The sequence below is a fragment of the Halobacterium salinarum DSM 3754 genome (assembly GCF_008124605.1).
GTDB classification, from domain to species: domain Archaea; phylum Halobacteriota; class Halobacteria; order Halobacteriales; family Halobacteriaceae; genus Halobacterium; species Halobacterium salinarum.
Map to the genome: position 1 here is coordinate 55,527 of NZ_VRYN01000002.1, position 54,800 is coordinate 110,326.

General features: G+C 69.1%; 58 protein-coding genes (2 of these 58 cut by a window edge). 22 read left to right on the forward strand and 36 right to left on the reverse strand.

Going from position 1 to position 54,800, the window contains the following annotated elements:
- From APQ99_RS05330 to APQ99_RS05340, 3 genes are all read right to left on the reverse strand, one after another.
- A protein-coding gene (locus APQ99_RS05330; protein WP_136361126.1) for a DUF2110 family protein crosses the window boundary here: on the reverse strand, positions 1–388 show its 5' portion. The gene continues 284 nt to the left of window position 1, outside the view; only the first 388 of its 672 coding nucleotides appear in the window; it begins with the start codon at positions 386–388; its stop codon lies off the left edge, out of view.
- On the reverse strand, positions 388–906 hold the full coding sequence (locus tag APQ99_RS05335) for a transcription factor (RefSeq protein WP_012289219.1): 519 nt from the start codon (positions 904–906) through the stop codon (positions 388–390). The genes APQ99_RS05330 and APQ99_RS05335 overlap by 1 nt, the downstream gene beginning before the upstream one ends.
- Positions 907–1,114: 208 nt before the next feature.
- Entirely contained in the window at positions 1,115–1,693 is a 579-nt protein-coding gene (locus APQ99_RS05340) for a tRNA (cytidine(56)-2'-O)-methyltransferase (protein ID WP_136361125.1), read from the reverse strand.
- Positions 1,694–1,886: 193 nt separating this feature from the next.
- Between APQ99_RS05340 and APQ99_RS05345 the strand changes: the two genes are divergently transcribed.
- The 3 genes from APQ99_RS05345 (at position 1,887) to APQ99_RS05355 (ending at position 4,781) form a co-directional block, all read left to right on the forward strand.
- Positions 1,887–2,543 carry a hypothetical protein gene (locus APQ99_RS05345; RefSeq protein WP_012289217.1) on the forward strand — a complete coding sequence of 219 codons (657 nt, stop codon included), beginning with the start codon at positions 1,887–1,889 and terminating at the stop codon, positions 2,541–2,543.
- A 33-nt stretch (positions 2,544–2,576) separates the two neighbouring features.
- Positions 2,577–3,755: an inorganic phosphate transporter gene (locus APQ99_RS05350; protein ID WP_010902524.1), complete on the forward strand. Its 1,179-nt coding sequence runs from the start codon at positions 2,577–2,579 to the stop codon at positions 3,753–3,755.
- 81 nt (positions 3,756–3,836) lie between these two features.
- Complete coding sequence (locus APQ99_RS05355) at positions 3,837–4,781, forward strand: NAD-dependent epimerase/dehydratase family protein (protein WP_136361124.1); 945 nt, start codon at positions 3,837–3,839, stop codon at positions 4,779–4,781.
- Between the two features lie 39 nt (positions 4,782–4,820).
- Here APQ99_RS05355 and APQ99_RS05360 read toward each other — a convergent pair whose 3' ends face one another.
- Both APQ99_RS05360 and APQ99_RS05365 read right to left on the reverse strand, forming a co-directional pair.
- Positions 4,821–5,135, reverse strand: a complete 315-nt coding sequence (locus APQ99_RS05360) for a PadR family transcriptional regulator (protein WP_010902522.1) — start codon at positions 5,133–5,135, stop codon at positions 4,821–4,823.
- Between the two features lie 74 nt (positions 5,136–5,209).
- A complete protein-coding gene (locus APQ99_RS05365) occupies positions 5,210–5,929 on the reverse strand; it encodes a GAF domain-containing protein (RefSeq protein ID WP_136361123.1) in 720 nt (239 codons plus the stop codon).
- A gap of 343 nt (positions 5,930–6,272) precedes the next feature.
- Between APQ99_RS05365 and APQ99_RS05370 the strand changes: the two genes are divergently transcribed.
- From APQ99_RS05370 to APQ99_RS05385, 4 genes are read left to right on the forward strand one after another with little or no spacing between them, the layout of a single operon-like run.
- Entirely contained in the window at positions 6,273–8,330 is a 2,058-nt protein-coding gene (locus APQ99_RS05370) for a PrkA family serine protein kinase (RefSeq protein ID WP_010902520.1), read from the forward strand.
- Between the two features lie 53 nt (positions 8,331–8,383).
- On the forward strand, positions 8,384–10,597 hold the full coding sequence (locus APQ99_RS05375) for a PrkA family serine protein kinase (protein ID WP_010902519.1): 2,214 nt from the start codon (positions 8,384–8,386) through the stop codon (positions 10,595–10,597).
- A complete protein-coding gene (locus tag APQ99_RS05380) occupies positions 10,588–11,916 on the forward strand; it encodes a YeaH/YhbH family protein (RefSeq protein ID WP_136361122.1) in 1,329 nt (442 codons plus the stop codon). The genes APQ99_RS05375 and APQ99_RS05380 overlap by 10 nt, the downstream gene beginning before the upstream one ends.
- Positions 11,903–13,885, forward strand: a complete 1,983-nt coding sequence (locus APQ99_RS05385) for a SpoVR family protein (RefSeq protein ID WP_136361121.1) — start codon at positions 11,903–11,905, stop codon at positions 13,883–13,885. Before APQ99_RS05380 ends, APQ99_RS05385 begins: the two co-directional genes overlap by 14 nt.
- A gap of 10 nt (positions 13,886–13,895) precedes the next feature.
- Here the strand turns inward: APQ99_RS05385 and APQ99_RS05390 are convergent, their stop codons facing one another.
- Entirely contained in the window at positions 13,896–14,342 is a 447-nt protein-coding gene (locus APQ99_RS05390; RefSeq protein ID WP_012289215.1) for a universal stress protein, read from the reverse strand.
- 90 nt (positions 14,343–14,432) lie between these two features.
- Here APQ99_RS05390 and APQ99_RS05395 point away from each other — a divergent pair, with 90 nt between their 5' ends.
- Positions 14,433–15,137, forward strand: a complete 705-nt coding sequence (locus APQ99_RS05395) for a DICT sensory domain-containing protein (RefSeq protein WP_136361120.1) — start codon at positions 14,433–14,435, stop codon at positions 15,135–15,137.
- Positions 15,138–15,150: 13 nt separating this feature from the next.
- On the opposite strand, the gene APQ99_RS05400 is transcribed toward APQ99_RS05395, so the two are convergent.
- Entirely contained in the window at positions 15,151–15,453 is a 303-nt protein-coding gene (locus tag APQ99_RS05400; RefSeq protein ID WP_136361119.1) for a hypothetical protein, read from the reverse strand.
- Between the two features lie 86 nt (positions 15,454–15,539).
- Between APQ99_RS05400 and APQ99_RS05405 the strand changes: the two genes are divergently transcribed.
- On the forward strand, positions 15,540–16,172 hold the full coding sequence (locus APQ99_RS05405) for a cyclase family protein (protein WP_136361118.1): 633 nt from the start codon (positions 15,540–15,542) through the stop codon (positions 16,170–16,172).
- Between the two features lie 11 nt (positions 16,173–16,183).
- On the opposite strand, the gene APQ99_RS05410 is transcribed toward APQ99_RS05405, so the two are convergent.
- A complete protein-coding gene (locus APQ99_RS05410; protein ID WP_010902512.1) occupies positions 16,184–16,408 on the reverse strand; it encodes a hypothetical protein in 225 nt (74 codons plus the stop codon).
- 91 nt (positions 16,409–16,499) lie between these two features.
- Between APQ99_RS05410 and APQ99_RS05415 the strand changes: the two genes are divergently transcribed.
- Positions 16,500–16,943: a DUF7112 family protein gene (locus APQ99_RS05415; protein ID WP_010902511.1), complete on the forward strand. Its 444-nt coding sequence runs from the start codon at positions 16,500–16,502 to the stop codon at positions 16,941–16,943.
- 5 nt (positions 16,944–16,948) lie between these two features.
- Here APQ99_RS05415 and APQ99_RS05420 read toward each other — a convergent pair whose 3' ends face one another.
- Positions 16,949–18,862 carry a PAS domain S-box protein gene (locus APQ99_RS05420; protein WP_010902510.1) on the reverse strand — a complete coding sequence of 638 codons (1,914 nt, stop codon included), beginning with the start codon at positions 18,860–18,862 and terminating at the stop codon, positions 16,949–16,951.
- A gap of 3 nt (positions 18,863–18,865) precedes the next feature.
- A complete protein-coding gene (locus APQ99_RS05425; RefSeq protein ID WP_136361117.1) occupies positions 18,866–19,453 on the reverse strand; it encodes a response regulator in 588 nt (195 codons plus the stop codon).
- Positions 19,454–19,770: 317 nt separating this feature from the next.
- On the opposite strand from APQ99_RS05425, the gene APQ99_RS05430 reads away from it, so the two are divergent.
- Entirely contained in the window at positions 19,771–20,748 is a 978-nt protein-coding gene (locus APQ99_RS05430; RefSeq protein ID WP_010902508.1) for a transcription initiation factor IIB, read from the forward strand.
- 34 nt (positions 20,749–20,782) lie between these two features.
- Here the strand turns inward: APQ99_RS05430 and APQ99_RS05435 are convergent, their stop codons facing one another.
- Complete coding sequence (locus tag APQ99_RS05435; protein ID WP_244289013.1) at positions 20,783–21,331, reverse strand: DUF1684 domain-containing protein; 549 nt, start codon at positions 21,329–21,331, stop codon at positions 20,783–20,785.
- Between the two features lie 82 nt (positions 21,332–21,413).
- Between APQ99_RS05435 and rtcA the strand changes: the two genes are divergently transcribed.
- Complete coding sequence (gene rtcA, locus APQ99_RS05440) at positions 21,414–22,433, forward strand: RNA 3'-terminal phosphate cyclase (protein ID WP_012289214.1); 1,020 nt, start codon at positions 21,414–21,416, stop codon at positions 22,431–22,433.
- Here rtcA and APQ99_RS05445 read toward each other — a convergent pair whose 3' ends face one another.
- Positions 22,434–22,904, reverse strand: a complete 471-nt coding sequence (locus tag APQ99_RS05445; RefSeq protein ID WP_136361115.1) for a carotenoid biosynthesis protein — start codon at positions 22,902–22,904, stop codon at positions 22,434–22,436. It abuts the gene before it with no gap.
- An 85-nt stretch (positions 22,905–22,989) separates the two neighbouring features.
- Here APQ99_RS05445 and APQ99_RS05450 point away from each other — a divergent pair, with 85 nt between their 5' ends.
- Positions 22,990–23,901, forward strand: coding sequence for a 2-dehydropantoate 2-reductase (locus tag APQ99_RS05450; RefSeq protein WP_136361114.1), 912 nt, complete (start codon positions 22,990–22,992; stop codon positions 23,899–23,901).
- Here APQ99_RS05450 and APQ99_RS05455 read toward each other — a convergent pair.
- Both APQ99_RS05455 and APQ99_RS05460 read right to left on the reverse strand, forming a co-directional pair.
- Entirely contained in the window at positions 23,898–24,515 is a 618-nt protein-coding gene (locus APQ99_RS05455; protein ID WP_136361113.1) for a DUF6663 family protein, read from the reverse strand. The two genes, APQ99_RS05450 and APQ99_RS05455, sit on opposite strands and share 4 nt — an antisense overlap.
- A 165-nt stretch (positions 24,516–24,680) precedes the next feature.
- Positions 24,681–26,165, reverse strand: coding sequence for an MATE family efflux transporter (locus APQ99_RS05460; protein WP_010902502.1), 1,485 nt, complete (start codon positions 26,163–26,165; stop codon positions 24,681–24,683).
- Positions 26,166–26,578: 413 nt separating this feature from the next.
- Between APQ99_RS05460 and APQ99_RS05465 the strand changes: the two genes are divergently transcribed.
- Positions 26,579–27,169, forward strand: a complete 591-nt coding sequence (locus APQ99_RS05465; RefSeq protein ID WP_010902501.1) for a TetR family transcriptional regulator C-terminal domain-containing protein — start codon at positions 26,579–26,581, stop codon at positions 27,167–27,169.
- A 9-nt stretch (positions 27,170–27,178) separates the two neighbouring features.
- Here APQ99_RS05465 and APQ99_RS05470 read toward each other — a convergent pair whose 3' ends face one another.
- Both APQ99_RS05470 and APQ99_RS05475 read right to left on the reverse strand, forming a co-directional pair.
- The gene (locus tag APQ99_RS05470; protein ID WP_136361112.1) at positions 27,179–28,087 is read right to left on the reverse strand and encodes a winged helix-turn-helix domain-containing protein; all 909 of its coding nucleotides are present in this window, start codon (positions 28,085–28,087) and stop codon (positions 27,179–27,181) included.
- Positions 28,088–28,136: 49 nt separating this feature from the next.
- The gene (locus tag APQ99_RS05475) at positions 28,137–28,397 is read right to left on the reverse strand and encodes a hypothetical protein (RefSeq protein ID WP_136361111.1); all 261 of its coding nucleotides are present in this window, start codon (positions 28,395–28,397) and stop codon (positions 28,137–28,139) included.
- An 86-nt stretch (positions 28,398–28,483) separates the two neighbouring features.
- Here APQ99_RS05475 and APQ99_RS05480 point away from each other — a divergent pair, with 86 nt between their 5' ends.
- Positions 28,484–29,593 (forward strand): M24 family metallopeptidase, encoded by a 1,110-nt coding sequence (locus APQ99_RS05480; RefSeq protein WP_136361110.1) that lies wholly within the window; start codon positions 28,484–28,486, stop codon positions 29,591–29,593.
- Positions 29,594–29,680: 87 nt separating this feature from the next.
- Positions 29,681–31,108: an MATE family efflux transporter gene (locus tag APQ99_RS05485; RefSeq protein ID WP_346265158.1), complete on the forward strand. Its 1,428-nt coding sequence runs from the start codon at positions 29,681–29,683 to the stop codon at positions 31,106–31,108.
- Between the two features lie 4 nt (positions 31,109–31,112).
- Here the strand turns inward: APQ99_RS05485 and APQ99_RS05490 are convergent, their stop codons facing one another.
- Entirely contained in the window at positions 31,113–31,910 is a 798-nt protein-coding gene (locus APQ99_RS05490; RefSeq protein WP_229373403.1) for an HAD-IIA family hydrolase, read from the reverse strand.
- 96 nt (positions 31,911–32,006) lie between these two features.
- Between APQ99_RS05490 and APQ99_RS05495 the strand changes: the two genes are divergently transcribed.
- The gene (locus APQ99_RS05495) at positions 32,007–32,684 is read left to right on the forward strand and encodes a phosphoglycolate phosphatase (RefSeq protein WP_136361107.1); all 678 of its coding nucleotides are present in this window, start codon (positions 32,007–32,009) and stop codon (positions 32,682–32,684) included.
- A 12-nt stretch (positions 32,685–32,696) separates the two neighbouring features.
- On the opposite strand, the gene APQ99_RS05500 is transcribed toward APQ99_RS05495, so the two are convergent.
- Complete coding sequence (locus APQ99_RS05500; RefSeq protein WP_010902494.1) at positions 32,697–33,023, reverse strand: DUF5789 family protein; 327 nt, start codon at positions 33,021–33,023, stop codon at positions 32,697–32,699.
- Between the two features lie 93 nt (positions 33,024–33,116).
- Here APQ99_RS05500 and APQ99_RS05505 point away from each other — a divergent pair, with 93 nt between their 5' ends.
- Entirely contained in the window at positions 33,117–34,745 is a 1,629-nt protein-coding gene (locus tag APQ99_RS05505) for a PAS domain-containing sensor histidine kinase (protein ID WP_136361106.1), read from the forward strand.
- Here APQ99_RS05505 and thiC read toward each other — a convergent pair.
- The 6 genes from thiC to APQ99_RS05535 all read right to left on the reverse strand — a co-directional run bounded on the left by thiC (position 34,742) and on the right by APQ99_RS05535 (position 40,019).
- Positions 34,742–36,172, reverse strand: a complete 1,431-nt coding sequence (thiC, locus tag APQ99_RS05510) for a phosphomethylpyrimidine synthase ThiC (protein WP_010902492.1) — start codon at positions 36,170–36,172, stop codon at positions 34,742–34,744. The two genes, APQ99_RS05505 and thiC, sit on opposite strands and share 4 nt — an antisense overlap.
- Before the next feature lie 77 nt (positions 36,173–36,249).
- Positions 36,250–36,945, reverse strand: coding sequence for an O-methyltransferase (locus tag APQ99_RS05515; RefSeq protein ID WP_136361105.1), 696 nt, complete (start codon positions 36,943–36,945; stop codon positions 36,250–36,252).
- Positions 36,946–36,991: 46 nt separating this feature from the next.
- The gene (locus tag APQ99_RS05520) at positions 36,992–37,576 is read right to left on the reverse strand and encodes a thioredoxin family protein (RefSeq protein ID WP_136361104.1); all 585 of its coding nucleotides are present in this window, start codon (positions 37,574–37,576) and stop codon (positions 36,992–36,994) included.
- Positions 37,577–37,651: 75 nt separating this feature from the next.
- Entirely contained in the window at positions 37,652–38,611 is a 960-nt protein-coding gene (locus APQ99_RS05525; RefSeq protein ID WP_244289012.1) for an MBL fold metallo-hydrolase, read from the reverse strand.
- A gap of 160 nt (positions 38,612–38,771) precedes the next feature.
- Positions 38,772–39,308: a hypothetical protein gene (locus APQ99_RS05530; RefSeq protein WP_227970915.1), complete on the reverse strand. Its 537-nt coding sequence runs from the start codon at positions 39,306–39,308 to the stop codon at positions 38,772–38,774.
- A gap of 72 nt (positions 39,309–39,380) precedes the next feature.
- On the reverse strand, positions 39,381–40,019 hold the full coding sequence (locus APQ99_RS05535) for a uracil-DNA glycosylase (RefSeq protein ID WP_136361102.1): 639 nt from the start codon (positions 40,017–40,019) through the stop codon (positions 39,381–39,383).
- A gap of 134 nt (positions 40,020–40,153) precedes the next feature.
- On the opposite strand from APQ99_RS05535, the gene APQ99_RS05540 reads away from it, so the two are divergent.
- Both APQ99_RS05540 and APQ99_RS05545 read left to right on the forward strand, forming a co-directional pair.
- A complete protein-coding gene (locus tag APQ99_RS05540) occupies positions 40,154–41,665 on the forward strand; it encodes a cryptochrome/photolyase family protein (RefSeq protein ID WP_136361101.1) in 1,512 nt (503 codons plus the stop codon).
- Between the two features lie 85 nt (positions 41,666–41,750).
- Positions 41,751–42,122: a winged helix-turn-helix transcriptional regulator gene (locus APQ99_RS05545; RefSeq protein ID WP_010902485.1), complete on the forward strand. Its 372-nt coding sequence runs from the start codon at positions 41,751–41,753 to the stop codon at positions 42,120–42,122.
- 3 nt (positions 42,123–42,125) lie between these two features.
- Here the strand turns inward: APQ99_RS05545 and APQ99_RS05550 are convergent, their stop codons facing one another.
- The 3 genes from APQ99_RS05550 to APQ99_RS05560 all read right to left on the reverse strand — a co-directional run bounded on the left by APQ99_RS05550 (position 42,126) and on the right by APQ99_RS05560 (position 45,390).
- Positions 42,126–42,410 (reverse strand): MarR family transcriptional regulator, encoded by a 285-nt coding sequence (locus tag APQ99_RS05550; protein WP_010902484.1) that lies wholly within the window; start codon positions 42,408–42,410, stop codon positions 42,126–42,128.
- A gap of 138 nt (positions 42,411–42,548) precedes the next feature.
- A complete protein-coding gene (locus APQ99_RS05555) occupies positions 42,549–42,755 on the reverse strand; it encodes a heavy-metal-associated domain-containing protein (RefSeq protein WP_010902483.1) in 207 nt (68 codons plus the stop codon).
- A 61-nt stretch (positions 42,756–42,816) separates the two neighbouring features.
- The gene (locus APQ99_RS05560) at positions 42,817–45,390 is read right to left on the reverse strand and encodes a heavy metal translocating P-type ATPase (RefSeq protein WP_136361100.1); all 2,574 of its coding nucleotides are present in this window, start codon (positions 45,388–45,390) and stop codon (positions 42,817–42,819) included.
- A gap of 269 nt (positions 45,391–45,659) precedes the next feature.
- Between APQ99_RS05560 and APQ99_RS05565 the strand changes: the two genes are divergently transcribed.
- The gene (locus APQ99_RS05565) at positions 45,660–46,325 is read left to right on the forward strand and encodes an RAD55 family ATPase (protein WP_010902481.1); all 666 of its coding nucleotides are present in this window, start codon (positions 45,660–45,662) and stop codon (positions 46,323–46,325) included.
- Positions 46,322–46,672, forward strand: coding sequence for a VOC family protein (locus APQ99_RS05570; protein ID WP_136361099.1), 351 nt, complete (start codon positions 46,322–46,324; stop codon positions 46,670–46,672). Before APQ99_RS05565 ends, APQ99_RS05570 begins: the two co-directional genes overlap by 4 nt.
- A 37-nt stretch (positions 46,673–46,709) precedes the next feature.
- Here APQ99_RS05570 and APQ99_RS05575 read toward each other — a convergent pair whose 3' ends face one another.
- From APQ99_RS05575 to APQ99_RS05615, 9 genes are all read right to left on the reverse strand, one after another.
- Complete coding sequence (locus tag APQ99_RS05575) at positions 46,710–47,126, reverse strand: GIY-YIG nuclease family protein (protein ID WP_010902479.1); 417 nt, start codon at positions 47,124–47,126, stop codon at positions 46,710–46,712.
- Positions 47,127–47,178: 52 nt separating this feature from the next.
- A complete protein-coding gene (locus tag APQ99_RS05580) occupies positions 47,179–48,228 on the reverse strand; it encodes an ABC transporter permease (RefSeq protein ID WP_136361098.1) in 1,050 nt (349 codons plus the stop codon).
- Positions 48,221–49,960 (reverse strand): ABC transporter permease family protein, encoded by a 1,740-nt coding sequence (locus APQ99_RS05585; RefSeq protein WP_136361097.1) that lies wholly within the window; start codon positions 49,958–49,960, stop codon positions 48,221–48,223. Before APQ99_RS05585 ends, APQ99_RS05580 begins: the two co-directional genes overlap by 8 nt.
- Entirely contained in the window at positions 49,957–50,820 is an 864-nt protein-coding gene (locus tag APQ99_RS05590) for an ABC transporter ATP-binding protein (protein WP_010902476.1), read from the reverse strand. The genes APQ99_RS05585 and APQ99_RS05590 overlap by 4 nt, the downstream gene beginning before the upstream one ends.
- A 58-nt stretch (positions 50,821–50,878) precedes the next feature.
- Positions 50,879–51,649 (reverse strand): helix-turn-helix transcriptional regulator, encoded by a 771-nt coding sequence (locus tag APQ99_RS05595; RefSeq protein ID WP_227970914.1) that lies wholly within the window; start codon positions 51,647–51,649, stop codon positions 50,879–50,881.
- 402 nt (positions 51,650–52,051) lie between these two features.
- Positions 52,052–52,741: an SOS response-associated peptidase gene (locus tag APQ99_RS05600; RefSeq protein ID WP_010902474.1), complete on the reverse strand. Its 690-nt coding sequence runs from the start codon at positions 52,739–52,741 to the stop codon at positions 52,052–52,054.
- A gap of 25 nt (positions 52,742–52,766) precedes the next feature.
- Positions 52,767–53,630 (reverse strand): class 1 fructose-bisphosphatase, encoded by an 864-nt coding sequence (locus tag APQ99_RS05605; protein WP_010902473.1) that lies wholly within the window; start codon positions 53,628–53,630, stop codon positions 52,767–52,769.
- Entirely contained in the window at positions 53,630–54,421 is a 792-nt protein-coding gene (gene fba1, locus APQ99_RS05610; protein WP_010902472.1) for a class I fructose-bisphosphate aldolase, read from the reverse strand. Before fba1 ends, APQ99_RS05605 begins: the two co-directional genes overlap by 1 nt.
- A 98-nt stretch (positions 54,422–54,519) precedes the next feature.
- Positions 54,520–54,800: the 3' end of a DUF7409 domain-containing protein gene (locus tag APQ99_RS05615; protein ID WP_136361096.1), read on the reverse strand. Its footprint extends 406 nt past the window's final position; the window shows 281 of its 687 coding nt (coding positions 407–687); its start codon lies beyond the right edge, outside the window; its stop codon occupies positions 54,520–54,522.

Sequence of the window (54,800 nt, forward strand, 5' to 3'; positions counted from 1 at the left end):
GCAGCGGCATGTGCTGGACGAGCCCGAACCGCTCCCGGATCTGGCTGGGAGTGCCCGGCCCGAGGTCGAGCTCCGCGGCGGGGACGCGCACGTCCTCGCCGGCGTCGAGCACGATGCCGTCGTCGTCCCAGGACGCAAGCGTCCCGACGTACGTCTCTCCGGGCTCGAACTCGGGTGTGATTTCGCCCCAGGACTCCACCAGCGCGTTGCGGGCGGCGACCTCGTCCGGGCCCTCCAGGGTGACCGTCGGGAAGTCGTCGTGTCGAACGCCGACATCGACGGTGACCGCGAGGGAGCCGATGTCGTTGCCGACGAGCGACCGGAGCCCGTCGAGGGCCCGCTCACGGGCGTCGCCGCTGACGTAGACTTTGGTTGCGAGTACGACCATTAGGCCTCCACGGCGAGTTCCGAGCGCAGTCGCTCGATGCGGTCGTCCATCGCGTCAACGAGGTCGGTGTTCTCCATGGCTTCGACGGCGGAGCCACACTCCGGACACTCGAACCCGAGGTCCATCGCCTCGCCGAACTCGAAGCGGATCGAACAGACCTCACAGAGGTAGAACTCGTTTTCGAGTTCGTACTCGCGGCGGTCGACGAGCGCCTCCAGCAGTCGGTCCATCTCCTCGCGGAGGTTCCCCGGCACGTTCTCGTACTGGAACGTCCAGAGATACGTGAGCCACCCCGAGTCCTCGTCGCGGACCCGGCGGTAGGTCGCGAGGTCGTTCTCGTAGAGGATGAACAGCGCGCGCCGCACGTCGTTGAGCTCCAGCCCGAGTCGCTCGGCGAGTTCCTCGTCGGTCACCTCGCCGTCCGGCGGCGCGGCCGCGACGGGCATCCCCTTCGGTCCGACCAGCTCGTGGAGGTACTTCTGTACCACGGGGTCGTCAAGTAAGTCCTCAAAAGCCATTGTTGAAACCGGCGGTCGGAGCGCCATTAAGTCTTGTTACTCCGGGGGCGTTCGTGGGCGCTGCGAGGCCGCGAACGGCTTTCGTGGCCGGTGCTCGTCAGTGAATACTGTGACTGGAGTGCTCGCTGCCGCGCGCCGAGGCGGTCCTGTTCCGTGTCGCGCTCGGTGAGCCCTGGCCGACGACTGTCGCCGCGACCGCCGCCGGCGGCTAGTCGCCGTCGCCGGCGGCCGCACCCTCGGGGTGGTCGCCGTCCTCGACGTCGACGACGTGCTTGCCGAGTTCCTCGGGGATCACGCGGCGCTCGGCGTTCTCGTAGCCCTGTTCGAGTTCGCGGCCGTCGAACAGCCGGTCGAGGAAGACCGCGAGCCCGGCGACCTCGCTGTGGGGCTGGTTCGTCACGCCGACGTTCCAGTCGGCGGCCTCGTACACATCCCCGGGCACTTTCTCGCCGCCGACGACGACCAACACCGGCTCCTCGCGGTGGATGGTGCGGATCTCGTCGTCGACGGACTGGAGCTGTTCGCCGTACATCGTGAGGTGGACCACCACGCCCGGCCAGTCCTCGATGGTGGCGTTCAGTTCCGTCGTCCGTTCGACATCGAACGGGCCGCCGAACCGGCCGGTGATGTCGCGGACTGTCTCGGCGGCCTGGGTCGCGTTGTCGGGGAACAGCACGCGGTCCGCGCCGAGCGCGCGCGCCGTCAGCCCGACGTGTGTCGTCATGCGGTCGTCCCGGCCCGGCCGATGGCCGTACCGGAGGACCGCGACTTCGGGATGGGACTGCATGCGTCCCGGAAGGTGTGCCGTCGGGGTACGCGTTTCGGAACGGCCCATGCGGTGTGCCGTGTGGACGATGGTCCACACCCGGATCGGAATGTCTATGCCCGCCGGCGTTGTACCAGTAGGGGAGCTGATCTTTGCACATGTCTTTCCAGTTTTGGCCGTGTCTGTCACCCCTCGCGGGGCTGGCGGTGGTAGCGTGAATCCGAGCCGCGTCGACAGCCTCACCGACCTCGCGTACGGCGTGTTGATCTTTGCTGCGGTCGGACTGATCCTGCGCGTCGGAACGAAAACCGGCGTTGCGTTCGGGTTCGGCGTGCTGGCGGCCTACGTGTTGCACATCGCATGGAAGATGGCGCGCTTCGATCCCGAGTGGATGACGCGGACCGTCGACGAAACCGTCACGGAGACTGTCGAGGAGTCCATGGACGAAGCCGTCGAGCAAACCATGGGCGAAACCGTCGAGCGAACCGTCGACGAGACTGTCGGTGAGACCGTCGAACAGACTGTTGATGAGACGGTCAGCGAAACCGTCGAGGAGACGGTCAAGGAGTCCGTCGAATCCACGGTCGACGAAACCGTGGGTGAGACCGTCGAGCAAACCGTCGACGAGACTGTCAGCGAAACCGTCGAGGAGACTGTCAAAGAGTCCGTCGAGGAGACCGTGGATGAGACGGTCAGCGAGACTGTCGAGGAGTCGGTCAAACAGCAAGTCGAGGAGTCGGTCAACGAGACGGTCGAAGAGACCGTCGAACAAACCGTCAAAGAGACCGTCGACGAGCGGCTCGCCGCAGCGGACGTGCAGCCGGGCGACGACGACGAACCCGGCGACGACGAGGACGGGGCCGAGCCGTGATCGGTGCGCGGACGCGACACACTGGGGGCGGCCATGATTAGCGCGCTGCTCGGGGTGGGGTTGGTTGTTGCGGCGTTCGTCGGTTTCAACGTGGGCGGATCGACGACCGGGCCGGCGTTCGGCCCGGCCGTGGGTGCGGACGCGCTGTCGAAGCCGACGGCAGCCGGTCTGATGACCGTGTTCTTCTTCATCGGGGCGTGGACGCTCGGCCGCCGCGTCGTGGACACGCTGGGCACGGAGCTGCTGCGCCAGCCCGGCATCTTCACCCTGGAGGCCAGCATCGGCGTGCTGTTTTTCATCGGACTGGCGTTGTTCGTCGGGAACTACGCCGGTGTGCCGGCATCGACGTCGATGACCGCCGTCGGTGCGATCGCGGGCCTCGGATTGGCGCGTGACGCCCTCGACGTCGCGGTCATGGGTGAGATCGTGATCTGGTGGGTGGTCGCGCCCGTCATCGGCTTCTGGGTGTCGCTGATCATCGGCCGATACTTCTACGCGCGGCTCCACCGCCGAGTGGCCATGAACCGCACGGAGGGCGCGCTCCTCCGGGTCGACCGGACGGGCGCGATCCCGACGGTGCGGCCGGCGGAGAACACGAACCGCCGGGAGTTGTTCGGCGTGGTCACGGTCATCACGATCGGGTGTTTGATGGCGTTTTCCTCCGGCACGTCGAACATCGCGAACGCCATCGCACCGCTGGTCGGCAGCGGCGTGGTGGGGATGAACCCCGCCATCCTCCTGGGGTGTGCCGCGGTCGGCGTCGGCTCGTTCACGATCGCGCGCCGGACCCTCGAAACGATGGGCAGCGATATCACCGAGCTGCCGCTGACGGCCGCCATCGTGGTGGCGTCGGTGAGCGCGACGCTGGTGATCTTCCTGTCGGCGATCGGGATTCCGGCGAGCTTCGTGGTCATCGCGACGGTGAGCATCGTCGGGCTCGGGTGGGGGCGTGCGACCCGCCCGGTGAGCGTGCAAAGCGCGGTCAGCGGGGACTCCGACGTGGCGGTGTCTGTCGGCGGGTTGGCCGCCGACGACCCCGACGAGGCGGTGCCGGCCATCGGCGAGGAACAGCCCGAGGACATCCCGAGTGCGGGCGACCTCTTCGACCCGGGGACGACCGTGCGGGTGATCGCGATGCAGAACCTGGTGCCGATTGTGGGCACCGTCAGCGCGTACCTGGCGTTTCGGTTCCTCCCGATCTGGGGGTTTTAGCGGCCGGGACAGCGCGCCTGGCCGTGGCGGGTGCGGCCGGGCAATCAGAACGCACTTGTCGTGGGGGCCAGAGCGTCCGGTATGGAACTCACTGGGAAGCGGATCGTCGTGACGGGCGGTGCAGGACTCGTGGGCAGCCACGCAGCGGGCGCGCTGGCCGACGACAACGACGTGCTCGTGGCCGACGACCTCTCGAAGGGCAGCCGGGCGGCGGTTCCGGACGGCGTCGAGTTCCGACGCCGGGACATGTGTGACCCCGACGACGTGGCGGACGTCATCACGCCGGACGTGGACATCGTGTTCCACTTCGCGGCGTACACGGACACGAACTACGAGCAGCCCCGACAGCTGTTCGAGGAGAACGGGGCGATGACGTACAACGTGCTCGAACGGATGGCGGCGGTCGGCGTCGACCGGTTCGCGTTCACGTCGTCGTCGACGGTGTACGGCGAAGCGCCGATGCCCACGCCCGAGGATTACGCGCCCCTGGAGCCGATCTCGGTCTATGGCGCGTCGAAGCTGGCCGACGAGGGACTGATCTCGACGTACGCCCACGCTCACGGGATCACGTCGTGGGTGTATCGGTTCGCGAACATCGTGGGACCGCGCCAGCGCGGCACCGTCGTCCCGGATTTCATTCAGAAGCTGCGGGCGGACCCGGAGACGCTGACGATCCTGGGGGACGGCCGCCAGGAGAAGTCATACCTGCACGTCGAGGACTGCGTGGACGCCATGACACACGTGATCGAGCACGCCCCGTCGCGGCCGCTGAACGTGTTCAACCTGGGGACGCGGACCACCACGTCGGTCACCGCGATCGCGGACCTCGTCAGCGACGAGCTCGGCGTCGATCCGGCCTACGAGTACACGGGCGGCGACCGCGGCTGGACCGGCGACGTGCCGCGGATGCGGCTGTCAATCGAGAAGCTAGCCGCGCTGGGGTGGGAGCCGACACGAGCGAGCGACGAGGCAGTGCGGACGGCGGCCGCGGAGCTGGCGGCGGAACTCAGTGGGGACGAAGCGTAGCGTGGAGGTGGCCGGCTGGCAGCGGGGTTTGCGGGGGTGTTAGTTCCGGGCTGTGGGGTGGCCGTCACTGTCGTCGGCAGGGGTGGGCACGTACTGGTCTTCCCACTCGCGGCGGGATTGGAGCTCGCGTTTCCCGCGGTCGGTGAGCAGGTAGTGGTTGGTTCGTTCGTCGGCTTTCGTTTTTTCCAGGAGGCCCTTGTCGACGAGCGTGTCGAGGTTGGGGTAGAGGCGCCCGTGGTTGATGTTGCCTGTGTAATACGTTTCGAGATCGGATTTGATGTCGAGGCCGTTCGGGGTGTCGAGCCCGGCGGCGACCACGAGCAAATCCCGCTGGAATCCAGTGAGGTCGTCCATCTCTCCAGGTGAAGTAGAACACCCCCACTGTATTAAGTACTCTGGCAGAAGTGTCAAATACAAGTCTTTTCGAGTTACTGTTCGACCCGGGGCGGAGTGAGAAGCTCCGAGTCCGCGAGACCGGCACACGCCCCCACGATCGTGAGCACACGCTCTGGCGTGAAGAACTCGGGGGTGTGGGATTCGGCGTCGACGATGCCGACGACGTCGTCGCCAGCGAGGACGGGACAGCAGCATTCGCTGGCGACGGCGCTGTCGCGCTCGTTGCCGGGACCGTCGTGGGCTGCGGTGTCGTCGACAACCACAGCCTCCCCACTGCGTCCCACAGCGGCGTTGGTCGAGCGGGCAGCAACCGAGTCTGTGAGCGGGACGACGGCGCGTGACGGCGCACCCGTGCAGGCTTCCTTGACGAGGATCGGGTGGCCGTCGCTGTCGGCTGCACGCCGGTAGATCCCCAGCCAGTCGACGGGGAGTTCCTCGGCGAGCGCGTCGACAGTCCCGGCGAGCGCAGCGAGGCGGGCGGTGTTGGGGTGGTCGCGGAGCTGTTCGGGGTCGTATTCGAGCCCACAGATCGGCGCGAGGTTGTACTGGTCGTCCGCGGGGCCGACGTCACGCGCCGTGCCGGGAGTCGACTCGGACGGCACGGGGTACGTGTAGTGGTCTTCGACGGCCGCCGTGGTGATCGTCGTGTGGGGCGGCCGTGCAACCAGCGCCGCGCCGCGGTGGGCGGCGTCCGAGGCCGCATCCGCGTACTCCGGGAGGCCGATGGCCCGGAGATACGAGTCGTGGTCCATGCTACCACCTTTGTACCGCCGGTATTTATGTGCACTCACTGGTGGGATATGCCGGGGTCGGTCGGGCGCGGAACGTGACACAGTCCGAACTATTCTGCGGTCTGTGACGGGGGCGGTCGTTGTGTCGAGGTTCCACCCGGAAATATCCGGATGGGGACGCGGTCGTGTGCCGGGCGTCCCTGAATCCGGACGTATGACGTGTGCCAACGGGCAACGCACTTATGTGTTACCAATCCCCATAATTATATGAGTGCCGGTGTCCCGCCCAGCGACCGCCCCCACACCCCACATCTGACCCACCTCGGTCGCACACCCGGGCGAGCCATCGAGACACACACCCACCATGACTGAAACCCTCGACCGACTCAGCGAGCAATACGCGGAGTCAGTGCCAGCGGACCTCCGAGACACCCAGAGCTTCCAGTGGTACCTGGACACCCTCTACGACGACCCCACGGTCGCCCGCAACGCCCACCAGCGGCTCGCGGACATGTTCGACTACTACGGCAAGACGACTGACGACGACGGGGTCGTCGAGTACCGGCTTGCATCCGAGGACCCACTGGGCGAGGGTGCGAACACGTTCTTCGGTCGGGAGGTCCACGAATCCATCCACGAGTTCGTCAACAAGGTCAAAAGCGGCGCTCGGGGGCTCGGCCCTGAAAAGCGCATCATCCTCCTGCTCGGGCCCGTTGGCTCGGGGAAATCAGACGTCGACCGCCAGGTCCGCCGCTATTTCGAGGACTACACCGCACAGCGCGAGGGGCGGCTGTACACGTTCCGCTGGACCGATCTCTGCTCGGTCATCGACGACCAGGACCCCAACGACGACACGATCACCTCCCCGATGCACCAGGATCCGCTCGTGTTGCTCCCGGAGGCCCAACGCCAACAGGTCATCGACGACCTCAACGAGGACCTCGACGCGCCGTACTCGCTGCGCAACAGCCAGAGCCTCGACCCCGAAAGCGAGTTCTACATGGACGAGCTGCTCGCGCACTACGACGACGACCTCCAGGCCGTCCTGGAATCCCACGTCGAAGTGGTGCGGCTCGTCGCCAGCGAGAACCGCCGCGACTGCATCGAGACGTTCGAGCCCAAGGACAAGAAAAACCAGGACGAAACCGAGCTCACGGGCGACGTTAACTACTCGAAGCTCGCGGTCTACGGCGAGAGCGACCCACGGGCGTTCGACTACGCCGGCGCGTTCTGCAACGCCAACCGCGGCATCTTCTCCGGCGAGGAGCTGCTGAAACTCCAGCGGGAGTTCCTCTATGATTTCCTGCACGCCACCCAGGAACAGACCATCAAGCCGAAGAACAACCCCCGGATCGACATCGACCAGGTGATCGTCGGGCGCACGAACATGCCCGAATACCAGGACAAGCGCGCCGACGAGAAGATGGAGGCGTTCAACGACCGCACCAAGCGTGTGGACTTCCCGTACGTCCTGGAGTACGATCGGGAGGCCAAGATCTACGAGAAGCTGCTCGGGAACGCCGACGTGCCGGACATCCACGTGGAGCCACACACGCTCACGATGGCCGGGCTGTTCGGCGTGCTCACGCGCATCCGTGAGCCCGACACCGACGCCATCGGGCTCTTGGAGAAGGCCAAAGCGTACAACGGGGAGCTCGATGACATCGACGACGTCGACCCGGAGAAGCTCCGCGAGGAGGCCGAGGTCACCGGTGATCGGGAGGGCATGGACGGCGTCAGCCCGCGGTTCGTCGGCGACGAGATCGCCGCCGCGATCATGGAGTCGATGGACCGCGACCGCGGGTTCCTGTCGCCGCTGACGGTGTTCAACCGGGTCGAGGACAACCTCCCCCAGCACGGATCGATCCCAGAGGACCACGTCGCGGACTACCAGCGCGTCCTCGAACAGGTCCGCGAGGAGTACAAGGAGCGCGCCATCGAGGACGTCAGGCACGCCCTCGCCTACGATCTCGACGAGATCCAGCGCCAGGGCGAGAAATACATGGACCACGTGATGGCGTACATCGACGACGACACCGTCGCCGACGAGCTCACGGGCCGCGAGCAGGAGCCCGATGAGACGTTCCTGCGCGCCGTCGAGGAGCAACTCGGCGTGCCCGGCGACCGCAAAGACGACTTCCGCCAGGAGGTGTCGAACTGGGTGAGCCGGCGCGCCCGCGAGGGCGAGCCGTTCGACCCCCAGGACAACGACCGACTGCGCCGCGCCTTGGAGCGGAAGCTCTGGGAGGACAAGAAGCACAACATCAACTTCTCGGCGCTGGTGTCGAACGCCGACGTCGACGAGGAACAGGACAACGAGTGGGTGGCGGCGCTCGTCGACCGCGGGTACAGCGAGGACGGTGCCCGTGAGGTCTTGGAGTTCGCCGGCGCCGAGGTCGCGAAAGCGGAACTGGAATCGTGACAGACTACATTGGGCGGGCGAACCGCGCGCTGCGGGACGCCTACGACGAGCCGATGAGCCTCGCCGAGTACGTCGACCGGGCGTTCGAACAGCCGTTAGCCGCCGCCCACGCCAGCCGGTACCTGCTGGCGGCGATCGAGAGCGCGGGCACCCGGGAGGTCGTGGAGAACGGCGAGCGCGCGCAGCGCTATCGGTTCTTCGACGACCCCCACAACGACGGCGAGCACGCGGTCCTCGGGAACACGGCGACGCTGAACGCGTTCGTCGACGACGTGCGCGCGATCGCGGCGGGCCGCGGCAAGGCCGAGACCATCCTGTGGTTCGCCGGGCCGACGGCCACCGGGAAGTCGGAGCTGAAGCGGTGTCTGATCAACGGGCTCCGGGAGTTCTCGAAGACCGACGCGGGCCGGCGATACACCATCGAGTGGAACGTCTCGGACGCCGACCGCGGCCCGGGGTTGACCTACGGCGAGGAGCCCGTCGACCGCGAGGACGACTGGTATGAGAGCCCCGTGCAGGCGTCGCCGCTGTCGGTGTTCCCGACGGACGTCCGCGAGGACGTGCTCGCGGACGTCAACGACCACCGCGAGGACGCCGACGCGTTGCGCGCCGACGCCGACCTGCCGCCGTTCTCCCGGGAGGCCTACGACCACCTCGAACAGCAGTACCGCCGCGAGGGCGTCGCGGACGTGTTCGCGGCGGCGACCGACCCCAAGCATTTGCGCGTGAAAAACTACGTCGTGGAGCGCGGCCAGGGGATCGGCGTGTTGCACTCCGAGGACGCCGGCAGCCCGAAAGAGCGCCTCGTGGGGTCCTGGGTCGCGGGGTTGCTCGGGCAACTGGATTCGAAGGGGCGCAAGAACCCCCAGGCGTTCAGCTACGACGGCGTGCTCTCGCAGGGCAACGGCTGTCTCACCATCATGGAGGACGCCAGCCAGCACGCCGACCTGCTACAGAAGCTGTTGAACGTGCCCGACGAGCGCCGCGTGAAACTCGACAAGGGGATCGGGATGGACCTGGACACGCAGCTGGTCGTGATCTCGAATCTGGACCTGGAAGCGCAGCTGAACAAACACGACGACCGGCAGGGGTTCGACCCGCTGAAGGCGTTGAAGCGGCGGCTGTCGAAACACGAGCTCGGCTATCTCACGTCGATCAGTCTCGAAGCCCAGTTGCTGCGCCGGGAGCTCACCGGTGACGCCGGCGTGTGGACGGCCACGGACCCGGAGGTGTTGGCCGAGCGCGCCGCACAGCCGGTGACGGTGTCGGTGCGCGACGATGACGGGGAGACGGAGCGCGAGCTTGCGCCGCACACGATCGAGGCGGCCGCGCTGTACAGCGTCGTGACGCGGCTCGATGACGACGACCACGGCGACGAGCTGTCGCTGGTCGAGAAGGCGTTGCTGTTCGACCGAGGGTACGTCGGCAGCGGGGAGGACCGCCGGGACGCGAGCGAGTTCGACCTCGCTGACGGTGCCGACGGTGCCAACGGGATCCCGGTGACGTACACGCGGGACGTGCTGGCCGATCGCCTGCACGCGGACGCCGACCGAAGCCACCCCGACCTCGCGGTCGAGCGGGTCATCACGCCCGGTGACGTGCTGTCCGGGATGGTCGACGGGCTGTCGTCCGCGCCGGTGTTCTCCGACGCCGAGCGCGCGGAGTTCAACGACCGGGTGGCGGTCGTGGAGGCGTACATCCACGACCAGCAGGCCGAGGACGTGCGCGACGCGGTGCTGGCCGGGGAGGGAGCGAGCGAGTCGGCGGTCGAGGAGTACGTCGACAACGTCCACGCGTGGGCGACCGGCGACACCGTCGAGAACGCGCGCGGCGAGCAAGCGGAGCCGGACGCGCTGTCGATGAAGCTGTTCGAGACGGAGACGCTGGGGCGCTTTGACGCCGACACCCACTACCACGGCAACGACCCCACGCCGGCCGTCGAGACGTTCCGCGAGGACACCGTGATGACGGCGGTGACTCGCCACGCCTGGGAGCACCGCGACGACGAGTTCCACGCCCACGACGTGGATCTGTCGACGGTGCCGGTGTTGCGCGACGTGCTCGCGGGCAACGACTGGGACGACGTCAAGCGCGTGCACCCGGAGTTCGACCCGACGCAGTGGGCGGACCCGCCGGAGGGCACTGACACGGCCGCGGTCAAGGCGGACGCCATCTCGTTTCTGGTGTCCGAGCGGGGGTATTCGCGGGCGAGCGCCGAGCTGGCGTCCCGAAGCGTGATCTCGGAGGTGACGGACGAATGGGACTGAGAGAGGACCGCGAACGGTTCCACGAGATCGGTGAACAGCGCCGCCAAGACCTCGCGGAGTTCATCCAGTACGGCGATCTGGGGGGCAGCGGCCCCGACGCCGTGCGGGTGCCGATCAAGCTCGTGGACCTGCCCGCGTTCGAATACGACCAGCTCGACCGCGGCGGGGTCGGGCAGGGCGACGTCGACCCCGGCGATCAGGTCGGGGAGCCCGACGAGGCCGGTGAGGGTGACGACGACGAGGCCGGCGACGAGAGCGCCGACCACGAGTATTACGAGATGGACCCCGAGGAGTTCGCGGCGGAGCTCGACGAGCGCCTGGGGTTGGATCTCGACCCGAAGGGGAAGAAGGTGGTCGCGGAGACGGAGGGCGCGTTCAACGAGACCGCGCGCCGTGGCCCGCGTGGCACCCTGGATTTCGCGCACCTCTACAAGCAGGGGTTGAAGCGCAAGATCGCGATGGACTTCGACGAGGCGTACGTCACGGCGGCGTTGCGGGTCGACGGCTGGGGGGTCGATGCGGTGTACACCTGGGCGCGCGAACAGCACATCCCGGTGTCGCGGGCGTGGATCGCCGAGCGCGCCCGCAGCCCCAGCCCGGACGACGACGCCGGCCGAGTTGTCGACGACGCGGTGTGGGCGTCGATCGACGCGATGGAGGCGGCGGTCGACGTCGAACCCACGCGGACCCGGATCCGGCGCGGCGGCCCGGGACGGGTGCCGTTGCGGCGGGAGGACGAGCGGTTCCGGCATCCGAAGGTCGTCGAGCACCGCGAGCGCAACGTCGTCGTGGTGAACATCCGCGACGTGTCGGGGTCGATGCGGGAGTCCAAACGCGAGCTCGTCGAGCGGACGTTCACCCCGTTGGACTGGTATCTCACCGGGAAGTACGACAACGCCGAGTTCGTGTACATCGCCCACGACGCCGACGCCTGGGAGGTCGACCGCACCGACTTCTTCGGGATCCAGTCCGGGGGCGGCACCCGCATCTCGACCGCCTACGAGCTCGCCGAGAACGTGCTCGACGAGTACCCGTTCTCGGAGTGGAACCGGTACGTGTTCGCGGCCGGCGACGGGGAGAACAGCCACGACGACACCGAGGAGAACGTGATCCCGTTGATGAACGACATCGACGCGAACCTGCACGCGTACGTCGAAACACAGCCCACCGATGGCGTCCAGACGGGTACGCACGCGGGCAAAGTCCGGGACGCGTTCGGCGACACCGACAACGTCGCCGTGACGACGGTCACCGAGCCCGATGACGTGATGGGTGCCATCGAGACGATTCTCAGCACAGAGGACAATGACACGGCCTGATCCAGCCAAGCACGCGGCGGCCCAGACGCTCGACGAGCCGGCCCGGGAAGCCAACGCGCTCGCCCGGAAGCTCGGCCTCGACCCATACGACGTGCAGTATTGGGTCGTGGACCACGACGAGATGAACGAGCTCATCGCCTACGATGGGTTCCAGACGCGGTATCCACACTGGCGGTGGGGGATGAAATACGAGAAACAACGCAAGCAGACGCAGTTCCTCGGCGGGAAGGCGTTCGAGATCGTGAACAACGACGACCCCTCGAACGCGTTCCTGCAGGTGAGCAACGACCTCGCGGACCAGAAGGCGGTGATCACGCACGTCGAGGGGCACGCGGATTTCTTCAACAACAACCAGTGGTTCGGGCTGTTCGCGGACGGCGAGGGGCCGGACGCGGCGGCGATGCTGGAGCGCCACGCCGACCGCGTGGCGTCGTTCCTGTCGGACCCGGAGATCGGCCGGGAGTCCGTCGAGCGGTTCATCGATACGGTGTTGACCATCGAGGACAACATCGAATACCGGCGGGCGTTCGACCGGGACGCGGAGGGCGGTGATCCGGACGCGCTGGCGGAGACGCTGGCGTCGCTTGGCGTCAGCGAGGAGGTCCGCGACGAGGTGTTCACGGAGACCTGGCTGGACGACATTGCGGCGGTCGACGACAGCGTGCAGTTCCCCGAAACCCCCGAGTACGACCTGCTGGCGTTCCTGCGCGATCACGGGCAGGCCTACGACGAGGACGCCGAGAAGGCGGCGGCCTTCGAGGACTGGCAGCGCGAGCTCCTGGAGTTGCTGCGCCGGGAGGCGTACTACTTCGCCCCCCAGCGCACCACGAAGGTGATGAACGAGGGGTGGGCGGCGTACTGGGAGTCGATGATGATGGGCGAGGAGGCGTTCGCGGGCGACGACGAGTTCCTGAGCTACGCCGACCACCAGGCCCGGGTGCTGAACAGTCCGGGGTTCAACCCGTACAAACTCGGGAAGGAGCTGTGGGAGTACGTGGAGAACCGCGCCAACCGGCGGGCGGTGCTTGAGCACCTGCTGCGCGTGGATGGGGTGACGTGGCGGAACTTCCACGACACGGTCGACACCGCGGACGTGGTGGACACGTTGGCACCACCGGCCGCGGTGGCGGCCGTCGCGCCCGACGAGTTGGATGCCGTCGAGTCGCTGCCGGACGCGTACGTCGACTGGCAGGGGCTCGCGGCCGCCCGGGAGCGCGAGATCGACGTCCAGCGGTATCCGTGGAAGCTGTTCACCTACGAGGGGCTTGCCCACCGGCATTACTCGCTGGCGAAACCCCAGTACCGGGGGTTCCTGGGGCGCGTGACGCGCGACGAGTTGGAGTCCGTGAGCCGATACCTCTTCGACACGGCGCGGTACGCCAGCGTCGAGGCGGCGCTGGCGGACGTGTCGGTGACTGCGGGGTGGGATCGCATGTACAGCGTCCGGGAGAGCCACAACGACGTGACGTTCGTCGACGAGTTCCTCACCCAGGAGTTCGTGGACGCCAACGAGTATTTCGCCTACGAGTTCAGCCAGACCCGGGGTGATTTCCGGGCGACCAGCACCGACGCCGCGGACGTGAAGCGCAAGCTCCTGTTGCGGTTCACGAACCTCGGAAAGCCGACGATCGCGGTGTACGACGCGAACCACGAGAACCGCGGCGAGCTGTTGCTCGGCCACGAGTACAACGGCGTGATGTTGGACCGCGAACAGGCCGAGGCGACGCTACAACGCGTCTTCGAGCTGTGGGGGCGGCCCGTGGTGTTGCACACGATCACGAAACGCGTCACGGACAGCGAGCGGAAGCGCGCGCGCCGCAACGACCGCGAGCCCGAACCCGAAGAGGTGGGGGTCGCGTTGCGGTACGACGGCGAGTCGGTCAGCCACGCCGAGCTCGACTGGGAGACCGTCGAGCACCTGGCCGCGGACGACCTCGATTACGACACGAAACCCGACGAGTGGCTGTGAGCGCGCGCCGTCAGGTCGTGATGACGGTGACCGCGCCGTCGAATTCGAGGATGATGCGCTGGGTGACGTCGCCGAAGATGGCTTTCCCGGTCGGGGAGCGCTTCCGGCCGGCGATGAAGATGTGGTCGGCGTCGCGGTCGTCGGCCAGCGCCAGGATCTCGTCGCCCTTGTCGCCGACGCGGCCGACGGATGTCGGCTCGATGTCGACATCGGAGAGCACGTCACGGCCGATGTCGGAGGCGAACTTGCGCGCGCCGTCGGTGGCTTCGTCGATGGTGTACGTGACGTCGAAATCCGGGATGTTGGCCATCGACTCGCGGCGCTCGCCGTACTCGGTTTCGGTGGTGACGTGTAACAACAGGAGGTCAGCGCCAACGCCCGCGGCCAGTTCGCCGGCTTCTTCGACGAGTTGCTTGGCGGAGTCGCTGGCTTCGACGACTGCGATCGCTCGATCCATACCTGAGACCGCTTGTGCGGCAACCATAAAACATGGGGCGGTCGCTGGGTATGAACAACGCATTTGTACGCGAGGGGAGAACGATCAGTGATGAGTCTCCGGCACCTAATGGCGGAGGTACGGGGCCGCGAGAAGGCACTGACGGTCTACGCACCGGCGGGTGACGGCGTCGTCACTGCCGTGCGCGAGTACTTTTCGTCCCAGCACGTTGCCATCGAGCACGAGCCGACCGAGGACGCGCTGCGGGCGGTCCTCGCGGACGCCGACGGGACGCAGCTGGCGTCGGTTGACGCGCCGGCGCTGCGCGAGTTGGCGTCCCGGGACCTCCACAAGGTGGGCGACGAAGCACCGTACAGCCCGCTGTTGGAGCACCTCGATCACACCACGTTCACCTCCTACGACCGGCGCCAGATGACGATGGCGTCCCGGGAGATCGAGGACCGGGCGTGGCGCGCCAACGGCGGCCAGCTTCACACGGGGTTCCAGCGGCTGTCGAACGTGCGAAAGGAGCGTGACACCTACGAGCAGCTCGCGGCGTGTGATCTCTCCGTGCACGTCTACGGCGTGCCGGACGCGGAGCTCGGTGACACGTCGTTTGCGGTGCACGCCCCGGAGAGCGACGAGCTTGCGGTGTCGTGGTTCGTGCTCTACGACGGGGGCACCGACCGCGCGCAGTCCTCGGCGTTGCTGGCCGAGGAGCGCGCCGACGGCGGGTTCTATGGGTTTTGGACGTACGACCCGGCGCTCGTACAGCGCGCGCTTGAGGCGGTGACGGGCTACCAGCAGCCGGCGTGAGTACCCGCCGGTGTCACTCGTAGGCGCGGGCGCGCCACGCCGTGGTGAGTGCGACCGACAGCACGGCCACGCCGTAGCCGGCGACCACCACGACGGAGTCCCGGCCCACTGCCCGGAGCACGGTGAACGCGAGCGTCGCGACTGCGAACGCGGCGAGCGACACCGCGACCACGGTGGACAGGGCCGCGGGATCGCTGGCGGCGTCCGCGTCGTACAGCGGCACCACAGTCATTGAGCCGGCGCGGAGCAGCCCCCAGCTGGCGGCGAGCAGTCCTCCCGTGAGCAGTCCGTACGGTAACGCGGCCACCACCCCCATACGAATCCCTGTGGGAGGCCCGCTTTAACGCTTACCGGTATTTGTGGATCGCGGGGTTCAACGGCGGGCGGGGTGTAGGCGGCGGCATGCGCGATCTGTCACACGCACTGGGGTCGGGCGAGCCGTATCCCGGTGATCCGCCGGCAGCGGTGACGCCACACGCCACGATGGCGGCCGACGGCTACCGGGTGTCGGCGGTGGCGTGTAGCACGCATTCGGGCACGCACATCGACGCCCCGAGTCACCTCCTCGCTGACGGGCGGTCCCTGGACGCCTTCGACGTGTCGGCGTTCCGGTTCGACGCGCACGTCGTCGACTGCACCGGTTACGGCCCCGGGGACGCCATCCCCGTGGATCGCGTGCCAGCACTGGACGACCACGATATGGTGGTGTTCAACACCGGGACGGCCGCGGACTGGGGCCGCCCTGAGTACTACGAGCACCCGCACCTGAGCGTGGCCGCCGCCGAGCGCTGCGCCGACGCCGGGTGCGCCGTCGCGGTGGACGCGCCCAGCGTGGACCCGACCCGAACAGCGCCCGCGGGGGAGTCATCCGACGCCGCGGCGTATCCGGCCCACCGCGCGCTCCTCGGTGCGGGAGCGCTGATCGTTGAGAACGTGACGAACCTCGACGGGCTCCCCGAGCGCGTCCCGGTCCAGGCGTATCCGCTGCCGGTTGCGGCCGACGGCGCGCCCGCTCGCGTGATCGCAGCGCCGTAGCCGGCTGCGGGTCAGGCCGTGCCGCGATCGTCCACGAACCCGGATTTGAACGCGATCCAGCCGAGCACGCTGATGAACAGGATCGGCGGCAGGATGACGAACCCCCAAAGCGGATCCAGCCCCCAGCCGAGCAGCAGGACAACGTCGAGCAGGCCCAACAGCAGGAACGGGAGGATGGCAACCGCCGCCTGTTTGCGGCTCCCGATGCGGTTGTCGGTCGGCGTGGGTACGTCCATACGCTGTGTTCGTCGGCGACGCGCAAAAACGATCCGGCTCACTGTGGATGGGACCGCGAGCGTTTTGCTTGTCGGGCCCCCACGCGGTCGTATGACCGAACGCGTGACGCATGAGACAGTCCAGTCGGGGCGTGGCTCCGTCGTGCGGGCTGGCGGTACGCGGCGGCTGGCGGTCCAGGTGCCGGCTGACAGCGCCGCGTCGCTGCCGGTCGGCGACGTGGTGCGGGTCGTGTTGGATGGCTCCGAACACCACGCCAGCGTGGCCGCAACGGCCGACGACACGCCTGTCGTCCGGGGCGCGTACGCGACCCCGCGGCTCGCGCGCCAGCCCAACGGCGCGGACAACGAACTCGCCGCGTGGCTCGCCGACGCCGGCCTGGAGGCTGGGCGGTCGGTACACGTCGACGTCGTGGCCGCCGGGTTCAAATACGGCCTGCGTGCACCCGGGGAGACGGCGACCTACGAGTCGACCGGCACGCCGGACGAAGGCCTGGCTGACATCGCCGCGTCACTCGGGGACGGCGACGGCGCGTGAACCGCCTAAGCTAGCACCGGGACGCCGGTGATTTCGAAGCGCGCGCCGCGGTCGGCGGGCGCGTCATCGCCTGCCGGCACCGCGGTGATCGACCAGCCGTGCGCGTCGGCGATCTCGCGCACGATCGCGAGCCCGAACCCGGTGCCGGTGTCGGTGCCGGAGACGCCGCGTTCGAAGACGGTGTCCGCGGCGTCGCGTTCGATGCCGGGGCCGTCGTCCTCGACGTAGAACCCCTCCGGGGTGGACCCCACCCGGATGGTGACGTCGTCGCCGGCGTGCTCGACGGCGTTCCGGAACAGGTTCTCGAAGAGCTGCTGGAGGCGTCCGGGGTCGGCGTCGACGTCGATAGCTGCGGCGTCGTATTCGACGCTGGCGTCGGGGGCGTTGATCGACGCCCAGGCGTCGGCGGCGATCTCCGCGAGCGTGGTGCGCTCGGTTTCGGCGACGAGCTCGCCCTGCCGCGACAGTGCGAGCACGTCCTCGACGAGGCTGTCCATGCGGTCGAGGGCGTCGGCGGCGCGGTCGAAGTGCTGGTGCTCGCCGGTGTTCCTGGCGAGTTCGAGGCTGCCTTTCGCGACGTTCAGCGGGCTGCGGAGGTCGTGGCTGACGATGCTGGCGAACTGTTCGAGGCGGTCGTTTTTGCGTTCGAGGGCTTGTTCGTGGCGCTTGCGCTCGGTGATGTCACGGATCGACGCCAGCACCGCGGGGTCACCCTCGTAGGTGATGGTGGTCGTCGACACTTCGCACTGCCTGATGGTGCCGTCGGGGCGCTGGACGCGCGCGTCGAAGGTGTCGTGGTCGTCGCCGGGCACGGCGTCGTCGGTGATGGGGGTGAGTGCGTCGTGGTCGTCGGGGTGAACGAGATCGCTGGCCGCCAGGTCGAGGAGCGTCGACTCGTCGCGGCCGAACAGCTCGGTGGCGGGCTCGTTCACGAACGCGAAGCCGTCGCGGGTGTGGATGGTGACGGCGTCGTGGCTCTGTTCGATGAGGGTGCGGTATTTGCGCTCGCTCTCGCGCAGCGCGTGCGCCGACCAGAGGCCGCTGAGGGTTTCGCCGACGTGGGCCATCAGGAGCTCGACGACTTCGGCGTCGCGGTCGTCGAACGCGTTCTCGCGCTCCGCGGCGGCCTGGAACACGCCGAGGTCCTTGATGGGGACGCTGAGCAGCGACCGGTAGGCGTCCTTTGCCGGGGCGGCGTCGGGCCTGGCGTGGAGGTCGTCGACGATGATCGTGGTGGTGTCCTGGTAGGTTTGGCCGGCGATGCCTTCGTCGTCGGGGAGGCGCTGGGAGTCGGCGGCGTTGAGGCTCGTGGAGAGCGCGACCGGTTCGAGGACGCCGTCGCGGGCGATGTCGATGCCGCAGATGTCGAACTCGAGGATGTTCTCGGCGGCGTCGATGGCGAGCTGGTAGATGGCGCGCTCGTTTTCGCAGCCGATCATCTGTGCGGCGATGCTGTGGAGTTTCCGGAACTGGCGCTGTTCGACGTCGAGGTCGTCCGCGAGGCTGTCGCGGGCCGCTTCGGCGGTGAGTTTCGCCGCGGCGAGGCCGATCGTCTGTCCGACGGCGCGGAGGTCGTCCGTGGGGGCTGGCGTGCCGTCGGCGATGTGGACCGAGAGTGTGGCGTAGCGGTCGTCGCCGTCCAGGATGGGGACGTGGCATTCACGTCCCCCAGCGGTGTCGACGGTGGTGACGCCGGCCGACGGCGCAGTGGGTACCGTCGGGATGGCCGCGGAGTCGGTGTCCCCGGCGGTGGCGTGGACGGTGGGCGCAGTGGGGTCGTCGGACTGGGTGTAGACGTAGGCGTACGTGGTGCCGGTGTTGGCAGCGGCGTCACAGACGCCGTCGTAGAGCGCCGTGGTCGAGTCAGCGGTGTGTGCTGCTGCGCGGATGGCCGACCGCAGGTTCCGGTGAACGTGCATTCGTCAGTTTGCGTTGGCGCCGCCTTCGGGGTCCTGGGGTGTAAGGTCGTGGAATGCGGCACGGAAGTCGTCGTGGCTGAACTCGGACACCGTGTCGGTGAGATCGGCCCGAAGGGCGTCGATGCGGTCGTCGAGGTCGTCGTAGGCGTCGGTGTCGGCGGCGTCCGGGTCGGTTTCGAGGAGGGCGCGCTTGGACAGCAACGCGTACAGCTCCTGGAGGTCGTCGCTGTACGCCAGCCGATCCCGCAGCGTCTCGACGGTGCGGTGGAGGTCGTCGCTGTCGACCGGCTTGACGAGGTATTCGTCGAACCCCATGGCGATCACGTCCGTGGTGGGTTCGACGCCGGTGACCATGGCGACGCGGCAGTCGTGGCCGTCGGCACGGATCTCCGCGAGCACGTCGTCGCCGGAGAGCCCCGGCATGCGGCGGTCGAGGAGTACGATATCGACGTGGTCGTCGATTACGTCGAGGGCAGCAGCCCCTGACGTGGCTGTCTCGACGGGGTAGTCGTCGGCGAGCCAGGCGGCGTAGACGTCTGTGAGGGCTGCATCGTCGTCGACGATGAGCACGGTGCCCGCTTGTGAACTCATAGAACTGGCCGTTCGTGCTACGTTGGGTGGACTGGCGTTATATGTCTTTCACTGGTGGGGAGTCGGCAACGGGGGTCGATTACTGGATGCTACCACCGTAATATACAGTGATAAGCCTTTCGCTAAGTGGAGACACACCGACGGTAACGTTTTGGTTACCCCAAAGCACCAGTCAGTGGCCGTGATAACCGTTGCCTACGCCGATACGGTTTCCCAAGAAACGCACAGTTCTGGGAAACATTTAAGTACTTGTCGCTCTTACTTTGATTCACGACAAGCCGGGCGCACCAGCGCCATCTCCCGGCACTTCCAACATAATGAGTGACAGTACAATCAGAACATACAGCAGCGACCAGCGCCAGACAGACAACGACGAGACAGTATCGACCCCCGACGAAGACGTCCTGACCTGCCCGGAGTGTGGCGGGCAGGTCATCGACGACGAGGAGCACGGCGAGTCGGTCTGTGTCGACTGCGGGCTCGTCGTCGAGGAGAACGGCATCGACCGCGGCCCCGAGTGGCGGGCGTTCAACTCCACGGAGAAAGACGAGAAATCCCGCGTGGGCGCCCCGACCACGAACATGATGCACGACAAGGGGTTGTCCACGAACATCGGCTGGCAGGACAAGGACGCCTACGGGAACAGTCTCTCCAGCAACCAGCGCCAGAAGATGCAGCGCCTGCGCAAGTGGAACGAGCGCTTCCGCACCCGCAACAGCAAGGAACGCAACCTCAAGCAGGCGCTCGGCGAGATCGAGCGCATGGCCTCCGCACTCGGGCTGCCCAAGGAGGTCCGGGAGACCGCCTCGGTGATCTACCGCCGCGCGCTCAGCGAGGACCTGCTGCCCGGGCGCTCCATCGAGGGCGTCGCCACCGCCGCCCTGTACGCGTCCGCGCGCCAGCTCAGCACGCCACGCTCCATCGACGAGGTGGCGAACGTCAGCCGCATCGACGAGATGGAGTTCAAGCGCACGTACCGCTACATCGTCCGGGAGCTCAGCCTCGAAGTCGCGCCCGCCGACCCCGCGCAGTACGTGCCGCGGTTCGCAAGCGACCTCGACCTCCCCGACGAGGTCGAGCGGCGGTCCCGAGAACTCATCTCCAACGCCCAGGCCGACGGCGTCACCAGCGGCAAGTCGCCGGTCGGACTGGCCGCCGCGGCGATCTACGCGTCCAGCCTCCTCACCAACCACAAGGTCACCCAAAGCGAGGTCAGCGAGGTGACCGACGTCAGCGAGGTCACCATCCGCAACCGCTACCAGGAGCTGCTGGAAGCCACCGAAGCAGCCGCCTGACGCCGCCTGTTTTCCGCGTCCCGTGGACCGCCGATCAGTCGGCGTCGACGCGCTCCCCGGCCGTGATCGCCGCCGGAACGTGATTGTCCGCGGGCGGCAGCGCACACGAGAACGACCCCCCGTACGCGCAAAACGGGTTGTACGCCAGGTTGAAATCCAGGGCGACCTCGTCGCCACCATCGGCCCCGGCGGGGTCGACGTCCAGGTAGCGGCCGTGCTCGTAGGTGCGTCCGTCGTCGGTGGTCTCGTCGGTGAACGGGACGAACAGCGACGACTCACCCTCGACACGGAACGCGGTGAGCGTGTGGTGGCTGTCCCCGAGGTCGAAGCCGAGGACGGCGGCACGCGTGTACTCCGCGGGCGGGCCACGCGTTGTCTCCAGTTCGACCGCCTCGGGGTCGCGGGCGGGTTGGTATCGCGCGGCCACCCGGAACGACGCGTCGATGTCGAAGTATCGGAGGCCGTCGAAGGCCCCGCGGTCGGCCGGCGGGATCGGTGACTGGTCGTGCGTGGCCAGGAACTCGTCTTTGTCCGCGCGGTGGGCCGCGATGCGAGCCTGCCATGCGTCGTCAGTGTCGGTCACAGGCAGTGGTATCGGCGACATCACCCTAACGGTGGCGGGACGGACGGACACCCTTTTGACTGATCCAGTTCGTGGTGTACGTATGCACGTTCTCGACGGGAGTTCCGGTGGCGGTCAGCTCGTCCGCACAGCATTAACGTGTGCGGCGGTCTCCGGAGAGTCCTTCCGGATGCGGTACGTGCGGCGCGCACGATCGAACCCTGGCCTGCAGGCCCAGCATTGTGCCGCCGTGAACGCTGTCGCCGACATCTGTGATGCGGCAACGGACGGCGTCGAAGTGGGATCGGAAGCGTTCAGCTTCGAGCCGGAGGTCGCTGCCGAGGAGGCCGACGACGACGAGGAGCCGACGCTCGGCGGGACAACGAGCGTGGAGGTCGGCACCGCAGGCAGCATCCCGCTGGTGTTCGACTCGTTGCTGCCGCTTGCGGGCGCGCTCGACGAGCCCATAACTGCGACCCTGACCGGTGGGACGGACGCGAAGTGGGCGCCGCCGATGGACTACTTCCAGCACGTCAAACTGCCGCTGCTGCGCGAGCACGGGATCGACGCCACCGTGTCGGTCGACCGCCGCGGGTTCTATCCGCGCGGCGGCGGCGAGGCGACGCTCACGGTCGAGCCGTCCACGCCGACGCCGATCACCCTCACCGAGCGCGGCGACCGCGAGGCGCTGACGGCGTACTCGGTTGCGGAGTCGTCGCTGGCCGACGACGAGGTGGCCGAGCAGCAGGCCACGGCAGCCGCCCCGGACGCCGCCCACGAGATCGCCTACACCGACGCCGACTCGGCGGGATCGGCGGTCGTGCTGGCCGCCGAGTACGAACACTCGCGGGCCGGCTTCGCGGCGCTCGGCGAGCGTGGCGTGAGCGCCGACGCCGTCGGCGAGAACGCCGCCGACGCGCTCGCGGCGTTCGAGTCGGGGCCCGGCGCGGTCGACAGCCACCTCGCCGACCAGCTCGTGCCGGTGGTGGCCGTGGCTGGCGGCGAAGTGCGAGCGCCCGAGGTGACCACGCACATCGAAACGTGTGTCGACCTGCTGGCGGAGTTCGACTACGACATCGACATCGAGCACACCGACGACGGCGCGGTCGTGTTGTCGGCGTGATCACTGGAGCATAACCGCGGGTGCCGCGGTGGCGGCGGCGACCACCAGCCAGCCGGCGGTGTTCCACCACGGCACGCCACAGTACTGCGGGCCGCCGAGTGCGGTACGGTACGTCCAGTAGTCGCTGGCAACCCCGACCGGGTCGGTGACGGCGTCGAACGCGGCCGCCAAGACGGCTGCGGTCGCGACGGCCGTCCACCCGGCAGTCACGAGCAGCGCGACACGGGCTGCGGCGTACACGACGGCGGTCCAGCCGGCCAGAGCGTACAGGGGGACGCCGCGGATCGCGGGGTCGATGTGGTGGGTCAGCCAGCCGGCCCGGATGACGACGCGTTCGGCGAGGAACGCGATCGCCGCGCCGCCACCGAACAGCGCGGCGGTCGCTGCGGGCGGCCACGTGAGACCCGCGGAGGCGAGTGCAGCCAGCCACACCACGGCGACGACGCGGACGAAGCGGCGCGCGGTCAGCATACCGGGACCGGGGTGGCCAGCGGTAAAAACCGGTCGGTGGCGGCGACCGGACAGCTATTTGTGCCCGCGTGGGAAGCGTTGTGACATGCGCGTTGTTGTGCAAGGACCCGGCTCTCTGGGGTCGCTGGTTGGTGGCGTGTTGGCTGGCGGCGAGACCGCGGTGACGCTGCTCGGACACCAAAGCGAACACCTCACTCGGGTCCGGGAGGACGGGCTGCGGGTCGTGCAGCCGGACGGCACCACGAGGGTGACACGGCCCAGTGTGGCGACCGATCCGTCGGTGGTTGCGGACGCGGATCTCGTTGTGGTGTGCGTGAAGAGTTACGACACCGCGTCGGCGGCGCGGGCGCTCGGCCGGCAGTGCGACGGCGCGATGGTGTTGACACTCCAGAACGGGCTGGGGAACGCCGCCGTGCTCGCCGAGCACGTGCCGGCGGACACGGTGCTGGTGGGGACGACCACCCACGGTGCGGCGCGCACGGAGCCGGGGGTGGTCCGTCACGCCGGCGGCGGTGAGACCACCATCGGGCGGTATCGCGGCGCGAACGACGCCCGCGTCGCGTCGGTTGCGGCGGCGTTCTCGACGGGCGGCATGGAGACGACGGTGACTGCGTCCCCCCAGCGTGCGGTCTGGGAGAAGGTGCTCGTGAACGTCGGGATCAACGCGGCGACGGCGCTCGCCGACGTGGACAACGGCGCGCTCGTGGAGTTCCCGCCGGGCGAGCGGGTGCTTGAGCGCGCGGTCACGGAGGGGGTGCGGGTGGCGGAGGCCGAAGGGGTGTCGGTGTCGGAGTCCGTCGTCGAGCGGGCGCGGCAGGTCGCGGCGCGCACCGCGTCCAACGAGTCCTCGATGCGCCAGGACCTCGCGGGGGGCGCGCGAACGGAGGTCGAGTCACTCCACGGGGCGGTCGTCGAGCGCGCTCGCGACCACGACATCGCGGTGCCAGTGATTCGGACGCTGGCTGATCTCGTGCGGCTCGCCCAACGGGACGGTTAGTCGCGGTCCGTCTCCGGCGGGCGCGGGCAGTCGTAGGTGTCCCTGACGGTGTCCGCGAGCACGGAGTCGCGGTGCGCCACCAGGTAGACGATGGTGAACTCGTGGTCCAGTGGGTCGAACACGAACACCTCGTGGGCGTCGGCGGCGTCCTCGTCGAGGCGGTCGACGAGCGGCTCGATGGGGAGCCGGCCGGTTCTGATCTCCGTGAAGATGTCGCGCTCGCCGGGCTGCTGGGCGAACGCGTACACCGCGCCGTTGGGTTCGTTGTCCGTGTTGAACGTCGGCCGCCCGGTCACGCCCACGCCGTTCTCGTGGGCGTCGGCCATCGTGTCGAGTGCGGCCTCGAACAGCCCGGAGACGCCGCGGGCGAACGTCAGTAGGGTGCGCCGTTGGATGTCGACGTCGGTGAAGCGGGCGTCGCCGTCGTTCCAGGCCAGCGTGGCGTCCACGAGGTATCCGGGACGGAGCGCCGCCACCGTGTCGTCGAGCGCGCCCTCGGCGTCGTCGGTGGTGACGCGGAGGGGTTCGTAGTCGGCGCGATCCAGCACGAGCAGGCCGTCGCGGTCGGGGGCGTCGCCGAGCACGCGGTACTGGCTGGCCGTCGTGGTCTGCATGCGCGGTGATAGCGCGGGCGGCGGGAAAAGGGCGTTCGTCCGCACGCGCCGGCGTGCCTCTGACGGCCGCGCTGATTGATTCGGGTGTGAAACATAAACTGGGCGTGCTCTCGGCAGATGTCGCCGCGTTTACAACTGGCGGCGAGGCCGGGTCGAGCGGCGCTGTCAGTCGGTTTGTGCGGACTGCTCGACGCCCGTGTCCTCCTGGGCTGTCGTCGCGTCCACGACGCCGGTGTCGCGCCACGTGCCCCGGCGATACCACGCGTACGCGATGATCGCCCCGATGACGTTCGAGACGGCGAACGACAGCCAGATGCCGGCCGATCCCAGGCTGCCGATGGTGGCCCACGCCAGCGGGAACCGGATGACGCCCAGGGTGATCACGGAGATCGCGGCCGCGACCATGGTTTTGCCGGCGCCACGGAAGCTCCCCGTGTAGGCGCGCGCGATCCCGATGAAACCGAACGTGAGCGCGACGTACCGGAGGAACTGGCTGCCGGCCTCGATGACCTGCGCGCTGTTCTCCTGGCCGGCACCGACGAACACGGAGACGATGGGCTCCGGGTACCAGTACACGATCAGCCCGAGCACCGACAGCACGCCGAACAGCATGGTGGCTGCGAGCCGCGCGGCGCGGGCGGCGCGGTCCGGCTTGCCGGCGCCGACGTTCTGCCCGGTCATGGTTTCGACGCCCCGGGCGATGGCGATCGCCGGCAGGAACACCACGGAGAACACGCGGGTGCCGATCCCGTAGGCGGCGACGATGTGATCGGGGAACGTCGCGACGATGAACAACAGCAGGTTCATCGAGAGCGCGCGCCCCGTGCCTTCGATGGAGGCCGGCAGGCCGATGCGGACGAGCCGCCGGAGATACGAGAGATCCGGGAGCATGTCGGCGGCGTTGATCTCGACGCCCCGGGTCCCCCGGAACATGATCGCGAGGCCGACGGCGAACGCGAGCGCCCGCGAGAACACGGTCGCGATGGCTGCGCCCTGGATGCCGAGCCTGGGGAACGAGACCGTGCCGACGAGGGGCGCGTTCTCGACGACGGTCCACCCGAAGATGAGGAACGGGTCGAGGACGATGTTCAACACGACGGAGCCGAACATCACCAGCATGGGTGTGATGGTGTCGCCGTACCCCCGCATGAGCGCGATGAACACCGCGAACCCGAACATGGCTGCGAGGCCGAGCGCGACCACCTGCATGTAGCTGGTGGCGGGCCGCAGCACCGCGTCGGACGCGCCAACCACCGAGAGGAAGTCCTCGACGAAGAAGTAGCCGATGCCGCCCAACAGCAGCGACGCCAGCACCGAGAAGGTGACCGTCTGGGAGGCGGCGTACTCGGCTTGCTCGTCCTTGCCGGCACCCGTGTACTGGGCGACCAGGACGCTGCCGGCGACGGAGATCCCCATCCCCAGCGAGATGAGCAGGAACACCATCGGGAACGCGAAGCTGATGGCGGCCAGCGCGTCGGTGTTGTACTGGCCCAGCCAGAAGGTGTCCGCCAGGTTGTACGCAGTCTGGAAGAGGTTCGTGATGACGATCGGCATCGCCAGGAAGAACAGCGGCTTGCCGATGCGGCCGGACGTGAGATCGAAGGACTCCGGCCCTCTGAACAGCTTCGAGAGCTGGCTGCGCAGTCCCATCAGCGGACCGCCTCTGTTCGGGGTACAGGACGTGACGCGGCGGGGCTGTGCGTGTGGCACAGTCGCGCTGTCGCGCGCTCGCCTGCCGGCTGGTGCGTGCGCCGTGCCGGCTGGTGGTTCGACGGCGGCCCCGGGACACTGCCCGTCGGGGCGGCGGGTGACCGGACACCACGGGGCCAGGCGGCCGCCAGCGTCCGGGGTCGCGTGAGTGATGCAGGTACAGACAGGAGTACGGAGTCAGTATACATACCGTGGACGAGTGGACGTACTAACCGGTCAGTCAAAAGACTTTGGCTACCCGAATATTCTGAATACGGCCGCCTCACGCCCTGTGAAAGCCATACCATGGGACTCGACTGCATGGGAATCGGCGCGTGAAAACAGTTATCTGACTCTGCGGTAAGTGTTCCGTAATGGCGGCGCCCTCGAACCGGGAGTTCTCGGAAGCCGAAGCGGAGCTCATGCAGGCGACGTACAGCGCGCTCCGCGAGCACGGCTACGTCGACCTGACGATCAAACGGATCGCCGACGAATACGGGAAGTCGACGGCCGCCGTCCACTACTACTACGACACCAAAGAGGAGCTGTTGGCGGCGTTTCTCGACTACCTCCTGGAGGAGTTCGTCGCGTCCATCCGCGCGGTCGAAACGACGGCCCCCGAGACGCGGCTGTCACTGCTGCTCGACGAGCTACTCGTCGACCCCCAGCCCAACCAGGCGCTGTCGGTCGCGCTGCTGGAGATGCGCGCGCAGGCCCCCTACAACGAGCCGTTCCGGGAGCGGTTCCAGCAAAACGACGAGTACACGCGGTTCATGCTCAAGTCGGTCATCAGCCACGGCATCGACGAAGGCGCTTTCGAAGCCGTCGACGCCGACCACGTCGCCCGCTCGCTCATGACCATCGTCGACGGCGCGCGCACCCGGTCGGTCGTGCACGGCGATCCGTCGGCGCTGGCGGCCGGCAGGCGGACCGCCAGCGAGTACGTCGACGCCACCCTGCTGTAGCCCCCGCGATCACGCCCGGGTGGTGTCGACGACCGACAGGCTGCCGTCGAGGGTGACGGTCAGCGATTCGTCGTCGAGGCGGATGGTGACCGTGGCGCGGTCGCGGTCAGGGTCGTACGCGGTGGTGTCGTCGGTCACACACCAGCCAAGCGTCCAGTGTGGCGTGCTCGTCACGTCGATCCCGTGGTCGGCGTGGAACGCGACCACCGTGGCGTCGTCAAGCAGCGACAGCCCGACCGGGGAAGACAGCGTGTGCTGGCACTGCTGGCAGGTGTGGTCGACGCGCACGTCCAGGTCGAGGCGGGAGTCGTCGTCGGGGGTCAGGGTGGTCGTCATGCGGCCCCCGCATTCGGGACAGACGCCGTCGGCGGCCAGGCAGTGGAGGTGGCGGATGCGCTGATCGAAGGCCGCCGCGACCTCGGCGTCCGAGCGGTTGCGGAGGCCCCCCGGCGGGAACGCGTACCGGGCGTACGTGGTGGTGCACGCCGCACACTCGACGCTGAGGCGTTCGTCGGCGTACTGGCCGACGAGTGTCTCCCCGCACGCAAAGCAGGTGCCCGTGATCGGCACCGAAAGGGACACGCGGTCGGTGAACGTGCCCGCGAGGATCGCGCGCACGACCTTCTCGCCGGCGTACTGGAACTCGTAGCCGTCGTCGGTCGACCGCACGAAGTGGTCGGTGAGCTTCGAGAGGTGGTAGTTGAACTGCGCGGAGTCGCGCATCCCGACGCGCTTGCGCAGCGCCGAGAACGACACCGGGCGCTCGGGGGCGCGCCACAGCGCCTGCAGGATGTCGATGCGGGTTTCGTTCCCGAGAAGCGCGAACGCATCAGCGGCGGCCAGTCCGTCGTCGTCTTGGGTCGCCGACGAGGCGGACTGTGGGGTGTCCGGATCGGGCGACTGCTCGGAGCCACTCATGGGCGTGCTTGGGCGACCACGCTCATAACCGTTCCCGGTGGACGGCGTACTAGGTGGCGTCCCGGACGACGAGCGCCACCCCGACGATCGCGGCGGCGACGTACGCCGGGTGCGCCGTCGGATACGTGGCCAGCGCCGACGCCGCGGCGACGTACTGGCCGCCGCCGAGCGCGGTGCTGAACGTCCTCCCGGGACCGGGCGTGACCGTCCACCACCAGACGTGCGCGATCGCCGCCACGACGAACAGCACGCCGACCAGCGACAGCGGTCGTCTGGCGACGACATCCCCTGGGCCTCCCCTGCGTCTCATCGGCCGAACGTTGGCCAACCACCCGGAAAAGTGTAGCCACTCGCCGCCCCACCGGGATTGAAGGGCGGGCGCGACGACTGCCAGCTATGCCCGACTTCGAATCGCGGACGCGGGACTGCCAGCGAACCATCCGGGACGCCGGCGCGGCCGGCGCGGTGTTGTTCCCGAGCCCGAACCTCTACTACCTCAGCGGCTTCGACGAGACGCCCTCCGAGCGCCTGCTGGTGTTGGTCGTTCCGGCCGACGGCGAGCCGGCGTTCGTCGCGCCGGCGCTGTACGAAACGCAACTCGCCGCGGAAACCTGGGTCGATGACATCCGAACGTACACCGACAGCCAAGACCCCAGTGCGGTGGTGCGCGCCGTCGCCGCCGACCGCGGGCTGACCGACGGCCGGCTGCTCGTTGACCCCACGATGTGGGCGCAGTTCACGCAGTTGCTGCGGGACACGCTGCCGGACGCCACCTGGGGGTTGGCTGACGCCGTGCTCGGGTCGCTGCGGGTGCGCAAAGACGACGCCGAGCTGGACGCGCTCCGGCGGGCGGGCGGGGCCGCCGACGCCGCGATGGCAGACGTGCGCGGGCTCGGCGCGGACGCCATCGGGATGACCGAGCACGAGCTCGCCGACTTCATCGCCGACCGGCTGGCCGCCCACGGCGGCACCGGCGTCTCGTTCGATGTGATCGCCGGCAGCGGTCCCAACGGCGCGAAGCCACACCACACCCACGACGCCCGGGAGATCCAGCGGGGCGACCCGGTGGTGTGTGATTTCGGCACGGTCGTCGACCGCTACCCCAGCGACCAGACCCGGACGGTGGTGTTCGCGGGCGATCCACCGGCGGCGTTTCGGACGGTCCACGAGGTCGTGCGGGACGCCCACCGGGCCGCCGTGGACGCGGTCGAACCCGGGGTGTCCGCGGGCGCGGTCGACGCCGCCGCGCGGCGCGTCATCGCGGACGCCGGCTACGGCGACGCGTTCGTGCATCGGACCGGCCACGGGGTCGGCCTCGACGTCCACGAGGCCCCGTTCATCGTCGCTGACAGCGACCGCAAACTCGATGTGGGGATGGTGTTCTCCATCGAACCCGGCGTCTACCGCCCGGGGGAGTTCGGCGTCCGCATCGAGGACCTCGTGGTGGTCACCGCCGACGGCTGCGAGCCGCTCACGGACACCGCGCGCGGCTGGCGGGTCGACTGAGCCACGGGGGCTGGGTGGTCGGTCGCGGCGGCGCGGCGTTCCGGGATGCAGACGTTTTTCAGCGGGGCAAGCCGAGCACCTGTATCCATGGTCCCGAATCCCTTCAGCTGGCTGCTCCGGGCAGTCGGCGTCGCGATCGCGCGCCTCGGGTTGATCTCCGAGTCGCGCGCACGGCGAACCGCCGAGTTGGCGTGGCCGCGAATCCTCACTGGCATCGGCAGGATGTCGAAGAGTGCGGCCGACGTCGCAATGGTGGGTGCCGCCCTGGGGTCGGCGGCCATCACGGGCGTCGGCTACGCGGGACCGTTCTGGGGGGCGGCGTTCAGCATCGGCGGCGGGCTGGCAGCCGGCACCATCGCGTTGGTCTCCCAGCGGTTCAGCGCCGACGAGATCGCGGACGCCGGGCAAGCGCTGCGATCGAGTGCCGCGCTCACCGTGGCTGCGACGCTCCCGATCGCGGTGCTGTTCTACTCGCATCCGGCCGCGCTGATCGGGCTGTTGACCGACCGGCAGGCGGAGATCGCCTTCGGAGCGGACTACCTCCGCGTGGTCGCGTTCGGGGTGCCGTTTGCGGGCCTGAACCTCATCGGGAGCCGCGCGCTCATCGGCGCTGACGACGCCTACACCGCGATGGTGCTGCGCGGCGGCGGCGCGCTCGCCAACATCGGCCTCAACGGCGTGTTCATCTTCGGCCTGGGGTGGGGTGTCGTGGGTGCCGGTCTGGGCACCGTGCTCAGCAACGTCGTGGTGACCACGGCGTTCGTCGTGGGGCTGTCGCGTGGCCGCCTGCCGGCCGTCGGCGCGTTCCCCATGACGGTCTCGGTGCGGGGCGCGTACTGGGTGCGCGATGACTGCTGGGACATCGTCACCATCGGGCTGCCCGTGGTGGGCCGGAACTCGGTGTGGACGCTGGCACGGTTCCCGCTGTTGGCGTTCATGAGCCTGTTCGGGCAGCCCGTCGCCGCCGCGTACATCATCGTGCGCCGCGTGTTCGGCATCATGAACACGCCCGGCTGGGGGTTCGGGCTCGCGGCGTCCAGCCTCGTCGGCCAGGAGCTCGGGCAGGGCAGGGAGTCCACGGCGGCCGCCTACGGCCGCGAGATCACGCTGTATTCCGTGGTGATGTACGTCATGTTCGCGGGCGTCGTCTGCGCGTTCGCCGGCCAGATCGTGGGTGTGTTCGTTGACTCCGCGAGCGACCCCAGCGTCCCGATCGCCGTGACGATGGTGTACGTTGCGGCGGCCGCGGTGGTCCCCCAGGGGATCGGCGCGACGGTTGCGGGCGCGCTCGACGCCACGGGCGACACCCGGTGGCCGTTCTACTCGCGGGCGGTGGGGATGCTCGGCGCGCTGCCGCTGGTGTATCTCGGCGCGACAACGCCGCTCGGGCTGTACGGCATCTACCTCTCGTTGTTCTCGGAGACGTGCGTGCCCGCGGTGGTCAACTACCTCCGGTTCCGGTCGGGCAAGTGGAAGGCGATCAGCCGCGAGTACCGGCCGGACGCGGCGGACTGACCGCTCACGTGAGCGCCGGCAGCACGGTGTCGAGGTCCGACACCGAGTCGATGACGTGATCGGGCTCGACGTCGCTCGCCGCCAGCGCGGCGTCGTCCGTGACCCCGGACAGCACCAGGACGGTCGTCATGCCGGCGCGGTTCCCCATCTCGATGTCCGTCTCGATGCGGTCGCCGACCATCACACACCGGGCCAGCGGGACGCCGAGCAGGTCCGTCGCGGCCTCGACGGCGACCGGCGACGGCTTCCCCAACACCCGGTCGAGGGACCGCCCGGTAGCCCCCTCGATGGCACCGACCATCGACGCGCAGTCCGGAACCTCGCCGCCGGCGACGGGACACGTCCGGTCGGGGTTCGTCGCCAGGAACGGCGTCCCCTCGTCGACCGCGTTGAACGCGTCGGTGAGGGTGTCGTAATCGAAGTCGTGGTCCATCGACACCAGCAGAACGTCGGCGCGACCGGGGTCTGTGGTGGTGGCGACGCCATGGGCGGCGAGCTCCTCGAACAGCGGCGGCTCGCCGACGACGAACACCGACTCCCCGGGGTGGGCGCGCGCCAGGTAGGACGCCGCGATGGACGCGGCGTTGAGGATCGCGGACTCGTCGGCCGGCACCCCGAGCCCGTCGAGTTTCGACGCGAACGCGTCGCGGCGCTCGATCGCCTTGTTCGAGAGGAACCCCACGCCGACCCCGGCGGCCCGCAGCCCGTCGACCGCCGCCGCGGCCCCCGGCACCAGGGCGTCGCCCACGTAGATCGTTCCGTCGAGATCGAACAGAACGCCGTCAGCGGCTTCGTCTGACACGCCTGCTACTCGGGGCGGTGGCGCAAAAAGGGCTGCTCCGGCTCCCGACCGGTGGGAAGGACACGGCATTTACGCGCGCCGTCCCTGACGGCCGGTATGGACACCGCCGACCCGCCGCTTGCGGTCGACATCGATGGCACGCTGAGTCGCGCCGATCGCTCCATCGACGGCCGCGTGCTGGACGTGCTTCGTGGGTGGGATGGACCGGTCGTCGTCGCGACGGGCAAGGCACTGCCGTACGCGGTCGCGCTCTGCCAGTTCGCGGGCATCGCCGAGCGCGTGATCGCGGAGAACGGCGGCGTCGCGTACGTCGGCGACGAGCTGCTGCAGTTCGGTGACAGCCGGGCGGTCGAACAGGTCGCGGCGGCGTTCGAGGACGCCGGCCACGACATCGGCTGGGGGGACGCGGATCTCACGAACCGGTGGCGGGAGACCGAGCTCGCCGTGAGCCGCGAGCAACCCCTGGACGTGCTGTCGGCGTTGGCCGCCGATCACGGCCTCCACGTCGTCGACACCGGGTTCGCGTACCACGTCAAACCCGAGTCGATGAGCAAGGGCAACGCGTTACCCGCGGTCGCGGCCCGCCTCGGCGTCACAGCCGGCGACTTCGTGGCCGTCGGTGACTCCGCGAACGACGTCGAGCTGTTCGAAGCCGTGGGGGAGTCGTACGCCGTCGGGAACGCCGACGACCACGCGAAAGGCGCGGCCGAGACAGTGCTGTCCGAGACGCACGGCGACGGCTTCCTGGCGGCCGTCGACCGGATCCGCTCGTAGCGGCGACGCCGGTCAGGAGAACAGCGACCGCAGCCAGTCCATGATGCCGTCGGTCTGGGTGCGCTCGCGCTCGAACTCGTCGTAGAGCGCGTCGAGGAACGCGCGACGCGTGTCGAACTCGCTGCGATCGGTCGCCTCGACGGCGGCCGAGAGTGCGATCCGGTGGCCCGTGGGTCCGACCTTGATCTCGGGGTCGCCGAGCGCCGCAACGACGGCGTCACCGGTCGCTGGGAAGGACACGTCGGCGTCCCGGAGGTGTTCGTCGACGGTCGCGATGCCGAACACAGCCGAGTCGGCGCCTGTCGTGTCGTCGTCTCCCGTCGGAGAACGCGCAGCCATACACACGTGTTGTGGTGTGCTCAGCAAAAACCCATGGGTCCCCCCATTGAGGGCCACATTTAGGCGTCTGGAAGCCCTGAGTCACGAATCCTGATGAGCGACGCGCCAGTCGGGGATCGCCACTCGGAGCACGAACGCCGGCTGGTACGGGAGTTTGCGGCGCTGCTGTACCGCCCGCAGTCGTGGTACGCGGGCGTTGTCGGCCCCGACGGCCGGATCGAGTACGCCAACGAGGCCGCGCGGGACGTGATCGACGCGAACGCACGCGACCTCGTCGGGACGTTCTTCTGGCAGGCCCCGTGGTTCACTCACGACCAGGACGTGCAGGCGGCGGTCCGCGAGCAGGTCGCGGCGGCCGTCCAAGGGGAGGCAAGCCAGTTCACCGCGACCCACCGCACGAGCGGCGGTGGGACGGCCACGGTCGAGTTGGAGTTGCAGCCGATGCCGGCACCCGCCGTGGACGGCATCGACGACCATGACCACGCGTTTGCGGTCGTGGTCGTCGGTCGGCGGGCGGCCAGCGAGTCGACGGCGGCCGACGTCGAGTCGGCGCTCGACGCGGTGCAGGCACTGTACGCCGCCACCGACACCGACGACCAGGTGCCGTTCGACGACCGCGTTCGCACGGCGCTTGCGGTCGGCGCCGACTACCTCGGGTTCGAGGAGGGGTTCTACACGAAGATCGACGCCGGGACGCAGTTCGTTCGCGTCTCCGTCGGCGACCACCCGCTGTTACAGCCCGGCGAGCAGACCGCGCTGGCGGACACGTACTGTCGGGAGACGATCGCCGACGACGCGCCGACGGTGGTGCGGGACGCCGGTGCGTCGGCGTTCGCCGACGACACCGCCTACGACGTGTTCGGCCTGGAGTGTTACATCGGCGCGGAGATCCGTCGGGACGGCACCACGCACGGGACGGTGTGTTTCGCCGACCGGGACGCCCATCCGGAGCCGATCACGGCGGCCGACGAGGCGTTCGTTGGGGTGCTTGCGGACTGGCTGGAGCGCGAGCTCAGACACCGCCGCGAGCGCGACCAGCTCACCCAGCAGGCCGACCGGCTGGGGGAGTTCGCGGGCGTCGTCAGCCACGACCTCCGCAGCCCGCTGAACGCGGCCAGCGGGCACCTCGATCTGGCTGCCGAGCACCTCGACGCCGGAGACACTGACGGCCGCGCGAGCGACGCCATCGAGAACGCGCACGCCGCCATCGACCGCATGACCGATCTCGTGGCGGGCGTCCACGAGTTGGCGGCGCAGGGCGACGTTGTCGGTGATCCTGCGGCGGTGTCGGTGGCGTCGGTGGCCGCCGACGCGGCGGCAACCGCGCTTCCGGACGCGGCGACCCTGACCGTCGACATCGGTGCCGACGTGCGGCTGGCGGCCGATCCGGAACGCCTCCGCACGGTGTTCGAGAACCTGTTCCGGAACGCCGCCGAGCACGGCGGCGAGACCGTCTCGGTGTCGGTTCGGCGCGTCGATCCACACCCCGATGCGGGCGGGGCTGGGTTCGTGGTGTCCGACGACGGCCCGGGCTTCGGCGATCTCGATCCGGAGGCCGCCTTCGAGCCGGGGCTGTCGACGCGCGCCGGCGGGAGTGGCTACGGGCTGCGCATCGTTCGCGCCGTCGTGAACGCCCACGGGTGGACGGTGACGGCCGCCGACGCTCCCGATGGCGGTGCCCGATTCGAGATCCGGGGCGTGGAGTTCACGCCGGACTGCTAGTCGTCGTCATCGTCGCCCGGGCTGGGCGCCTGTTCGGCGGCGGGCGCGTCGTGGGTGCCGGTGGGCGGCCGGTTCACTTCCGCGGCCGCCGACTCGCTGAGGTCCGTCTCAGTGGTGAGTTCGGTCATGTCGTCGGCGTCGTCGCCGGCGTCGCGGGCGTCCTGGTCGATGCGCATCGAGCAGAAGTCCACGCCACACATCGAACAGAAGCGGGCGTCCTTGTAGTTGTCACCGGGCAGCGTCTGGTCGTGGAACGCCTGTGCGCGCTCGGGGTCGAGCGCGAGGTCGAACTGGCGGTTCCAGTCGAAGTTGTAGCGCGCCTCCGAGAGCGCGTCGTCCCAGTCGCGGGCACCGGGTTTGCCGGCGGCGACGTCGCCCGCGTGGGCGGCGATCCGGTAGGCGGCCATGCCGTCGCGGACGTCCTCGGCGTCGGGGAGTCCGAGGTGCTCTTTGGGCGTGACGTAGCAGAGCATCGCGGCGCCGGCGCGCGCGGCCTCGGTCGCACCGATGGCGCTGGTGATGTGGTCGTAGCCGGGGGCGATGTCGGTCACCAGCGGGCCCAGCACGTAGAACGGGGCGCCGTCGCAGACCTCCTGTTGGCGGTCGACGTTGGCGCGGATCTGGTCCATGGGGACGTGGCCGGGGCCTTCGACCATCGCTTGGACGCCGTGGTCCCAGGCGCGCCGGGTGAGCTCTCCGAGGGTGTCGAGTTCGGCGAACTGGGCGTCGTCGCTGGCGTCCGCGACCGACCCCGGGCGTAGGCCGTCGCCCAGCGAGATGGTGACGTCGTGGGCCTGCAGGATCTCACAGAGCTCGTCGTAGTGGGTGTACAGTGGGTTCTGTTCGCCGTGTTCGGTCATCCACTGCGAGAGGATCGACCCGCCCCGGGAGACGATGCCGGTGGTGCGGTCGTCGGTGAGCGGGAGGTGTTCGGCCAGAACGCCGGCGTGCAGGGTCATGTAGTCGACGCCCTGCTTGGCCTGCTTCTCGACGACGTCGATGAGGAGGTCGGGCGTGATGTCGGTGACGTCCTCGACACGGGTCACCGCCTCGTAGATGGGCACCGTCCCCACGGGAACCGGCGAGTTGTCGATGTTCGCCGTGCGGATGCCGTCGAGGTTCTCCCCCGTCGAGAGGTCCATGACGGTGTCGGCGCCGTAGTGGACTGCGGTGTGGAGCTTTTCGAGCTCGTCGTCGATGTCGCCGGTGGTGTCGCTGTTCCCGATGTTCGCGTTGACCTTGGTGGCGAAGTCGCGACCGATGATCATCGGGTCGAGGGCGTCGTGGTGGTGGTTGGCTGGGATGACGGCGTGGCCGTCGGCGACCGCCTCGCGGACGACTTCGGGATCGCGGCCTTCACGGTCTGCGACGCGGCGCATCGCGTCTGTGACGGTTCCGTCGCGGGCGTGTTGGAGCTGTGTTGACATCAATTACTTAGTGATACCACTAGATAATAAAATCACGTGGTCGACGCGAGTCACCGGGAACACACCACCCGGCTGTGTCACCCATCGGTGGGCTCCGAAGGCGGTTCCGTGTCGTCGGTGGCGGCGCTGACCGCGATCCCCTCCCCCAACGGCACCAGCGTCGTCTCGAACCCGGGGGCGTCCCGAACGCGCCGGACGTACGCCGCGACCCCCGCGGTTGCGTCGTCGGCCGCCCCGCCGCCGTCCCGGACCGCGTCGGTGACCGCCGGCGCGGTGACCGGGCCGGCCATGACGTTGTCGGCAACGATCAGTCCGCCCGGCGCGAGCACGTCCACGGCGTGCTCGAAGGCCGCCGGATACCGCGCCTTGTCGTGGTCGATGAACACGACATCGAACGGCCCCTCGTAGTCGGTGATCGTGTCGAGCGCGTCACCGGCCTCGAACACGGCGGTTGCGTCGGCGTCGGCCCGATCGAGGAACGACCGCGCGTCCGCCAGTCGGTCGCTGTCGTGGTCGGTGAGCACCAGTTCCCCGTCGGCCGGCAGCACCGGCAGCATCCACGCCGCCGAGTAGCCGAACCCGGACCCGAACTCGAAGACCCGTTCGGCGTCGCTGAGCGTCGCGAGCACCCGCAGAAACCGGCCGACGTCGGGGCCGACCGTCGGGAACGAGCGGTCCTCGCCGTGGGCGGCCATCTCCGCCAGCAGCGGCGACGGCTCGGCGTGGCCGGCGGTGAGCAGTGCAGTGATGTCGGTGTCGAGGAGTCGACCCATGCGGCATGGTGACGGCGGCCCGCCAGTTAGGCGTTGGTGGCGCGCGTCACTCGCCGTCCGTCCACTTGATCGAGCAGCCCCGGGCCGGCAGAAACGCCGTCTCGACGGTGTCGCCGGCGAGCACGGCGTCGATGGCGTCCCGCATGTCGCCGCCGTCCCGCGTCGGGTCCTCGTCGGGGGCGAGCGCGTCGTCGAGGCGGCCGTGGTACGCGACCCTGAACGCGGCGTCGTCGTCGGTGTCGGCCGTGCGGAGCAGGAACGGATCGGGGGTGCAGGTCGCACCGTACGCCCGGGCGGTGGCCTGGGTGGCGTCGCGCAGGTACGCGTCGTACTGGATGGTGCCGTCCGCGACGAGGGCCTGCATGCGCGCCATGGAGTCCGCGGGATACTCGTCGGCGTCGTTGGGGTTGATGCCGACGACCGCGACGCGGTCGTAGTCGGCGGCGATGGCGTTGAGCGTGTCGACTTTCGCCTTCGCGTACGGGCAGTGGTTGCACGTGAACACGACGACCACCGCGTCAACGTCGGTGAACGACGTCAGCGAGTGTGTTTCGCCGTCGGCACCGGGCAGCGAGAACCCGGGGGCGGGAGCGCCCACCTCCAGCTCCGGCTCGGAGTCTAGTTGCACCATAGCCGGCGATGTCGGGCGCGCCGATCAAATAGCCGGGGGGTGTGCGCCCCGCCGCCCGTGTGGATCACCGGACAGTCAGGCCGACGCGGCGAGCGCGTACTCGCCGGGCTGGGACTCGACGAGCACGCCCTCGTGGACGAGGTGGTCGAGGTGGGCGTACGCCTCGCCCGGGCCGTGGAGGACGTGGATGTCGTGCAACTCGCCGAACAGGGCGTCGCTGACGGTCCACGCCGAGACGGGCCCCCGGGCACGAACCACGTCGAGGACGCGCTCGGTGCGCTCGTCGTGGTGGGCGGCGATGTCGCGGGCGCGTGCTGCCGGCGCGAAAACGGGGCCGCGGTGGCCGGGCCACGCCCGGTCAAGGTCGAGGGCCTCGATGCGCTGGAGGCTGTCACGGTACCGCTGGAGCGGGCGCTCGACACGCACGTCCGCGCCGCCGACGTTGGGGGTGTACTTCGGGAGGATGGCGTCGCCGACGAACGCCTCCCGGCGGCCGTCGCGCTCGACAACGTATGCCACGAGGCCGGCGGCGTGCCCGGGGAGATGGACGACCTCTGCGTCGAGGCCGCCGAGCTGGACGGTGTCCCCGTCGGACAGCGGCGTCACGTCGGCCGGTTGGCCCTGGAGGCCGTCGTGGGTGTCGAGGAAGTCGTTGAGTTCGGCCTGTTTGTCGGCTGGCATCCCCCATTCGTCGAGGTAGGCCGCCTGCGTGGCCGCCATCCCACTGACGGCGTCGGCGTCCTGCGCCACCATGGCTGCGTCCGCTTCGTGGACGTAGACGGTGGCGTCGCCGTCGGCCTGGATCGTGCCCGCGAGGCCGGCGTGGTCGTGGTGCCAGTGTGTCAATAGGATCTGGTCGATGGCGGCAAACGACGTGCCGCGGTCGTCGAGCGCCGTCCGAAGCTCCGCCTCGACGGCCGGTGTGGCGATACCGGTGTCAACGAGCGTTGTCGGCGCGGCGTCGTCGCCGACGCCGAGGAGGTAGACGCTGTTCCGGCCCTCGAAGGCGGCGTTCGTCAACTGGAACTGATGCACGACACAGGGTAGCGTGTGCGTGCTCATATAGCTGTGTCGTTGGCTCCCACGCCGATCCGGGACTGCGGGTGTCTCCAGCGGGAACGGGCGCCCTGTGCCGGCCGCGTGTCCCGCAGCGTCCGTGGACAGCCCGTCAGCACCGACTGTTCGGTGGACGGTGCTACGCAGGGGTGCCGCGACTCGCGATGACGAACCCGGCGAGGCAGCCGACAGGAACGGTGAGCCACCACGTAAGCCGGAACCCGGCGTAGAAGAAAACCAGTGGGAGTGTGACGTCGAACGTCGCGAACCCAGCGACGCTGAGCACCCCGATCACGAGCACCCCGAGCGCCGAACCACCGAGATACGCCAGGAGTGCGCCGATGCCACCGAGCAGCGTTCCCGTGATCCGCCGTCGCGGCGGGAACACGCGCCAGCCGGCGAAGCCGATGAGGAACGCTGCCGGGGCGGCGACGAAGAGCCCGCTGCTTGCCAGGACTGTCGCATCGGACGTGTTGATTTCGGCGAAGAACTGTGGAACGAGTCCGCCGTACCCGGTCGGGATGATGGTTTTCTGGACGGCCGCGACGGCGGCGACGTACAGCAGTGCCGCAACGGCAGCGGCGATCATCGCAGTGTAGCCCGCGGTGACGTCACCACGGTCGGTGCCGGGGCCGTAGTTCTTGCGGAGGGTCTGGAGGGCGGTTGCGTACCCCATGACCGGACCCATACGCGCACCGACAATATAGCTGTGGGAACGCGAGCGGGTGCTGCACCGCGAGGCGGGGCGCTACCGAACGGTGTACGGCTCCGGGCCGACGAGGAACCGCCCGAGGTCGGCCTGCCGCTGGTAGTCGGTGGCCATGACCGCACGCAGCGCCTCGACGTACGCGGTTTCCTGGGCGGCGCTCCAGGCGTCGGGCTGAACGCAGGGGACGACCAGCCAGCCGCTGCCGTGGAGTTCCGTGGCGTGGCGGTCCTCAAGGCTGGCGTCCGCGGGGTCGATTGCCGTACACGTTTCGAGGACGTGCGTGGTTGCGCGCTCGCCGACCGGGAGGAGGACGTGGGCGGTGATGGCGCGGAGCTCCGCGTCGAAAAACGGCTCCAGCTCCCGGTAGTCGGCCGGCGTCGGGGCGCCCTCGGGGACGCAGGGGTGGAGGTACGAGAAGAAGCTGTTGTCCGGGTCGTCGATGGGCGGCGTGTCGTCGGCGGCCGTCGTGAGGACGCCGGCGTCCCGGAGTGCGCTCCGGAGCCGGTCGCCCGCCGCCGAGCCGGTGAACGGGGTTCCCGTGTCGGTGCCGCCGTGGACGCCGGGGTGGTCGCCGATGACGTGGATGTCGGCGTTGGCGTCGCCGTGCCCGGGAACGAACGATTCACACGGTGGCTGCATGTCGAAGGGGTTGGTCGTTCGGTCCGTGACGTTCTGCACGCCCCCGGGTAGTCAGCCGGCCGGCTTAAGCCCCGCGAGCCACGGTGTGGCGTCACTATCCACGGCTCGCGGGCCGGTCCGGGTCGCCGGTCCGCGGGAGTAAGGCTATGCACGTGCCGCCACTATGACAGCCCATGACAACCGTCTGGGTGCTCGGGAACCAGCTCACCAGGACCGCAGGGCCGCTCACGGACGACCCCGACCGCGTGTTGCTGATCGAGGCCGCGGCGCTCGCGCGCCGCCGGCGCTACCACCCCCAGAAGCTGTGCATGGTGTTCGCAGCGATGCGGCATTTCCGGGACGAACTCCGCGACGACGGCGTCGACGTCGTCTACGAGCGCGCCGAGACGTTCGGCGCGGGGCTGGACGCGTACTTCGACGCGCATCCGGGCGACGACCTGGTCGTACAGCGGCCGGCGAACCACGGGACGGCCGACCGACTCCGAGAGCTGGTGGCTGCCCGCGGTGGCAGCCTCCGCGTGGTGGCGAACGCGCAGTTCCGCTGCTCGCCCGCGCAGTTCGACGACTGGATGGGGACGGAGCCGCCGTTCAAGCACAGACCGTTCTACCGCCACATGCGCCGCGAAACCGGCTATCTGATGCGCGACGACGACACCCCGGAAGGCGGCGACTGGAGCTACGACGACCAGAACCAGGAGACACCCCCGGCGGAGTACGACTCGCCGTCGGTCGGCGGCTTCGAGTACGACGAGCACGTGCCGGCAGTCCGCGACTGGGTCGCCACGGAGTTCGACACCTGGGGCGACCCGGACGGGTTCGACTGGCCGGTGACCCGCGAGCAGGCCACGCGCGCCCTGGAGTCGTTCGTCGCGGATCGGCTGGCGGGGTTCGGTCCCTACGAGGACGCCGTCCTCGCCGACGACTGGCACCTCGAACACAGCCTGTTGTCCGCGGCGGTGAACATCGGCCTCCTCCACCCCGAGGAGGTCGCCGACGCCGCGCTCGACGCGTACCGGTCGCGCGACGACATCCCGCTGAACTCCATCGAGGGGTTCGTCCGCCAGCTCATCGGCTGGCGGGAGTTCATGCGCCACGTCTACCGCCACCAGATGCCGGGGCTGGCGACCGCGAACCAGCTGGGGGCCGACCGCGACCTGCCGCCGCTGTACTGGACGCCAACGGCGACCGACATGGCGTGTCTGGGGTCCGCGGCCGGGCGCGTCTACGACCGCGGCTACGCCCACCACATCGAGCGCCTGATGGTGCTGTCGAATTTCGCGCTGACGTACGGCGCGCGCCCGCAGGCGCTCACGGAGTGGTTCCACGGCGGGTTCGTGGACGCCTACGACTGGGTGGTCACGCCCAACGTGGTGGGTATGGGCTCGTTTGGGACCGACGCGTTCACCTCGAAGCCGTACGCGTCGTCGGCGAACTACATCGACAAGATGACCGACCACTGCGACGGCTGTGCGTTCGACCCCGACAGCACGGTCGGCGAACGCGCGTGCCCGTTCAACAGCCTCTACTGGGATTTCCTCGCGACACATGAGGACACCCTGCGGTCGAATCACCGCATGGGGCTGGTGTACTCGCATTTGGACAGCAAACGCGACGCCGGCAAGCTGGCGGCGATCCGGGAGCGCGCACAGCGCGTCCGGGAGGGCGTGGCCGCGGGCCGGCTGTAGCCGAGCGCCGCGCACAGCGCCGTTACGAACGCGTAACTGAGTGTGGTGAGGTAGCCTTAACATCCCGGCTGCCGTACCGGCTGACATGACAGACACGGATCGCCTGCCCGCGTGGTGTCCCGGTGACAGTTGGTGCTCGATCACCACGACGGCGTCGTTGGTCGGGAAGAAATGGCATCCCGTGATCATTCACCGCCTCCTCAGTGAGGGCCCCCTGGGGTTCAACGCGCTGCAGGAGGAAGTCGACGGCATCTCCAGTAAGGTGCTCTCCGAGAGCCTCGACGACCTCGAAGACAAGCAGATCGTCTCCCGAACGATCGTCAGCGAGAAACCCGTTCGCGTCGAGTACGCACTCACCGAACTCGGTCAGTCACTCGAACCCGTGGTGTCGTCGATGGCCGAATGGGGCCACCAACACCTCGATCCGGTCGACGAAGAAGCAGCGTCGGTCGTGTAGGCGCTAGTCGAGGAGGGCTTCAACGGGCTTGTCGGCGTCGTCCTCGGCGGTCTCTTCGTCCCCGAGTTTCAGTCGGTAGAGGTTCTGGCGGGCGTCCGGGATGTAGATGTCCTTCTCGACGACATCGGCGTCCTGCAGTCGGTCGAGTGCGTCGCGGACGGTGCGCTGTGAGAGCCGGGAGTTCTCCACGATCTGCTTTTGAGTTAGTCCGCCGTTGTACTCCAGAACCTTCAGTACAAGCTTCGCACTCGGCGGCAGCTCTTGGACGGTTTCGTCAGTTGAACTCATTCGTATCAATGCAGGGGTGCCGGCCACTTAGGCACTCGGTAACGCCGGTGTGAGCCGGTTACCTGCCGGTAACCCGGTGTCTTCGGGGGGTTGAGTGGCCGCCGACGAACCCGGCGGCACGAACGGTGACTGGCGGCCCTATGCGTCGGCCAGTTCGGCGTCGTAGCCGGCGAGTTCGACGCTCCGCAACAGGTCGTCGTCGGTCGCGTCTCCATCCACGGTCACAGTGCCGCTCTCGTGGTCGGCGTCCACGTCGGAAACCGCGGCCACGCCTGCGAGTGCGTTCTCCACGATGTCTTCACAGCCCTCACAACCCATCTCGTCGATGGAGAGAGTCTTTGGCATGCGACCGGCGCTACTCGATCAACTGATTAGGGTCTTGCGGCTTCGCGCCGCCACACCCCGGCTAGCGACCGAGCAGCGAGTAATCCTCGTCGGGCGTGTACCTGCCGAAGAGCAGGCTGTTGGTGAGCACGCTGACACTCGACACCGCCATCGCGCCGGCCGCCAACACCGGCTGAAGCAGCCCCAGCGAGGCCAGCGGGATCATCGCGGTGTTGTAGCCCAGCGCCCAGAAGAGGTTCTGTTTGATCTTCGCGAGCGTGCCCTCGCCGATGCGGATGGCTTGGATCACGTCCGCGGGGTCGTCGCGCATCAACGTCACGTCCGCCGCCTCGATCGCCACATCGGTGCCCGATCCGATCGCGGCGCCGACGTGCGCGGTGGCGAGCGCGGGGGCGTCGTTGACACCGTCCCCGACCATCATGGCGTCGGCGTCGCCCGCCTGGATGGCGTCGACGGCGTCGGCTTTCTCCCCGGGGAGCACGCCCGCCCGAACGTGCTCGGGCGAGACCCCCACGTCGGCGGCGACCGCGCGCGCGGTGCGTTCGTTGTCGCCCGTGATCATGTGCACGTCGAGGCCGCGATCCTGGAGGGCGTCGACGGTGGCGGCTGCCTCGGGCTTGACCGTGTCGGCGTCCGCGACGACACCGGCAACCCGGTCGTCGACGGCGACCAGCATCGCGGTCTTCCCCTCGCGTTCGAGGCGTTCCATGGCGTCGGCGGCGGGCGCCGGGTCGATGTCCGCGCTCGTGAGGAGCGCGCGGTTCCCCACGCGGACGCGGCGACCGTCGACGGTCGCGACGATGCCTTTGCCGGGGACGTTCTCGAAGGCATCGACTGCGGGAACGTCGAGGCCGCGGTCCTCGGCGCCCGCGACGATGGCGGTCCCGAGCGGGTGCTCGCTGTTGGACTCGGCGGCGGCGGCCAGCCGGAGCACGGCGTCCTCGTCGACAGCGGCGTCGCTCCGGGTGGCGGTGCCGCCATCGGGGACGGCGGCGACGGCCTCGACGTCCGTGAGCTCCATCGCGCCGGTGGTCAGAGTCCCGGTCTTGTCGAACACCACCGCGTCCAACTCGGTCACGCGCTCCAGGACGTCGCCGCCCTGGAAGAGCACGCCGTGTTTCGCGCCGATGCTCGTGCCGATCATCGTCGCGGCCGGCGTCGCGAGCCCGAGCGCACACGGGCACGCGATGAGGACTGCGGACGCGAACACGACGACGGCGAACTCGCCGGTGCCGACGGCCGCCGGGCCGCCGCTGACGAGCCCCCACAGCGGAAGCGCCGACACCACGTCAGCCAGCAGCCCGGGGGCGAACCACCATACCGCCCCCCAGAAGACGGCGTTGGCGATGACCGCGGGGACGAAGTACGCGCTGATGCGGTCGGCCAGGCGCTGGATGTCCGGCTGGCGGGACTGGGCGTCCCGAACCGTGGTGACGATCTGCTGGATCGCGGTGTCCGCCCCCACCTTCGTGGCCTGCACGACGAGCACGCCGTTCTCGTTGATCGTGGCGCCGACAACGTCGTCGCCGGGGGCCTTGGACACGGGCACGGACTCGCCGGTGACCATGGATTCGTCGACCGCGGACTCCCCGGACACCACGACGCCGTCGGTCGGAATCTGCTCGCCCGGTTTGACTTTCAGGCGGTCGCCGACCTCGATGTCGTCGGCGGGGATCTCGCGTGTCTCGCCGTCGGCGTCGACGAGGCGCGCGGTGTTGGCCTCCATCTCCAGGAGCTCCCGGAGGGCGTCGCTGGCTTGGCTCTTCGAGCGGGCTTCGAGGTAGTTCCCGAGCGTGATGAACACGAGGATGAGCGCCGCCGTGTCGAAGTAGAGGCCGCCGCCGGCCAGGACGCCGAGCAGCGACGCGAGCGAGTACACGTACGCGGTCGTCGACCCCAGCGCCACGAGGACGTCCATGTTCGCGGTGCCGTTGCGCACGAGCGCCGCATACGAGTTGCTGAGAAACGACCGCCCCAGGACGACGTAGACGGGGGTCGCCAGTGCGAACTCCGCCCACCCGAACGGGATCGTGAGGCCGCCAACGGTGATGCTGTCGGGAACGACAGCGCCCCCGAACAGGAAGGTGTCGGCGACGAAAAACAGGAGCGGTGCCGACAGCACCGCGCCGAACGCCAGGCGGATGCGTTGTCGTCGCCGCTCCGCGTCCCGAGCCTCGTCGGCGGCGGTCTGGGTGCTGGCACCGGTGTCGGAGTCGGCATCGATGGGGTCGTAGCCGGCGTCGGTGATGGCGGCGTGGACGGCGTCCCGGTCGAACGCTGCGGGGACGTACGTGAGGTGTGCGTCGTCGGTGGCGAAGTTCGCGGACACGTCCAGGACGCCGGGGGCGTCGGCGACGGCGTCTTCGATCGTCTGCGCGCAGTTCGCACAGGTCATCCCGTGGACCGGGATCGTGGTGTCGGCCGTGATCGGGGTGTAGCCGGCGTCCGAGATCGCGGCACAGACGCCCGCCAGGTCGGCGGCAGTGGGATCGTAGGTGACGGTGGCGGCGTCGGTGGCGAAGTTCGCGGTCGCGTCGGTGACGCCGTCGAGCGCGCCCACGGCGTCCTCGACGGTGCCCGAGCAGTTCGCACAGGACATCCCCCCGACATCGATCCGCGCTGTTCTGGTCGTCATCACTGGAGACTACGGCATCCCGATTCAAGCGGTTTCTCCCTTCGACTGTTCGGTGAACCGCCCGCCAGTACTTTTGATTCGAAAGCGCTCGCCCGAGCCACCCCGGGCGGCGGACGAAGTCGGGGGCTGGCTCGCTGCGGCTGTCCGGGGCCGTCACTGTGGAACGGCAGCGAGACATCAGGTCGCTGGGCTGGCATGTGGCGCATACTTATGTGGCTCCGGGTCGGAGAGACTGACAGCGCCGAACACTGACTCGGCGAACTACAAGGATGCCGTACGATGCCACTGGCGTGCTCCCGCGTCCGCTCCCCCAAGAGATCGACGACGGAACGAACCTCTTGGTCAGTGGGCCGGCGATGTCCGGCACGCGCACGCTCCTGTTCGAGCTCGTTGCGCGCGGCGAGCCCGACGGCGAGGGGGCGGTCCTGACAACGTCGACGGACCCCGCAGAGACGGTCATCGACGACTACGAGGCCATCCGCGGCGGGGACAGCGCGTTCCGCCACGTCATCGACTGCGTGAGCACGCAGTCCGGGAGCGCGTCGCCGGCACCGGGCGTCCATCACGTGTCTTCGCCCAGCGACCTCACGGGGATCGGCATCGAGTTCTCGGGCGTCGCGGAGGCCGCCGAGGCCGCCGGCGTCGACCGGCTTCGCGTGGGGTTCGACTCGCTGTCGCCGGTGTTGATGTACGTCGACGTTCAGCGGCTGTTCCGGTTCCTGCACGTGTTCACCAGCCAGATCCAGAGCCAGGGCTGGCTGGGGGTGTTCGCCATCGACCCGGAGAGCCAGGACGACCAGACGATCACCACGCTCAGCCAGCTGTTCGACGGCGTGCTCGAGGTGCGGCTGCACGACGGCACCCAGGAGGTGCGGCTGCGCGGGCTCGCCGACGCGCCGACGGACTGGCTGCCCGTGGCGGGCGTCCGCCAGTGAGCGGGATCGTGTTCTTCGGGACGGCCGACCGCGAGCGCGTCGTGTCCTTCTACCGGGAGCGGCTGGGGTTCGTGGTGTGGCGCGAGCAGGACGCCGGCTGCACGATCCTCCAGCACGACGACCTGAAGCTGGGGTTCTGCACCAGCGAAGACGTGGACACCGAGGGCATCGTGACGTTGTACTATCCGACCCGCGACGCAGTCGACGGCGTCCACGCGGCGCTGACCGACATCGCGGACGGCGCGCCCCGCCACAACACCGACTACGACATCTACCAGTTTTTCGCCGTGGACCCCGACGGACGGACCCTCGAGTTCCAAACGTTTCTCGACGAGCCCGCCGAGTGACCGGCCACGAACCGGGCTGGCACACAGCGACGGCCGCTCACAGCGACGTGTCGTGGATCTCCGCCAGGCGCTGGGCGAGCGCGTCACGGGTGGGCGCGAAAACCAGATGTGTCTCACAGGTGCAGTCCGACGCGCCCAGTCCGGGAACGGGTGTGGCGTCGTCGGCGAGCAGGCGCGCGGTCGCACACTCCACGTCGTCGTGTGTGGTGGCGTAGACCGCGTCGACGCTCGCTGCCGGGTGGCCGAGCAGGTAGTCGATGTGCCAGTGGCGGGCGTCGCGCTCCCCGGCGGCGAGTTCGCGGTGTCGCTGCACCCGAGTGAGGCCGCCCGGGCCGAACGCGGAGCCGGTGTAGGCGTACCAGCCGGCGTCGAGGCTGCGGGTGCCGGCCGCGCCGAACGTGATGGATGGCGCGTCGTCGAGCGCCACCAGGAGGGTGTACGTGCCGGGCTGCATGCACGACCGTCGGTGCGGCGTCCGATTCTGTGTTGCGGTTTCCGGCGCGCGGCTACGTCTCTGCGCCCCCCGCGAGCCACCGGAGGCCGGTGTACGACGCCGCTGCGACGGTCAGGGCCACGCCCAGCAGCCCCCACGTGAGCGTGGTGGGGCTGTCGACTGCCAGCCGCGCGATGAGGTTCTGGGGGCTCTGTGGGAGCAGGCTGGCGACACCGAACACCGCCAGCGCAACGAACGAGTACAGCAGCTGGGCTTCGCGGCGCGCCCCGACGCGGAGCGCGAGCGCCGCGCCGGTGGCGACGAGCACGGCAGCGACGCCCGCGACGAGCGCGAGCAGCGCCAGCGGGTTGGCGATGTGCGTGCCGTTGAGCCACAGTAACAGGAGCCAGAGCGCGACCTGTGCCGGTGCCAGCCCGACCAGCGCGATCGCTTTCCCGTCGACGATCTCGGGCAGCGACAGCGGCGCGACCCGCAGCAACGAGAGCGTGTCGCGTTCGAGTTCCTCGGCCATCGAGTCGGCCATCACGCTCCCGGAGATGAACGCCGGCAGGAACGCCAACAGCGGCAACAGCACGGTGTACGTGAACGAGAAGTACGGGTTGGATCGTTCGTCGGGGGGCAGGTCGACCGGCGTCCGCTCCAGGCGGTGGTCGAGGTCGGCGCGGCGCTCGCGCTCCAGGGTGGACAGCGCGCCCTTCAGCTCCGTGACCACCAGTGTGGTTCGAAACGACCCCTCCGGCGCTGTGGCCGCGGCCAGGATGCGCCCGCCCGGTTGCCTGGTGGCGTGAACGAGCGCCTGGACATCGCCGCGCTGGAAGGCAGCGCTCGCGGCGGCCTGCGACGGGTACGGAACGACGCTGCGGCTGTCGTCGTCGGCGATGGTGGCCGCAACGTCGCTTGACGCGTTTCCGGTGACGCCGACCGACACCGTGAGCGCGTCGCCGTTGGCGGTCCCCGGGTCGTAAAGCGACACCAGTCCCACGACCAGGAACGACGAGAACCCAGCGATGAACAGCTGGATGACGAGCGCGAGAACGATGGTTTTCTCCGAGCGCAGCGACCCGAGGGTGCGCCGCGCGAGGACGACGCGTGGGTTACCCAAGGGCGATCACCACCACGGCGATGTTGTACGCGAGGTGCACACCGATGGCGGCGGCGAGCGCGCCCACGTACGCGAGCCGTGATCTGGCAGCGCCGACCGCCGAGATGGCGGCCGTCACGACGTGCCACACCAGCGGAGCCACCAGTAACAGCCCGGGGGACGCACCCCGGAGCGCGGGCGCGAACGCCGCCCGGCCGATGTCCAACCCGGGAAGCCCGACCAGCTGCGTGACGAGCAGCGCCTTCTCGGCGACGAAGAACCCGACACCGGAGGCGGCTCCGACCGCCAGCGCGGTCCGGAAGCTGCGTCGGTACTGGCCGCGCTCGAAGGCCGCGAACACGTGGATGCTTTTCGCGACTTCCTCGATGACGGCGATGGCCCCCAGCAACACCGGGATCGACAGCGAGACGGGCGCGACGAACAGCAGGGCAACGGCGAACAGCTCGGCGACGAGCACGAACGGGAGGAACAGCGCCGTCCAGACCCCGGCCCGCCGCGGGGTCGCCAGCGGCGCGGCGAGCGCGTCCAGCAGCTTCGACGGGATCGGCAGCTGGGTGAACATGTCCTCCTCGCGGTAGACGCCCGTCCCCAGGCCGAACAGCACGAACGCTGCCAGCCCCGGCGGCGCAGTCGAGAGCACGAACTGGCCGGTACTCACGCCGCTGTCGGTGATCGAGTCGACGACCACTGTGAGCGGGGAGATGGCGGCGATCTGGTTGACTTCCGCGAAGACGGCGGGCACGAACGCGTACGTGGTGAGCGCGACGCTCACGGCGACCGTGACGAACGTGAGCTCCTTGTACGAGCGCGCGAACATCGCGCCGAGGAACGTCGCCGCGAGGAACAGCGCGGCCAGCGGCGCGACGGCGAGCACCGCGAGCACGCCCGCGCCCGTTGCGGCGGCGATCACGGAGACGAGCGCGATCGCGCCCGCGAAGTACGGCAGCGTCTTGCCGGCGACGATGTCGCCCCGCGAGACCGGAGCCACGAGCAGCGGCTCGCCCCGGCGGTCGATGCGTTCGGCGAGCACGCTGGAGCCGTACGCCTGGATCACGATGTTCAACGGCAACAGGAACGCGAACGCGAACACGAGCGACTGCAGCGGGAACGGCGGCGAGATCGACGACGGCGTGCCGGACTGGGCTTGTCCGAGCAGTCCGCTCAGCCCGCCGCCGGAGGCGCCCGCCGTCGGTGACGTGCCCGTGGCCCCGTCGTCAGTGGACGGCGTGTCGGTCCGGCCGCCGTCGCCACCAGTGGTGGAGGATCCGGCACCGTCAGTGTCGGCTTGTGCGCTGGTCACGTCGATCGACTGTGGCCGGTACGTGAGCGACACGACCACGGGGAACGCGGCGGCCTGGTCCGGTTCGTCCGCCATGACGGCGTCGTTGTACGCGACGGTGGCGGATCGAAGCGTGGACAGCGCCGCCCGGCCTTTCGCGGTGTCGGCGTACTGGATGCCGACCGGGGAGACCGTGACATCGGCGTCGCTGCCGGGCTGCACGGCGGCGAGTTGCGGGTCGCTGGCGGCGACATCGGCGTACGGGCTGTCGTCGTCGACGCCGATCCGGTAGATCCCCTCGCCGGGCGTGGGGCCGGTGGTGACGACCGCGGGCACGATGGCGGCCAACGCAACCGCCACGACGACGAACGCGATCGCAGTCTCGCGGTCGAGGCTGGTGGCGCTTCGCGTGGTCTCCCAGCGGGCGATCCGCAGGACGTTTCCCGCCTTCATGCGCCGGTCACGTCGAGGAAGACGTCTTCGAGTGTGGACTCGTCGGTTCGGATGTCGACCACGCCGCCGCCGGCGTCGGCGGCCGCAGCCCGGATCGCGTCGACGTCGGCCATCGAATCGACGGTGGTGACGTAGCGGCCATTAGACGGCCGGGCGTCGTCGACGTCGACGTCGGTGAACACCCGATAGGAGACCTCGCCGTGTTCGTCGCGGATGTCGGCCAGCGTGCCGGTGGCGGCGAACTGTCCGTCCCGCATGATGGCGACGCGGTCACAGACGCTTTCGACGTGGTGGAGGTCGTGGGCGCTGAACACGATCGTCTTGCCGTCGGCGGCGAGTTCGCGGGTGAACTCGATGACGGTGTTCGTCGTGAGCGGATCGAGTCCGCTTGCGGGTTCGTCGTACACCAGCACGTCGGGGTCGTTGACCAGCGAGCGCGCGATCGCGACCTTCCGGGTCATGCCCTTCGAGAAGTCGCCGACGGGACGGTCACGGGCGTCGAGGTCGAGGCGATCGAGGGCGGCCTCGATGCGCTCGTTTGCGGTCGCCCGGTCCACGTCGTAGAGATCCGCGAAAAACCGCAGATAGCTCCGGGGCGTCATTTCGTCGTACAGCGGCGACTCCTCTGGCAGGAACCCGAGGGTGCGGCGCATCGCCGTGTCGCCGGCGTCGAACCCGTTGACGGTGATGTCGCCGGCGGACGGCTCAACGAGCCCACAGAGCATCTTCAGCGTGGAGGTCTTGCCGGCACCGTTGGGGCCGACGAGTCCGAAGACTTCCCCGGCACCGACGTCGAAGGAGACGCCGTCCACGGCGGTGACGCCGCCGTACCGTTTTTCTAGGCGTTGCACGGAGATCATACCGGTAGATGGAACGGTGGTGATTTGAGCATTGGGGTGCCACCGCGGCGTGTCGTCGTCATCTCGGGAGGGTGGTGGCGTCGGCTCGCAGGTCTGCCGTCACGCGGTCGGCCCACGCCACAGCCTGGGCGTCGTCGGTGTGGACGAGGCTGGTGTGGCCGGTGTCGTCGTAGAACAGCCCACAGGCGTACGTGGTCGATGTGGTGTCGAGGGTGAACAGGCTGTACGGGAGTGTGGTCGTGGCTTCGCGCAGCGTGAGTGCGTCGGTGCGCAGCGCGTCAGTGACGCTGTCGCCGTGTGTGGCGACGAGCGCGTCCAACACGTCGGGGTGTAACACCAGCGAGACCTGCAGCTCGCCCGCACGGATGCGCTCGCGGAGCGTCGACACGACGCTGTCGAGGACGGCGCTCGCGTACCCCTCGATGCGCGTGGCGTCGGCGAGCAGCGACCGGTAGGCCTCGGTGGCGCGCTGGGGCGCAACCGACGTGGCGTTGACCACCGTCGCGTCCCGGAACAGGACGGTGTCCATGCGGGCGTCGGCCGGGACCGTCGCGAGGGCGGCGTCAGCCGCGTCCAGGCCGTCGATGTCGGCGGCGAACGATTCGTAACTGCGCAACGCGAGTCGACCCTTGAGCGTGAGCGACACCTGACCGGCGCGCTCAAGCAGGGTGTGGGCCTCCAGTTCACGAACGGCGCGGTCGACCGTCGACCGGGAGACGGGCAGCGTGTCAGCGAGCTCCGGCTTCGTCGTGGTGGTGGCGTCTCGGACTGCCCGCATGAGGTCGGCGCGCTGCGCGAGCAGCTGGAACAGCGAGTCGGGTGCCGGCATCGTTTCTACACTAGTGGCGTTGCGTGAAAACGTCTTCCACATAAACGACCGTTATAGTTATCTGTGATGCGTGACGACTGCACGTCTCGGCAACACGTAGGGTAAAGCATTCACCGGCCGTGTGTACAGTTGCTGGTGCGCACGCACCGGCTGTGCCTCTGACACGCTCCGAGCCGGTTCGAACGCCGGCTACCGGGGTGCCCGACACGCTCCAGCCACCGACCACGCCCGACACGGCGATCCAGTCCCCCACTTGTCCAGCGCCACGTCGGTGGGGCGTGGTCGCCGGCTCGCCGCCAGTACTGCCCCAGGCTGGACGGCGGCCATCGGCTGCCCGAGCGTTCGACCCCCGGGCCACTATTCATTACCGGTCGCTCCGCTACCGCGCGTCACGTCGCCTGTTCACGCCGGCTCGACGAGCGCCGGCCGGTCGACTGTCGGGTCGTTGACCGCCGTCGAAACCCGCCAGGCCTGGAGGTCGAACGCGCCCGGCGTGAACAGGTCCGTTGGATCGTCGTCGGTCAGCCACCGCTGACCCTGGGCGGGTGTGAGCACCACCGCCATCCGGTGGTGGTAGTCCGCGAGGAACGCGTTGGGCTGCGTCGTCACGACGGTGAACGACCGCACTGTCTCGGGGTCGCGACTGGGACCGTCGTCGCCCGTGAACTCGCCCAGGCCGGTCTGGGTTTGCTCGGGCGTCCACGTCTCCCACAGCCCCGCCAGCAGGAACGGCGCGCCGTCGGTTCGAGACACGAAATACGGGACCGTCGCGCCGTCTTCGTCGCGCCACTCGTAGAACCCGTCGACCGGCACGAGACACCGCCGGTGTTCGTAGGCCGCCTGGAAGTGTCGCGTCTCGGTGAGTGTCTCGGCGCGCGCGTTGATCGGGTCGGGTGCCGACTGCGGGCCGTCGGACCACGACGGCACCAGTCCCCACCGCGCGCGCACCGTTTCCGTCGGTTCAGTGTCCAGAATCACGGGCAGCGATTGGCTGGGCGCGGCGTTGTACGTCGGTTCGACGGGGGCGGTCGTCAGCCCGAACGTTTCGCGCAGCGTCTCGGGGGTAGAAAACAGCGCGTACCGGCCACACATGGACGGATGGACGTACCGATGGCGGTTAATTCGTGTGGTCGGGAAGCGCCGCGTCGAGGGCCGCGATCACGTCGTCGGTGCCGACGAACGTGGGCGTGCGCTCGTGGAGGCGTGTCGGTGCCACGTCCAGCAGCGACTGGGTGCCATCCGAGGACGCGCCGCCGGCTGTTTCGACGATGTACGCGATCGGCAGTGCCTCGAACTGCGCGCGGAGCTTTCCGTCGGGCGCGGACTCCATGCCGGGGTAGCCGAACACGCCGCCGTAGACCAGCACCTGGTTCACGTCGGCGATCATCGCGCCGCCGTAGCGCAGCTTCAGGTCGTCTTCGACGTCCCGGACGAACGACTCGAACGCCGGCGTCCAGTCGGGGACCCGGCCGCCGAACCCGTAGACGGTGGGGTCGGCCGGCAACTCGACGGGGCCGAGGTCGGTTGTGGCCCCCGTCTCGGAGACGAGTGACTCCCGGACGGTGTCGTCGCGCGCGACGACCATGGTGGTCGTGGGTCCGTAGAGGACGAACCCGGCGGCGACGAGGCTGGAGCCGGGCGCGGGCAGCGGCTGGTCGTAGATGCCGACGACGGTGCCACAGGGGTTGTTGGATTTCACGTTCGAGGAGCCGTCAAGGGGGTCGAGTGCGACGGCGTACCCGCCTTCGGCGTCGCCCACCGTGACGACGGCGTCGCGCTCCTCGCTGGCGTACCAGTTCACGCCCTCGATGGACTCGGTGCGGTCGAACAGCAGGTCGTCGGCCCACACGTCGGCCTCCAGTTGGGTGTCTCCGGAGGCGTTCTGGTCGTCACGGGTCGCGCGGTGGTCGGGCAGCCCCGCGCGGACCTCGGGGGCGGCGTCCGCGATCGCATCGAAGACGGCGTCGATGACGTCGGCCATCAGATGCGTCCGAGCGCCTCGTCGACGCTGGCTTCCTCGTAGACGACGGCTTCCAGGCCGTCGAGGAACGCCGCGGGGTGCTCGCGCTGCCAGACGTTCCGGCCGACCGCGAGCCCGGACGCGCCGGCGTCGATTGCGCCCTTCACGGATTCGAGGAAGTCGCGGTCGCTGGTCTTGGAGCCCCCCGACATCACGACGTTGGTCGGGCCGGCCATGTCGACAGCGTGGGACATCGCGTCGGTGCTGCCGGGGTATTTGACCTTCGCGATGTCGGCGCCCAACTCCAGGGCCTGGCGGGCGGCGTACGCGATGGTGTCCGGGTTCTTGTCGTTTTTGAGGCCCTGGCCGCGGGGGTACGACCACATCACCACGGGGAGGTCGTGGTCGCGGGCGGCTTCCTGGGCGTCCCGGAACTCCTCGGCCATCTCGACTTCGCTGTTGGAGCCGCCGTACAGCGTGAACCCGACGGCGTCCGCGCCGACGTCGGCGGCGTAGTCGACCGTCCAGTTCACGGCGGAGTCGGGCTCGCCCATCCAGAGGTTCGAGGTGCCGTTGAGCTTCGCCAGGAGGTTCACGTCGTCGCTGTAGGAGGGGTAGTAGGCTTCGGCGATGCCCTTCTGGGCGGCCATCGCGGAGACGGCGTCGTGGGTCGCGACATCCCAGACGGCTTCGGGGTCTTTGGTGGCTGGCACTGCCTCGAAGTCGACCGGACCGTGTTCGAGGCCGTGGTCGTACGCCAGAATCAGTACCTTGCCGTCGCGGGAGATCGGTGAGTCCTCGAAGGGTCGCATCACGACACACTCCGATTGAGAGCGTTAAGAGTCTAACCCTCTGTGCGCCCGCCGGCAGCCGCCCCGTACGGCGTTTTAACTCTGTTCTGAGTGAACGTTTAGAGGCGGTCGCGGGCGGCGTCCCGGAGCGCGCGCACGCGATCACTCGACACGCCCAGGGAGTCCGCGACCTGGTCGACGTGGGCGGTCGCCAGGCTGCGCACGGAGGTGATCCCGGCGCTCGCCAGCAGCGCCGCCGCGTCGTCGTCGACGGCCCGAAGCGCTGTCACCGGCGTCGGCGCTGACGCCTCCTGCCACGCCGCCTCCCCGCGCTCGGCGGCGTCGTCCGCGTCGCCGGTGGGCCACGACCCCTCGCGCCACGCCGCTTCCTCGTCCGCGG

Bases quoted from the DNA above. Each gene is read 5' to 3' on its own strand.
- APQ99_RS05370 (WP_010902520.1), top strand. From the start codon at position 6,273: ATGACTGAAACCCTCGACCGACTCAGCGAGCAATACGCGGAGTCAGTG.
- APQ99_RS05340 (WP_136361125.1), bottom strand. From the start codon at position 1,693: ATGCAGTCCCATCCCGAAGTCGCGGTCCTCCGGTACGGCCATCGGCCG.
- APQ99_RS05335 (WP_012289219.1), bottom strand. From the start codon at position 906: ATGGCTTTTGAGGACTTACTTGACGACCCCGTGGTACAGAAGTACCTC.
- APQ99_RS05555 (WP_010902483.1), bottom strand. From the start codon at position 42,755: ATGCCAAAGACTCTCTCCATCGACGAGATGGGTTGTGAGGGCTGTGAA.
- APQ99_RS05430 (WP_010902508.1), top strand. From the start codon at position 19,771: ATGAGTGACAGTACAATCAGAACATACAGCAGCGACCAGCGCCAGACA.
- APQ99_RS05585 (WP_136361097.1), bottom strand. From the start codon at position 49,960: ATGAAGGCGGGAAACGTCCTGCGGATCGCCCGCTGGGAGACCACGCGA.
- APQ99_RS05460 (WP_010902502.1), bottom strand. From the start codon at position 26,165: ATGGGACTGCGCAGCCAGCTCTCGAAGCTGTTCAGAGGGCCGGAGTCC.
- APQ99_RS05550 (WP_010902484.1), bottom strand. From the start codon at position 42,410: ATGAGTTCAACTGACGAAACCGTCCAAGAGCTGCCGCCGAGTGCGAAG.
- APQ99_RS05540 (WP_136361101.1), top strand. From the start codon at position 40,154: ATGACAACCGTCTGGGTGCTCGGGAACCAGCTCACCAGGACCGCAGGG.
- APQ99_RS05600 (WP_010902474.1), bottom strand. From the start codon at position 52,741: ATGTGTGGCCGGTACGCGCTGTTTTCTACCCCCGAGACGCTGCGCGAA.
- APQ99_RS05390 (WP_012289215.1), bottom strand. From the start codon at position 14,342: ATGGATCGAGCGATCGCAGTCGTCGAAGCCAGCGACTCCGCCAAGCAA.
- APQ99_RS05360 (WP_010902522.1), bottom strand. From the start codon at position 5,135: ATGGACGACCTCACTGGATTCCAGCGGGATTTGCTCGTGGTCGCCGCC.
- APQ99_RS05495 (WP_136361107.1), top strand. From the start codon at position 32,007: ATGGACACCGCCGACCCGCCGCTTGCGGTCGACATCGATGGCACGCTG.
- APQ99_RS05385 (WP_136361121.1), top strand. From the start codon at position 11,903: ATGACACGGCCTGATCCAGCCAAGCACGCGGCGGCCCAGACGCTCGAC.
- APQ99_RS05400 (WP_136361119.1), bottom strand. From the start codon at position 15,453: ATGGGGGTGGTGGCCGCGTTACCGTACGGACTGCTCACGGGAGGACTG.
- APQ99_RS05445 (WP_136361115.1), bottom strand. From the start codon at position 22,904: ATGCTGACCGCGCGCCGCTTCGTCCGCGTCGTCGCCGTGGTGTGGCTG.
- APQ99_RS05560 (WP_136361100.1), bottom strand. From the start codon at position 45,390: ATGACGACCAGAACAGCGCGGATCGATGTCGGGGGGATGTCCTGTGCG.
- APQ99_RS05470 (WP_136361112.1), bottom strand. From the start codon at position 28,087: ATGAGTGGCTCCGAGCAGTCGCCCGATCCGGACACCCCACAGTCCGCC.
- APQ99_RS05565 (WP_010902481.1), top strand. From the start codon at position 45,660: ATGCCGTACGATGCCACTGGCGTGCTCCCGCGTCCGCTCCCCCAAGAG.
- APQ99_RS05350 (WP_010902524.1), top strand. From the start codon at position 2,577: ATGATTAGCGCGCTGCTCGGGGTGGGGTTGGTTGTTGCGGCGTTCGTC.
- APQ99_RS05450 (WP_136361114.1), top strand. From the start codon at position 22,990: ATGCGCGTTGTTGTGCAAGGACCCGGCTCTCTGGGGTCGCTGGTTGGT.
- APQ99_RS05605 (WP_010902473.1), bottom strand. From the start codon at position 53,630: ATGGCCGACGTCATCGACGCCGTCTTCGATGCGATCGCGGACGCCGCC.
- APQ99_RS05455 (WP_136361113.1), bottom strand. From the start codon at position 24,515: ATGCAGACCACGACGGCCAGCCAGTACCGCGTGCTCGGCGACGCCCCC.
- APQ99_RS05375 (WP_010902519.1), top strand. From the start codon at position 8,384: ATGAGCCTCGCCGAGTACGTCGACCGGGCGTTCGAACAGCCGTTAGCC.
- APQ99_RS05575 (WP_010902479.1), bottom strand. From the start codon at position 47,126: ATGCAGCCCGGCACGTACACCCTCCTGGTGGCGCTCGACGACGCGCCA.
- APQ99_RS05545 (WP_010902485.1), top strand. From the start codon at position 41,751: ATGACAGACACGGATCGCCTGCCCGCGTGGTGTCCCGGTGACAGTTGG.
- APQ99_RS05465 (WP_010902501.1), top strand. From the start codon at position 26,579: ATGGCGGCGCCCTCGAACCGGGAGTTCTCGGAAGCCGAAGCGGAGCTC.
- APQ99_RS05380 (WP_136361122.1), top strand. From the start codon at position 10,588: ATGGGACTGAGAGAGGACCGCGAACGGTTCCACGAGATCGGTGAACAG.
- APQ99_RS05485 (WP_346265158.1), top strand. From the start codon at position 29,681: ATGGTCCCGAATCCCTTCAGCTGGCTGCTCCGGGCAGTCGGCGTCGCG.
- APQ99_RS05395 (WP_136361120.1), top strand. From the start codon at position 14,433: ATGAGTCTCCGGCACCTAATGGCGGAGGTACGGGGCCGCGAGAAGGCA.
- rtcA (WP_012289214.1), top strand. From the start codon at position 21,414: ATGCACGTTCTCGACGGGAGTTCCGGTGGCGGTCAGCTCGTCCGCACA.
- APQ99_RS05530 (WP_227970915.1), bottom strand. From the start codon at position 39,308: ATGGGGTACGCAACCGCCCTCCAGACCCTCCGCAAGAACTACGGCCCC.
- fba1 (WP_010902472.1), bottom strand. From the start codon at position 54,421: ATGCGACCCTTCGAGGACTCACCGATCTCCCGCGACGGCAAGGTACTG.
- APQ99_RS05355 (WP_136361124.1), top strand. From the start codon at position 3,837: ATGGAACTCACTGGGAAGCGGATCGTCGTGACGGGCGGTGCAGGACTC.
- APQ99_RS05500 (WP_010902494.1), bottom strand. From the start codon at position 33,023: ATGGCTGCGCGTTCTCCGACGGGAGACGACGACACGACAGGCGCCGAC.
- APQ99_RS05590 (WP_010902476.1), bottom strand. From the start codon at position 50,820: ATGATCTCCGTGCAACGCCTAGAAAAACGGTACGGCGGCGTCACCGCC.
- APQ99_RS05410 (WP_010902512.1), bottom strand. From the start codon at position 16,408: ATGGACGTACCCACGCCGACCGACAACCGCATCGGGAGCCGCAAACAG.
- APQ99_RS05405 (WP_136361118.1), top strand. From the start codon at position 15,540: ATGCGCGATCTGTCACACGCACTGGGGTCGGGCGAGCCGTATCCCGGT.
- thiC (WP_010902492.1), bottom strand. From the start codon at position 36,172: ATGTCAACACAGCTCCAACACGCCCGCGACGGAACCGTCACAGACGCG.
- APQ99_RS05425 (WP_136361117.1), bottom strand. From the start codon at position 19,453: ATGAGTTCACAAGCGGGCACCGTGCTCATCGTCGACGACGATGCAGCC.
- APQ99_RS05505 (WP_136361106.1), top strand. From the start codon at position 33,117: ATGAGCGACGCGCCAGTCGGGGATCGCCACTCGGAGCACGAACGCCGG.
- APQ99_RS05515 (WP_136361105.1), bottom strand. From the start codon at position 36,945: ATGGGTCGACTCCTCGACACCGACATCACTGCACTGCTCACCGCCGGC.
- APQ99_RS05420 (WP_010902510.1), bottom strand. From the start codon at position 18,862: ATGCACGTTCACCGGAACCTGCGGTCGGCCATCCGCGCAGCAGCACAC.
- APQ99_RS05520 (WP_136361104.1), bottom strand. From the start codon at position 37,576: ATGGTGCAACTAGACTCCGAGCCGGAGCTGGAGGTGGGCGCTCCCGCC.
- APQ99_RS05475 (WP_136361111.1), bottom strand. From the start codon at position 28,397: ATGAGACGCAGGGGAGGCCCAGGGGATGTCGTCGCCAGACGACCGCTG.
- APQ99_RS05365 (WP_136361123.1), bottom strand. From the start codon at position 5,929: ATGGACCACGACTCGTATCTCCGGGCCATCGGCCTCCCGGAGTACGCG.
- APQ99_RS05415 (WP_010902511.1), top strand. From the start codon at position 16,500: ATGACCGAACGCGTGACGCATGAGACAGTCCAGTCGGGGCGTGGCTCC.
- APQ99_RS05595 (WP_227970914.1), bottom strand. From the start codon at position 51,649: ATGCCGGCACCCGACTCGCTGTTCCAGCTGCTCGCGCAGCGCGCCGAC.
- APQ99_RS05480 (WP_136361110.1), top strand. From the start codon at position 28,484: ATGCCCGACTTCGAATCGCGGACGCGGGACTGCCAGCGAACCATCCGG.